Origin of the sequence: Vulcanisaeta sp. JCM 14467 (assembly GCF_001316245.1) — an archaeon.
Taxonomy (GTDB): Archaea; Thermoproteota; Thermoprotei; order Thermoproteales; family Thermocladiaceae; genus Vulcanisaeta.
This window is the reverse complement of record NZ_BBDM01000006.1, coordinates 1-56996: the sequence shown is the minus strand read 5'-3', so window position 1 is coordinate 56996 and position 56996 is coordinate 1. Positions and strand designations below refer to the sequence as shown.

The following is a 56996-nucleotide window of genomic DNA, read 5'->3' as shown; positions in this document are numbered from 1 at the left end:
TTAGCAAACCCTCTGGCAATGCTGCGCCGCCGACTATGAATTTCAGCCTGCTTAGGTCATACTTTGGCGAGTCTGGATGGTTAAGTAGGTTATAAAGTATTGTAGGCACACCTGCTGAAAATGTGATACCTTCCTCATGAATTAGCCTTAGTATGTGGCCCCAATCAAAGCGTCCGGGATACACAATCTTCCTATGGCCGTTAATCATCGTGGACCAGGGCCAGCCCCATGCATGTACATGGTACATGGGTACTAGAACCATGGCGACATCATCCTGTGAGGCATTTATTGGTGGATTCTTCACGGCGAGTGCTGTGGATAATGTATGCAGAACAAGCCCCTGTGTGTATGGTAACCACCCTTTGGCAATCCCGTTGTTCCTGATGTGAATAGCATTGTTGCCGGTGTTCTTTCGTCGATTTCTGGGAATTCCCTGAGTGGTTCGTGCTTGAGTAGGTCCTCGTAAGGAATCATTTTAACACCATAATCCTGACTTGGCGTTTTACCCCTATCACTCATGTAGATAACGGCCTTTATGCTCTTCACATTATCAAGTATTGGCTTAAGCAATGGCTCAAAATAATCAATGTTTACAATGAATACCTCAGGCTTTGCAACACCCATTGTGTATATGATCTCCTTGGGCGCAAGCATTGCATTAACCGTGAACAGCGCGGCACCAATACTTGGAACTGCATAGTAAAGATCTAAGTACCTAAGCGTGTTCCACTCAAGCACGGCAACCTTACTACCCAACTCCCAAGCTTTACCAGGCTTTAGGTCAAGGTCCATTAGTGCTGCTGCTACCCTGCGAACCCTATCTGCGAATTGGGAGAAGGTTACCGAAACCCTAGAGCCGCCAGGAGGCCAATAAACAACCTCATTATTAGGAAAGGCAGTGACTGCGTAGTCAAGTATCTTGTCTATTGTTAATGGGAAGTCATAGAAAAAGGACTTAATTTCCTCAGTTGGCATGTCAAGGGCATTAATTCATTGATTTATAAGGCTTCTGAATATAATGCATATATAGAGGTATATACCTTAAAACTTAAATTAATACAAGTGAGCTAAGGGTTGTGAAGATAACGATATTAGTCGATAATTACGCAACTCAACTCTCCTCATTAAGCAGACGGCTATTAAGTGAGTGGGGGTTTGCAGCCTATTTACATGATTATAAAATACTCTATGATACTGGGCTCACGGGAATGGCATTATTAAATAACATGAGGGCGTTCGGCATAGACCCTAACGAACCTGAATACCTAGTGATTAGTCATAGGCACATTGACCACACCGGCGGTGTTAAGGCACTCCTCAACGCGAGGTCAAGACCCATAAAAATGATTGCGCACACTAACCTATTCACAAAGGCCTACGCCACCGGCGAGGGTGGTAAGCTTGAGGACATAAGTGTAGACTTCACGAGTGATTACCTGGAGAGTAAGGGCGTTGAGTTAATACTGATTAAGGAGCCCTATAAGATAACGGATGGCGTCATAGTGTCAGGTGAAATACCGAGGAGGTGGGGTCCCTCGCACACCGGCGCCGTCACTGATGAAGTGCCTGACGACATGGCACTATACATAAAGCATCCAAACGGATTGATAGCAGTAACTGGTTGTGGGCATTCGGGTGTTGAGAATATTGTGGAGTATGGATTTCAATTAACTGGGTTGGACAGGTTATACGCAATTATTGGTGGACTTCATTTCATGGGGTTAGGTGAGGATAGGATTAGGCAGGTAACTAATTACCTGGTTGCTAAGTCGCCTAGTGTTGTCGTGGGTACGCACTGCACGGGTATTCTTGGCATTGCGGCGTTATATAACGCCATGCTAGGGCAGTTAGGCTTGGTGGTGTTGGTTCTGTAATTGAGCTTTAATAAATGTTTAAATTCCACATTGCCTAAAAATCATTGAAGGTAATGGCGATCGATTTCCTGGAGCGTGGGATAACGTATATTCGCTGGTCACTATTCATAGTATCTGCTGACGTTATTATCCTAACATTATTGTTATTCTTATCATTACTAATCACGCCACTGGCTGCGTACATATTCACAGTCGTGATGTCATACTTCCTCTTAATATCCACGGTGATACCGTACGTACTCATAGTATTGTTTTGGCTACTTGGCTTCAGAGACCTTACCCATTACAGTAAGAGGTACTTCATTGGATTTATTGGATCGATTATAATCACGGCATCATACTTCATGAATGTAGCCTACACGGGCTATCTAATGGTTAATGAACTTGCGGGTAATATCCTAATTCCCAAGCCAATAATAATGGAACCACTCATACTGACCTACAATAAGTACTTCATCGTATTCTCACTTTACCTACCACTACCGCTCTTCATATCCCTGGTCCTGGGGATCCTCGGGTCTATCCTAAGCATGGTAACCCTATATCGACTGGGTAGTGACTTTAGCGTGGTTAGGACTAAGGTAAGTGCCCTAATCACAATAATCGGCATTTTAACAATAGAGACACCATTGATTGGAGGTTTACTTATTAGTGTGGGTACTGCATTGTTGGCGTTTGACCTGGGCAGAGTACTTGATCAAAGGACAGGTTAGGGTTACTAAGAATTTTAAATTCGGAATTTGTGCGTGATTATGTGAATAAATCTGCAATTTTGGTATTAATTATTGGATTATTAATAACATGGTTATTAACATCCTCGATAGGCATGTTAATAAAGTTGAATGAATCAAGGGGACAGCAGGGAAGTACCTCATTAAATATTCACGTAAACTTACCACAACCGATAATTACATTGCCACCAATGAACATAACAATACCGCAGCACATAAATGAAACCCGTAGTGCAGAGTTGTACATCCCATTAATACCACTGCCAATAATAATGCCCAACATACCATTCAACATCACGAAACATCTAGTGATAAGTACGCCAAAGCCCCCACAAATGTTAGGTGGTGGTTCTTCAGGTACCTCGATTTCACAAGTAGGTTCGGGAAGTGGTCAGCAGTATGTGAATAATGTAATGACTTCATTGAAAATACCGCCATTATTAATAATCATTGTGATGGTGATGGCGGTCATAATCATAGGTATTAGTTCCTTAACAATAATAAGGAGAGATATTCATACGGGCAATCAATTAAATAGTACTATTACCAGTATTAATACGAGGATCGACACTAGGATCAACCCAGTATCGAGAAGTAGTAATGAAGTACTTACTAAGTTACCGAAAGACATCAAGCTACTTCCGGGAGAGACTATAAAGAGTATCAGTGGTTGGGGTGGTAATGCCGTGATTGACATGGGGATACCCAGGGATTTACCACTGATTTGGAGGTTCAACGAGCCATTACCCATCATTATTAGGGGAAATGCCGAGGTCGCCGTTACGAAGCCTGGAGTACTAAGGGGTAATTTGTTAGTAATGCCTTCGAGGGGTTGTTACGACATTAGCATTAGGCTTGGCGATAGGGAGGATCACTTATTCATTAGGGCTGGCGATTATAGGGATGATATTATTAACTTTGTTAGACTAAACATAGGAGACGCTGCGATTAAGGATTCGGCAACAATTAGGGAGGTAATGAGGCAGTTGGTTAGTGATGGTGTTGTCAATGGTGATTGGGACTCGGTAAATACGATTATTGAGTTATTTGAAAGGGTTAGGTATGGGCTTAGAGACGTTGATAGGCGTGATTATGAGGAGTTCCTTAGGGCCTTGGGTAAGGTCTTTAGGGATGCCAGGGTGATCATCTGTGAGGGTGCCTCATAATTCAGTCATTAAGTACGTAATTGCATACGTAATACTTGCATCACTTACATTATTACTACTCCTAATGAGGTCCATTGGCATTCACCTAATTGCTACGTTAATAATACCTACGACAGCCTTAATAACGACGATCTTAATCAGCGATTTCGTCAAACACCGTAGTAGTGCTGCTGCGGACATGCTTAAGAGGTTGGTGGCGCCCTCGTTATTCACATACTTATTTATTGGAGGGTTAACCTCCATATTAATTGCTAATTACAAGAGTTACGAGCTCATCATTAATTACTTAATGAACTTCCTGGCCTTAGTCATAATTGGTGCGATAATTGATAGGTATTCAGCGAGGCAGGTAATTGGAATGAGCCCTACTGAGTCATTGTTTAGGTATTTATCGTACTTCTTCATATTCCTTGGGCTTGGTTACCTATTTGGGGCCTTTTACCTACCGTTGTTTTACCCATTTGCTGCGACCTCCATTGTTTATCTAGTACTCGCTCCGGTTACGATGATTGAGGAGCGCGGCATTAATGTTAGGGGGATTATTAGGAATTCACGCCCATTGGCGCTTGCCGCTTCGGGATTGGTTTGCTGTATTCATTACTTTCAATACCAAAACCACCAACATGGAACATGTACATATTAATAGCATTCATAATAATTGCCTCAATATCCATAGTATATGCGGGGTACAGGCTATACATTGGTGGGTTAAGCGTGGTTGAGGGTATTGAGGAGGAATTGTTCGAGAGGCACAAGCGCGAGATTAAGGTCGTCCCATCACCCGAGTACTCACTATTTGAGGAGGCTGTTAGGGAGTTCGTGGTTAGTGGAAAGAAGGATAAGTTAATTGCGTACTTGGTCCATGAATTAACGAATGACGGACTGGATTATAAGGCGATTATTGATAGGCTTGATAGGTTAATAAATTACTCAGGCATATCAACATGTAGGAGGGTCAATAGGAGGGTCCTCGAAATGGAGGTTAGGGATAGGATTAACCTCGTCAATGAACTACTCAGTGAGTTATTGGGCAACAAAAATGCTTAATTTTAACTCTTAGCATTCAATATTAGGCTAGTAATGAGTAAGGTCGGTATTGATTACGTAACGGAGAGGATTAGGGCCGTGATTAACGAAATAACTAGGTACTTCGTTGGTAATGAGGATGTCCTCGCCAAAATACTGGCCTCGATAATTGCCGGCGGCCATGTCCTCATCGAGGATGTGCCAGGCATCGGCAAGACCTTCCTATCAAAAATGCTTGCTAAGGTCCTCGGGCTCAGGTTCTCAAGGATCCAATTCACCCCGGACCTACTGCCCAGTGACATTATCGGTACTAAGGTTTGGAGACCTGATAAGGGCAGCTTTGAATTAGTGCTTGGCCCAATATTTGCGAATTTTGTCCTTGCTGATGAGGTTAATAGGGCTCCTCCTAAGGTTCAGTCTGCTCTTCTTGAGGCTATGCAGGAGGGCCAGGTAACAATTGAGGGTGAGACCATAAAGCTTCCGCAACCATTCATCGTAGTCGCTACGCAGAATCCTATTGAGCTTGAAGGCACATACCCACTACCCGAAGCACAACTCGACAGATTCATGATAAGAATAAAACTAGGATACCCGAGGGATGAGGTTGAGTTACTTAAGCGTAGGATCTCATGGCGTAGTAATGACCCAACACCCCAGGTAAGGACTGTGTTGAGCGGTGAGGAGTTGCTAATGATTAGGGACTTCGTGGAGAGTAGCGTTACGGTTAGTGAGGATGTCATGAAGTACATAGCGAGCTTCAGTATCATTAGGAGGGATCCCAGGGTACTCGCCGGGCCGAGCCCCAGGGGGTTAATGGCGCTGATGAGTATTGGTAGGGCCATGGCCGTCATTGATAGTAGGGACTACGTAATACCTGACGATATAAAGAGGGTCATTGTTGAGACCCTTGGTCATAGGATTGTGCTTAAGCCTGAGGTTGCCCTGGAGGGCGTTAGTGGTGAGGATATTGTTAGGGAGTATGTTGAGAAGATACCGGTGCCCAGGTAGTGAGTGTTAATGAGGGAGTTCTCGAAAACGCTACTACTTCTAATGCTTCTTCCAATGATTATAGCCGCAATCGCAGTACTGACTACGTCTAAGCCATACATACTTTCTATCCTATTCCCCCTAATCCTACTAGTGATAGCGTTAAGCCTGGGCGATAAACCCACGATATCGATAACCCTCAATGCCGATAAGAGTGTTATGTATGTTGGTGAGGAACTGAACATAGAATTAAACGTTAAGGTTCACGGGGGCTTCGGCCTACTAATAATCAGGGCACCACCGATACCAGACACATCCATGACTGAGGGTTTTGAATTAACCAAGGGTAATAATGTCCACGTAATCTTCAAGGGATTTAGTGACGTGAATAGGAGGTTTACGTATGTATTAAGGGCAGTTAAGAGGGGTAATTATTCATTGGGCGGTATTGATTACGTGTACTATAATGCCCTGGGAATTCATGAACCAATTAGGGGCTTCATAAAGCTTGAAGGAAGTGTTCAGGTGATACCAAGGATTAAGATTATCAGGAGGGTTCTCGGAATAGTTAAGCCAAGGCAAGGATTGCCCAGGTACCCACCATCGAGACTTGGGCCATACTCCACGGAGTTTAGGTCTGTCAGGAATTACGTGCCCGGCGACCCCTATAAATTCATTAATTGGAAGGCGACTGCCAGGGACCCCAGCCATAGAGTCATGGTTAATGAGTATGAGAGGGAGGGACTTAGGACAACGATAATACTGCTGGACATTGGTTGGTGGATGAGGTATGGAACCGCCGAGGATAACCCCCTTGAGTACGGGATATCCCTCACACTATCCCTAAGCCGGGTTTTGCTTAGGTATGGCTACAACGTTGGTCTTTGGACAATACCAATGGGCCCAAGGGTTATACCAAGCTCAGGGACTACCCAATACTACAGGCTGTTGAGGGAGCTAATGTTTGTGAGGGCATTACCCATTAAGGGCTATACCATGGACCCAGCCCTGCATAGACTTATTCAGGAGACAGACCCAGCGTTAATAATTATAACAAACGTAAATAGGGAAAGCATTGAGAAAATTATTGACGTAGTTAGTCAATTGCCTACTAGGGCCTTAATAATCGATATAATGCCTGACACGGTATTAATGAGGAACTTAATAAGTGGATTACCCTGCAATCAATGGGTTATTAGGGATAGGGTGAGACTATACAGGGCATTGCCAAGGAATGCCAAGGTAATTACCTGGGACCCCGCCTGCGAGGGCGTTGGGTCGTTAATCGCCAGGGTATCAACATACCTGGGCAGGTGGTTATAGGATGAGACGGATCCTAGCGGTATTATCACTAGTACTTCCCGTGACACCCTTCGCATTATTAATACCTAACGACGCGTCAATAGCCTTAGTGCTCATTGCTGTGATCCTCTCAATAGGGGTTATTGGGCTCCTCATGAATAACCTATCTGCCGAGTCCTGGACCGCCCTGGTGGTGGCGTTGATAATATCGGTAGCCTCACAGGGCTATATACCGTACACACTACACGTGGCGCTCATCCCACCCCAGGGCCTCGTCATGTTTAATGGGTCTATAGCTCTCGTGGAGTACTCATTAATATTATCCCAATTATATGGCAATTACGTGAGGTATGCCAGGGAATTCAGTAGTAGGGGTTATGATGAGGATGAGGTTAACAAAGCATTAAATGACCTGACTAAGTGGTTGCTCGTATTCCTAACAATATCTTTGTTGGTATCACTCATTATTTACTACGTAATAACGATGATGTCAATACCCCTGGTAGACCCGTTCACAGCCCTCGTGGTCTTTGCGGTGGCCTACATAGTTATTTCCAGATACTTACTTACAAAGATGAGGGGTTCATCATAAAACATCAAAGAAGTCACTGAAGCACTCAAGAACATTACCATTAACCACTGGTCGCCAAACAACCCTATACCTACCCCTATCAACTGACTTACCTTCATTATCAAGCTGAAACCAAACAACAACGAATGAGGAGCCTGGGGCAATAATGATTTGGGGAGGCTCGATAGAATAAACAACCCTACCGCCAACGTCAATGACCTGCCAAGAACCAATACGGAGCGGCGCATTGCCTAGGTTAACTAGGGTAATGTAGATCGACTCACCCCTGGAGAAGGTGTTCCTATCCAGGTAAACCTCACAGGACACAAATGCCCAACAAACTACTGGTATAAAAATTAATCATTGGTAAGGCATACCATGAAGTCTAAAAAGGCTATGCTAGAACTACGCCAAGGATGGGAAAAGGGACTTTAAATAACCCATCACAATTCAATTAATGTGTCAATAACTCCATCACCAACAATATCCAAATTACTAAGGGAGCTTGCCGGCGATAGGGATGTTGAGATGTTCATTATCGACTTAATAGCTGGGAGGCTTGATCCTCCTTGTAAGATTGAGTTGTACTTAAGACTCCACGAGGAATACCTTAAATCGGCTGAGGAGTTATACGCCAAAGGCGATCTAGCACAGGCTGGCGAGAAGTACTGGGGCGCTGTGACTGCACTACTTAATATCATAGGCGAGAGGTTAGGGATGCCTCACTACAGCCATAGGGATCTTAGGGAGTTAGCGTCCTACCTAACGGAGACGACTCACGACCCTGAATACACCAGGTTATTCTCAAGTGCTGAGACCCTTCATGCCAATTTCTACCACGGCTTCCTGGGTAAGGAGTCCTTTAATGCCCATAGGGATGACGTGATTAAGTTAATTATGAAATTGCGGACCTACCTAAACATAAACACTTAAACCTGCACTGCATTTTCAACATAGTATGATTGAAGCCTTAAGTGAAGCTATTAAGGCGTTGGAGTCCGCTATTTCAGAATTGAATGAATACACCAATCTAGGGACCCAATGCTATTGAGGGACGCCGCCGAGAAGGGCTGGCTCGCAGTTAGTAAGGCCGTTGAGGCGTTACTGAGGGCCAGAGGTATTGACGCCAGGACGTATAGGGAGAGGAGGGATGCCCTGGCAAGGCTCGGCCTTGACTATCTTAGGGATAGGTACGCGGCTAGGGAGAAGTTCTTACACATTGACTGCTTCTACGATGGTCTATGCGATGAGGACTTCGTGAGGAGGGAGCTGGATAAGGTTAGGGAGATAATCGATGAGGTTAAAGAGCTTCTCCCTAAGTGATGTGATTAATCAACGACTTCATAACCTCCATGCCTAACAAAGTCCAGGATAGGCTTAGCGTAATTCCGCCTAATCCCTATGAATTAAGTTATTAGGTAATTAAAGGAGTTAATAATTTCGTAACAATGGTTTCATGGACATAAAAACGGTCACGGCAATAGTCATTAAGTGATTGAACGTAGAACTGGCGGCCCCGGTGGGATTTGAACCCACGACCTACGGCTTAGAAGGCCGCCGCTCTATCCATGCTGAGCTACGGGGCCCTCGATGATGCCTCTTTTACGGAAAATTTAAGTTTTTTTGATCTTTAGACTCGTTATTATTTTCCATTAGCAATGAATCCGCGCCATGGCCTTAGCGATTAAGGATGGAGTGAAGCTTGGACTCTTCTTGTTTAAAGTCTCAGGACCTCTATCGTGAATTTAAACACCCTTTCCTCACCCGGTTTCATTATGATTAATCCCATGCCATTATGATAAGCGTCTGGCGCTCCGCTCATTGGCTCTATTGCCACTGCGTTGGGCACTCCCGTGAATATTTGGACGTAGGGCATTCCACGCCTTATGATCCTTATTGTTGAGTAATTGGATTCCAGCACTATATCATCATTACTTATTAGGAAGCAGTCATCGAATTCCCTCCTCACCGTATTATTTATATCAAATGGCACCAGCCTGCCCGTCGGTATTTTATTAACGGCTTCACACATTTGTACGCTTCCCTGAGTCTTCAACCTCCAATCACCACTAATGATGAAGTATGGGTGAGCACCAACGACCAGTGGTGCGTCTTTAAGCCTGTGTTCCTGACTATTATTTCAATATCAAGTCCCTTATCAATTAGTGTGTACCTAACGATTGATGTTAACTCAGTTGGGTAGCCTGGATTGTGGAGAACATGCTTAAGTGATACGTTATTCTCGCCAATGGATACTACATCCCATTCCTCGTTTAGAACGAGCCCATGAATTGCGTGGCCCTCCTCGTTCTTAGGCAGGAGATACCTCACGCCCTCAAACTCGTACTCCCCACCCTTAACGCGGTTTGCGAATGGTATCAATATGGCCATGCCACCCCACGTGGTTTATCGAGATCGCCCGGTAATACTACGTCTTTATCCGAGATCGACCATTCTAGTAAATACGCGCCCCTGTTGCACATTACGGCGTGTGCGTCACCACTATTTAAATCAATGCATCCCACAATCGAGGTGCCACGTACTCACTAATTTGTTTTTCGTGTCCTGCCTGTGAAAAATACTTTTAAATTGATTATTTAGTCAAGCCGTAATGAGTAAGGCGAAGGTCGTTGGTAAGACTAAGGTGGAGACCACCACACAGGTAGTGCCTTCTGTACCCCTTGACGTTAAGGTTACCCAGTGGATTGCCATGTTATCTGCCGTACTCTCATTCACGTTACTCGCCTATTACCTTAGATTATACCCAGTGCTTCTCTATGGTTGGTACATAAATGAGTTCGACCCATACATAAGGCTCTTCATGACAGAGCAAATGCTTAAGTACGGAACCATTAAGGGACTCCTCTGGTGGCTTCATAAGGGCTACGGTGCATTATTCACCCACTTCTGGTACCCATGGGGTATTAATTGGACCATAATACTCTCGCCGGGCGTTTCCTGGCTTGGCGTGCTCGCGTATAAAGTATTGTCTCACTTCGGCTTCGACCTACTACAGTCAGCAGTCTTACTACCCGCAATAGCCAATGCCGCAGTCGTCCCCGCAATGTTCTACCTTGGTTATAGGCTTGGTGGTAAGTACGTGGGCTTGCTGGCGGCTTTGTGGTCTGTATTCACGACCATGTTCCTGCAGAGGGGTACGGCTGGTTGGTTCGCGGCGGAGCCCATATTCCAATTCATAGCCACCCTGGGCATCGCCTTCTACATAGAGTCCCTGGTCAGGAAGGATAATTACTGGATACTCTTCGCCGTACTCTCGGCATTGTTTAATGGCATAACGACTTGGGTGTGGGGTTCCTACGTATTCCTATGGAACTTCTACGGATTATTCACAATAGTAATGCTACTCTACCTACTCATTAGAATTGCCAGGAGACAAACCCTGCCATTCACTATCGACAGGCTCGTCATAACCTACGTACTTACTGACCTGGGCTTCTCAGCCTTCGTGGCAATAACGCTAGGTATGGATTCCACACACTAATATCTGGAATGGGTGGTGTCGCCAATGCCGCCCTGCTATTTTCAATAATTGCCTACGCCCTAATCAAGCTATATCCAAGGCATCCGAAGATTATGGTGTCCGTGGTCAGGTACTTCCTAGTGGTAATTGTAGTGTTTGTGGCTGTCATTATTGGGCTAAGCTTTACATCAATCGGTGGTAAGTTCCTTGGCGCACTAGCGCCTCTGGCTAGGAGTGCCATTGTGCAGAGCGTTGCCGAGCACTCCCCATCAACGCTACAGCAGAGTATGTATAATGTCTCAATAACGATACCATTCGTGATATACACAATACTCCTCTCAGTAATGTCGCTATCACTCCCAGCAATACTCATTAGCCTTGGGTCATTGGCAGCCACCTACTTCGCATCCTCTGAGATCTGGCTATTCATGTTGCTTGGACTATTTTGGGTTCCTGCCGCGGCATATGGCTTCGTTAAGCTCACGGAACTCGCATTAAATAGGCGAGCTCTCATTGGCATATCCATAGCGGCTTTACTTGGTGTTATACTTGCCATTTCCCTGGTAGTTAATATACAGCCAGCCCTATCTATGTCCATAGTGCCCCAGCAGATTGTTAGTACAGTGACGCCACCAATACCAACGCCTGACTGGCTCGACGCGCTTCAGTGGCTATCTTACAACACGCCACCAAATGCGACAGTACTCTCGTGGTGGGACTATGGGTATTGGATTGCGGTTATTGGGAATAGGACGAGCCTTGCCGATAACTCAACGGTGAATAGCACGCAGATAGCATTGATAGGCAACTTCTTCATGTCCAACCCATACGACTACACGGGCATCCTGGAGAAGCTGAATGAACTTCACGACCCGCAGTACATACTAGTATTCGAGCCATACTCCATACTCCCAGTGAATTTGACAAATTACGGCTTGGGATCGGTTTGCATACTCATACCTGAGTACCCGGCCGGTGGGGACTTCGCAAAGAGTTACTGGATGGCCAGGATAGCCGGGTACTCAAATAATTACATATCTAATACGTTCATATCCCTCGCCCAGGTTGGTTCATCAACGATCTACGTGCCCTTCGCCAACAATACATTCTATGCAGCCTACAACGTAACACTTTATAGCCTAATGTTTAACTTAGAGGTTGTTGACTCGTCATATGCAGTGTGGTCAACATGCACCATAAATGGCATGCCGGCCTATTGGATATTTGAGGGCGCACCAACAATAATGCCCGGCACAAATGGTACTGCGTTTAAGCTAACATACATAGGCTTTCCTGGCTATACCGGGCCTGTGACGCCTTGGTATTACCTACTACAGCCACCGCCCTGGGCTCAGTTGGTCTATGTGTCCAGGCCCTATGGTTGGGTAATAATCTATAAGATTAATTATAGTACCTTAGAGGCACTGGCGCGTAATCAAACATTAGCTCATTAATTCATTGATTGCGAGGATCCTGAAATAATGGCATTCACCACGTCTGGGTTAAGCTTAATCCTGCCACTCATTATCTTCATCATAAGCCTATACCTACCGTACTTATCATCTGGTGAGTACTTAGGCGGATGTGGAACCTCGAGCTCACCACCGCAGTATGGGCACTCATCCTTTCTCAGAGTATACCTACCACAGCTTTTGCATTTCCTAAGTATTGAGTCCATAACTACCACCTAGGTCATTCGCTTATCCTCGTAAAACTGGCCTCACCACCCCTCTTCTTAATCTCGGTAGTGACCAGGTTAACCACGTCCTTGAGTACCTGCTCGAGCTTCTTCGGATCCTTACCCGTGATGTCAATCCTATACCTGGGAGGGCCTATTGTGTATATCTTAACGCTCTCAGCACCCTCCTTCTTAGCCAACTCCATGGCCTTGAGCAGCACATCCCTGACGTGCTTCACGCCATCAGGCTTAATGCTAATCACCCTAATAATCCCGGAGATCTCCACAGGCTCCACCTCAATCCTCTCCCTGGCTATTTCAGTAATGGCGTTAATAACATCATCACTAAGACCCAGCTTTCTCAAGTCATCAGGCCCATACTTAGCCACGTTCTCGAAAATCGATAGGAAATCGCCATAGTAATCCTCGAGCTTCCAACCAAAGTCCTGTAAAGCCCTGTCGAGTGAGATATTCAATTTCTTAGCAACCAACTCGAGAAGCTTCACACCCCTTAACGTCCTCTTCCACTTCGTCAACTTCTCCCTCCTCTCCTCATCCTTAACCTTCCTAAGTGAGACGTCAACGAGCCTCCTACGTGCATCAACCCTAATAACCCTAAACACCGCCTTCTGCCCAGGCCTTAGGTAATCCTTAATGTCGTGGAACCAGGACTGAATCACCTCATTAATTGGCGCATAGGCTCAATACCCCCATACTCATCGAGCAGTACGTACGCCCCATGCTCCAATATTTTATACACAGTACCAATGACCAACTCACCAATGTCTGGTAGTTCCTTCCTGGCAATCCTCACTGATAGCACGTTCTTCTTAATCTCGTCTACCCTCTCCTCCCTCTTGCTCATTGGCTATGAGAGGATGACTTGCAATTTATATTTTTTTCATTGATTTGGTTTTACTCATAAACAGCGACTATGGTTGCACCAACAACCCTACCTTACCGCCCGTTGGCTCTATGAGCACATTACCACAGACCAAGCACCTAACAACCATGCCGGCCTGTCGAATACCACCTGTTCATTACCGCAATTATTACACCTAACCCTTAAGAACCTTGACCTTGGCCTTGGGACTAGGACTGAACGCCAATTAGTGGGCATTCATCATCACCTCGCCTCAGCTAACTCAAGCTTCTTCAGCCTACCCACAGTCCTCATTAGGACATAACCACACTGCCTACACTGGAGTTTAACGACGATCTTCTTCGTCGTCTTAGCAAACCTCTTCTGCTTCGGCTTCCTACTCGAACCATAGCCCTTAAGCTTCCTCAAGTACCTTCTCTGACCCTCGGCTAAGTTCCTCCTCTTCCCATGGCTATAAATAGTCACTGTGTGATCCGTGTACGCATTACACCTTGGGCAATAAACCCTCACAACCTTGGGAAACTTCACGAAGTATCCACAGGATAAAACCCCTTTTATACTTTTACCTCCATCAAACTCAACGAATAATGTCAATAACACCCCTACGCAGAAGCTCCTCAGCATCGCTCCTCGGCATTACGGCAATATCGAATTGGGAGAATGGCCCCATGGTTACTAGGCGGACGCTATAGAGTACTGGGAATCCCTTCTTAAAGGATACGATTGATAATCCCTGGGTCTCGCCCTTAGGTGCCTCGGTAATCCTAAGTTCCAGGAATGGCATTAGGAATCTCCTCTCCTCCGGTAGTAATGCGTCCTGCGGTATTTCCCTGCCTGTTTGGTAGTACCTCATTATCTTTTCCATCCTCTTCCTGGCGAGTATTGCTATTGTCTCCCTAACCATGCCCATTGTCGACTCGATTAATTCCTTATCAAGCACATTGCCGCTTGTCGATAGTCTCCTGTTCAATTCCTGTATTAATTGGGCATAGGACTCAAAGGGAGGCTTCTGAATCTCCTCAGTGCTCACCTCAAGCTTCGTAAAATCCATCAACCTCCTAAGCACATCACTAATCAACAGGCTCACCCCAACCACTCATTACTAGGTAAATACCGACATAGGTCGGCACCTTAATAACACTTCCCTCCTCACCAACGACATCCTCACCCAAGACCCTCCTCACCGGCAACTTCCTGGTTATCCTCAACGTTAGCGAACCCCTCCTGAACTGTACCGCCCTATCAATAATGAACTCCGCACCCCTCTCCAAATCACTTGGACTAACCCTAACGACCCTGAGGCCGGTCTTGCCATGCAATGAATTAGGCATTCTAATCAGCCTATGCACATCCATAGTGACCACCTCATCAACATGTATAGACAAGCGTTCACTAATTACAGGGTTTAATGAATTTAGTTTTCGAATTACATACTTACCTAACCTTCTTCTACCACTAAGGCTATTGAGGAGGTCAGGATCTAACTCATGAATTAATGACGCTAACCTACCACCAATACCCCTCAACCTAGCATCTATAAGGACGGCATTACCCCTAATTAGACGTTCCATGTCAAAGCCACGTAGGAGCAGGTAATCAATTATCTCTCTCCTCTCCTCATCAGTTAACCCACGCACATCAGACAACTCAATATGTACGTGGTAGCCCCTATGCCCACTGAAGAATATTTTAATTGATGAGTCGGAAAAGCCAAAATCCTCTATTAAGGAGTCAATGAGCTTATTCACCTCCTCAGTAGCGTCACTCAGGCACTCAAGAGTCATTAACTCAACACCCTGGCAATTCTGTGTTGGTAGGTGATCACCGTCAATATCGAAAATCAGGTCAGCGCCTAGCCAGCCCTTGGCATCCATGTCTGGGTTGACTGGGTCGTTATAAAGGGCTGACGAGTAGTACACGTGTGATGGGACATTACTTACAAGGTAATGTCTCAATTCATCACTATTCCTAAAGGCCATGTGCCTAATCATACCTTCCCTATCGAAGAATTGAAACCCAAACTCCCTCCTCTCCAAGTCATTGACCTCAGATAGATCGACACCTCGATAATAATTCCTGAACAATACCCTCACTAAATCAATGAAGCCCGGCATATGAAGCTCTCTCACTTATGTTATTAGTTTCCATTAAAAATCATTATTTTTATAGTGTTAAAACATATTATTTATTTATATTTTTACGGCATGGAATTACTCAATCATAGGCGCTATGTAATACGTTAGCTTACCGCCCATCGGTATCTCGAAGGTGAGCGCAATGGGCTTTTGCGTCGCAAACTCGATAGTGACTATATCACTAATTCTATAGGCCTTCGACACCGTATCGACCAGGTAATCGAGGCTGTACTTAGCCGTTGCCGGCTCCTTAAGGTCATACTCAAACATGACCTCGCCCTCCTTCTCAAACTTAACCTCAACATCACCCTTATCACTACTGGCTGACACGTAAAGGCCATCATCCTTAGCATCAAACTTAACGGCGTCGGCTATAACGTCGGCATCCTTAAGCGCCTCATTCAGTGCATCGCTTGATACCTTGGCGAGCACGGTGTACACAACCTTTGGTGTCGGTAATTCCTCGGCGCCAATGTCGATCAACGGTAGCATCATTGTCCTCGAGGCCTTACCCACAAGTTTTACCCTGAGCTTGCCCTCACTGACTTCCATGCTTATCTTATCGCCCTTCTTAATTCTCCTCAGCAATTTCTTGAAGTCATCAAAGTTGATGCCAATCCTAACCTCCTCACTTAGGCTCTCGGGAAACTCCTCAAAGGCTTCCCTAGGTATCAATAGGTCAATCATCGCAGTCCTCGATGGGTCCAGGGCCCTAAGCTTAAGTCCATCACTAGCCAAGGTGAAGCTAGTCTCCTCGATCAAGGCCGATACAGCATCGATTATCTGCGAAAACTCCTTCGCATCTGGGTATGTTATCTTCACCTCAGACATCAAATTAACAAACCGCCACTCAAATATAAACTCTACATCCTCAGCAGAGGCAGTATTACCTGAGTTATGTTTTACTCATACTCACGCCAAACGTAGCCACACCTAACACACTTGTAAAACCTAGTCGGTGGCTCATCCGCAGCCCTAGTCTGCTGAACCCAGAAGTAGGCCTCCTCATAGCCACACTTTGGACATACCTTCTTGACCTTAGGCAGCGCCTCATCGCCAGACTTAGTCAGTACTATTGGCTTATCATCCTTCTTAGCCACAGTAGTCCTCTCAATAAGCTTCGCACTACCTGCGTTAGCCTCCTCCTCATAACCACACTTCGGGCACCTCCAGACGGTCCTTCCATCCTTCTTTGTTAGAACCATTACACTCTTACACCTTGGGCAGAATCTTATGGCCATTGAAACAAACCCACAAAGCAACCTATTTATTAATCCTTCTAATCATCAGGAAGTAAACTCCTACGCTTAGCCTCATTGATTAAGTAACGATATACCGAGCCCCAGATCTTATCATCACTCCTAACCTTATTCTCAAAATTCTCATAACCAGCCCACGCCCTAAAGGCCTCCTCAGTCGCCTCATCCCAATTACCGTGTAGGTCACCTTTGTAAAAGCCAAGCCCCTTAAGTATCCTCTGAACCATTAATGCAACGTCAGCCTTTAAAACCACATCATTAGGATCTTCCCTATTCAACAACGTTAACTCCCAAATGCCAAATAACCTATGTAACTCGGCAACAGGGTCTGGGTGATCGTCAACCCTGAGATCAACGTAAGTATCGGATAAGCCGAGGTAACCACCACCTGGCCTAAGCACTATAATCGCCGCCGATTGCCTACCCCTCCTATCACCACCAGCCGCATCACCGGCGGTTAATGCCTCGAGCAATTTATCGACTAACTCACCCCGTTTCGCCTCGAAGGCCTTCGCCATTTTCTCGAGGACCTCAGGGCCAACGAGTATGTTGCCCTGAACTGCATAGTTACTGCCCACTATGTGGCCCGCATACTCGGGGCACTTTGATCCGGTATACGCAGCAGCGCCACCTCGTATGGACACGACACCAATCTGTCTCTCATCCTTGCCTGGATCCTCATTAATTGCCTTGGTTAATGCGTCGCTGGCGTTAAGGCCTGACTCAAGTAACTTAAGGATTAATTGGCCCAGCCTTGGATTTGCATAGCACTGCGTCGCTACGGCGCCTATGCCTGCTCGTGCGTGAGGTACTATGGCGCCCACGGCTATGAATTTCGATGCCACGGCAACGCCACATCAACACCGTCAGTCGCCACTATGGAGAATGTCATGACTACTATGGTAGATTTCCTTGCATATATCTTTTACCTAAACAATAGCTAGCCGCCACCGTAAATTGAGCGGCCACGCCAAGTAAATGCTTATTAACCCTAATTACCCCGCATTTTTGATCGGCTTGGTAAGCGTTAAGGACGTACCTGCGGACCTATTAATTAAGGAATTGGCTAAGTACCTGAAGGAGAACATGCCACAGGTAAAGCCGCCAGAGTGGGCATTATTCGTTAAGACAGGGCCGAATAAGGACAGGCCACCAATGCAGGATGATTGGTGGTACATAAGGGCAGCCGCAGTTTTAAGGAAGATCTACCTAAACGGCCCTGTGGGACTCGGCAGTCTCAGGATGGCGTTTAGTTATAGGGCTAAGGTAGGCTTTGCCGTTAGGAGTGAGAGGACTAGGAAGGCTGGTGGTGCAATAATTAGGAACATACTTCACCAACTCGAGGCTGCGGGTCTTGTGGCGAAGACTAAGGAGGGTAGGGTGTTAACGCCCCAGGGTAGGTCATTACTTGATAAAATTGCCCTAAACATACTAAAGGAGTTAGTCAAGCAGAGGCCCGAGTTGGCTAAGTACCTAACTCCAAAGACGACCACTGAGTAACGCCTCGTTGCGCATTCGCTAGGTTTAGGGTTGATAGATAAAGGTTAATAAGTGAGTTCACTACTCCCTGATATGTCATGTCTATTGATGAGAATTACGATGAGGAAACAGGGGGTGAGCAGGAAATGAGTGAGGACGAGCTTGAGGCCATTAGGCAGAGGAAGCTTCAGGAGCTTCAGAAGCAGATTGAGGAAGAGAGGAAGAGACAGGAATTGGCTGCCCAGAGGAGGGCTGTGCTCAGGGTGATACTTACGCCTGAGGCTAGGGAGAGACTTGATAATCTTAGGGTCGTTAAGCCAGAGCTTGTTGAGGCCCTTGAGCAGCAGTTAATCACATTAGCCCAGTCGGGCAGGATTAGGGTTCCAATCACGGATGAGGACTTGAAGAAGATACTGGAAACAATTTATAAACAGACCCATAGGGAGTTCAGGATAAGGTATAGGTGAGGGGTATGGCCAGGAATAAACCATTGGGTAAGAAGTTAAGGCTTGCGGCAGCGAATAAGTCAAATAGGGCACCGCCGATTTGGGTTACGGCAAGGACCGATAGGAGGGTCTTAACGAATCCAGCGAGAAGGCTTTGGCGAAGAACTAAGCTGAAGGTGTAATATTAAAAATCCCATAAGTGCTCCTCATGCTTCGCGAAGTCCTTAGAAATAGGTTTGTGATTGTCGCCTACATAATTGGTGTAATTACCGTTGTTCTTGCCACGTACATAATATTAAATCCCTTTAGTGTTAAGTATTACTATAAAGGATTGCCGATTAATGGTTCATTTACCGTAAATCCCTCAGAAATTATATTTCTTATTTTAGAGACGAACGATAGCAACCTGGGCGTTAATGTAACGGTGATTAAGTGGATACCCGAGACAAACATAACATTAACGCTTTATTACACGGCCAGTTTAGGTCCTTATCAATTAAAGGAGTTGAACTTCACAACAATAACTAGGCTTAACCTAACATCAATCGGTAATGGGGAGATCACAATAATTGGTATTTATAGACCTGAGGTGATTAATGTATTAGCAATTGTACTCACAATATTATTTATAATGGTAATTGCATTATTAATAATTGGATTTATAGAATCAATAATTAATATACATGGAAAAGCTTAAAAGCTTAGTTCAGGGCATTTTGCTATGCCTCAACAGGGAAGAATAAGTAGTAATAAGGTGCTGGCACTGGCAATAACCGCACTGGCAATAGTACTAGTAATGGCTGGTCTTGCCATCAATGCCCAACAGACAATGCCATCAACGGTAAACCTATATGAGGTAACGCCCACAGAGGCCGTTCAATACTTCACATCCAGCAGAATCGACATTTACCTAAATCCATTCGCCTTACCACCTAATGTTTTATCCCAGTTAAGCACCACGCCAGGCATACAGATGGTTAGCCCAGCAATAACGTCGGCCTACGACCTACTCTTCAACCCATACCCAAGCAACACAACATTCAACCCATTCGCCTACTGGCAGTTCAGGTTCCTAATGAATTACCTAGTTGATAGGCATGCAATAATTACGCAGGTATTCTCCGGCTACGCAACGCCCATGTATGACTGGCCGGGACCATTCGCAATAGATAGCCAACTCCTCATTCAGCCAGAGATTGTTCAAGCCAATATACACTATGACCCAACATACGTTAACCAATCAATCTTCGCCCTATTCCAGGCAATAAACACAACGCCGAACTTCGACGGCATGTATAACCCATGGGTCGGCAGAATACTATACATTAACCACCAGTGGTACTACATACCACCCAATAGTACAGCTCCAAAGCCCGTCACAATAATATTCTTCATCAGGAAGGACGACCCATTCAGAAACAACATTGGCCAGATGTTTGCATCAGAGCTCGAGAGTCTAGGCTTCACGGTTAGTCCAATATATGGCGACTTATCAGAGGCATTAACAATTATCTATGGCTCGAACCCAGCACAGATGGAGTGGCAGATATACACCGAGGCCTGGACCATATATCCAGAGCCTTGGGACACTTACGCAGGTGCATCCTTCTGTGCATCATGGTATGGCAACATGCCTGGCTGGGGCGTCACTGGCTACTGGCAGTACACTAACTCAACAATTGATACAATAACCAACTGGGCCGCTGAAGGCAACTTCACATCACTGCAGCAGTTCGAGAGCTACTCAAAGACTGCACTCTATGACTGCTTCCAGCAGGCGGTTAGGGTATGGCTAGTGGCGGCCACATTCCCATACCCGGTACAGAACCTCACTAACTGGATGCCCAGCATATTCGGCCTAGAGTGGCCACTCGGTATTAAGTTCGCATACTCAACGACTCACCCCAACACGCTTAATGTTGGTATGTTCCACGTGAGTGAGTTCCCATGGAATAACTTCCAATGGTTTATTGAAATAGATACTTATTCAGATGATGTCATTCAGGAGTTCACCAGCGATCCATTCGCATTCTACAACCCATTCACTGGCGAACCAATGCCGATTAGGGGCGCTTGGAACGCAATAATCAGTCCAAACGGCTCAGCAATATTCCCAGTACCATCTGATGCCGTTATTTGGAATGCAACAACTGAGAAGTGGCAGGACATCGGACCCGGACATTACGCTAAGTCAATCGTTTACCTATACTTCAACGGCACGTGGCTCGGCCAGTACTGGCAGGATGGACAGCCAATAAGCATGGCAGACGTAATCTTCTTCTACTACACGTGGTTCGATCTAGCCGCAACAACCACGACCGGCGCGCCAGACCTAGGTCCTAATGAAGCAACTGCAAGCGATATTGGTGGTGCAATAGTTCCAACTGTGCAGACGATTGTTGGTATGCAGTTCTTCCCGAATGGTACGGTAGTCATTTACGGCAACTACTGGTTCCCAGACCCTAACTTCGTGGCTGCCTACTACGCCCCAGGCTTCCCAACGTTTGCTAATCCATGGGTTGATTACGCTTTAGAGTTCTATGCGTATCAGCAGGGTAAGTACGCATTCACGAGTGGCGAACACCAGTCATTAAGTATACCGCAAGCCGACTTTAGGTCATCGCAGTTCAACCAGTACCTGGCGAGCGTGTTGCAGAATTGGATTAAGACTGGGTACATATGGGATAATGGATCCTGGGCCATTGTCGATGATTACAACTTCCTAGGGACTAATGCCACGGCTACTGCGATACAGGACTATGAGGATGCCCTGAACTTCTATAACACGTACGGTAACTTCTGGATTAGTAATGGACCATACATACTGAAGAGCATAACGACGGTAACGCCGCAGTCCGCAATCCTCGTTAGGTGGAATGGTTATCCATATAACTACACGTACTGGTTCAACCAGGTCTTCGTAAAGCTTGGCGTCACTTCAGTACCGACAAACTTAATACCGAGCATAACCTCGATATCGCCAGCTACGATAACGGCAAACGCAACTGCAACGCTCACCGTTAGTATAAGCGCTGTTGGTAACCCAGAGGCATATGTGTACCTGATAAACCCAGCCACTGCAGATAATCTATGAGACCTTTGCCTCATCAACAACGCCTGGTGTGCTTACGGTGGCAATACCGCGTAACGTAACCGCGACACTAACGCCAGGCACCTATGAGTTATTGCTATATGCGTTTACGAATATTGTTAAGATACCCGTACAGTACGTAACATCACTAACGGTATCACCACCGCCTCCACCAACTAACGTAACATCTATAACGTCTAAGGTGACGAAGGCGCCGGCCGTAAGCATAACACTATTGATAGCAATAATAGTGATTATAGTTGTTATAATAATTGCAATTGGTGTATGGCTAGCTATTAGAAGAAGGAAATAATTAATTACGTAAAATAATTTTCCTCAAAATCAATTTTCTTATATTTATTCTAGATTGACCTACATAACGTTAGTAAGGCTTAAATAATGCGAGGATTTTCTTCAAGTTCGATGGGTCTTGCAAGGACACTTGCTGTTAGGGCTGCCACATTAGTCGTTTTACTATTCATAGTGCTCTTTGTAATATCCTTCGCATTGGCGGGCCCTGCCTCGAAGATACTTAAGGATGAGATAATGATGGAGACTAAGTCAATAATAAGGCAGTTAATGCTTCACGGGCACTATAACTCCACACAAATACAGCAGCTGCAGACGCAAATAGTGACGGAGTTGGAGAACGCCTATGGGCTTAATAAACCACCCGCCATTAGGACGCTTTACATAATGTATAACATGATCGTCTTTAACTGGGGCTACGCATACTTCCCAAGTGAGTATGGTAATGTCGGTGGTGGTAAGGTCGTTGACATAATATTATCGGCATTACCAGGCACGATACTACTCGACACCTTCGGAATACTACTGAGCGCCTTCATCGGCATAGAGATTGGGCTTAGGTCAGCCCTTAAGTATGGCTCTAAGTCGGATAGGGCAGTCATGTATTATGCAGCACTATCCAACGGCATACCACAGTGGTGGTTGGGCATAGTAATGCTACTGGTGTTCTCATTTTACCTAGCCCAAATCCACTCACCAATCTACTTCCCAACAGGTGGTATAATAAGCCCAAGGTACTATGAATTATGGTTAACAGACCCGATCAAGGTATTCGCAATACCGCAGGCAGCCCTTGACTTATTATGGCACCTCATACTGCCTTTGGTGACTGTGCTCATAATCAATATTGGGGGTTGGGCCTATTTCGCGAGGACGGTGGTGCTTAATATCTCCCAGGAGGATTTCGTGACCTTTGCAAAGATTAAGGGATTGCCCGAGGGTCACGTGGTGAATAGATACATATTAAGGCCTGCTGCTCCATCAATATTAACGAGTGTTTTCATAACAATACCCTTCATAATATTTGGAGGCTTCTTAGTTACTGAAATGGTGTTCCACTGGTGGGGGTTGGGCTATGTATATAATATAGCCATTGTTCAATCCCCAACGCCTGACCTACCTGTTGTGGTTGCTTTGACGTACGCATCGACACTGCTTTATATTGTGATTATATTTATAATGGAGATCGTGTACATAATGCTCGATCCAAGACTAAGGGAGTGAGGTGGTGGGCATGGCTAGGAAACAGCGTGAGTTCAGAATACTTGGAATGACCCCAAGTGAAATAGTTAGGGAATTCTTCTCGTCAGGTACTGGTAAGGTCGCGGCTGCATTATTCATAGTTTTAATAGTGGTGTCGGTGTACGCGCTCGTCACCTTACCACCCAATTTTGCGAGGGTATGGAATAACCCCAAGTACTGGCAGTTGAACCCGCAATATGCACCGCCTGCCTGGATTGACTCAATAATGGGCCCTGTCTATTCGCCGCAGATTTACGTGAATGACTACACATTTACTGTCCAGCATCAGGACGGTGTTACCTACATTACGGTGACGTTTAACGTTAATTATGAGTATGATAAGCCATGGAATGAAATATTCATAGTAATTAATAATCCAGCCATCTACAGCATGTCCCAACCCCCAGTAGTTTCAATAACCATATACAGGCCCGATGGGAGTAAAATAACGCTGGGTCCATTACCCATAAACACCAGGGTAACAACACTGGGCGTAAGTCCTGAGGTCGTGAGCCAAGTCAACCTATTCTATAGTGAGGAGTACCACATTAGTGATGTCGTGCCCACCGGGTCTTCAGCAACACCATACCTATTCTACACGGTTGATGATGGTAAGTTAGTGCCATTAAAGGGACCGTATAGGTTCACCATGGTATTTTACGTATTTTCACAAAACTCATCAGTAATTAATAGGAAGGACCTAGAGATAGTACTTCAGGGACAGATATATGGTTTGATGGGTACTGATAATGAGGGGCATGACCTATGGCTTGGCTTGTTAGCCGGATTCCCGATAGACCTCGCCGTTGGTCTCCTCTCCGCATTGATAATCGTGGTTATAGCCGTAATAATAGGCATTGTTGCTGGGTTCTATAGTGGGTTAATTGATGAAGCCTTAATGAGGCTTACGGACTTCGTAATATTACTACCCGCCTTCCCACTACTGATAGTGTTCTCAGTCCTATTTGGATGGAGTATTTGGGATGCGGTTATATTCCTGGCAATCGTATCCTGGGGCGCCTCGGCTAGGATTATTAGGGCTATGATAATGCAGATAAGGAATGCCCAATACATAGAGTCCGCAGTAATAGCGGGCGCCAGTAGGATGTGGATCCTGAGGAACCACATACTGCCCCAGATAATCCCATTCATCCTATATTTACTCGTCACTAACGTACCCGGCGCAATATTGACCCTATCATCTATCAACTTCCTCGGCCTAGCAGGCTCTGATACCCAACATGGGGTACACTACTCTACTACGCCGATGAGTTTGGCGCATTAACGTCAGGCTACTGGTGGTGGGTCATACCGCCAGGGCTCCTCATAGCCTTTGTGGCGGTAGTATTTATATTAACGGCAATGGCTTCGGAACCCGTGGTCAACCCAAGGCTTAGGTATGGGTGATGGGCATGGCGCTGCTTGAGGTTAGAAATGCGAGACTTTACTACGCGACGACGAAGGGCATTGTTAAGGCCGTTGATAATGTGTCCTTTGAGCTAAATGAGGGAGAGACACTAGCAGTTGTTGGTGAGTCAGGCAGTGGTAAGTCAACATTGGCTAAATTGCTCGTTAGGGTTTGGGAGAGGAATGTAACGCTTGTTGATGGTGAAGTTTACCTAGATGGTAAGGAGATTCTCCATATACCTGAGGAAGAGTTTAGGAAGGAGATAAGGTGGAAAAAGATTGCCATGGTGCCTCAAGCATCTATGAATGCCTTAAACCCAGTAATAAAAATTGGCGACCAAATGATTGAACCGCTACTCCTGCAGGGGACTAATAAGGATGAGGCTTTGAAGATGGCAATGGATGCCTTGGAATCCGTCGGATTGCCCAGGGATCTAGTGAATAGGTATCCTCACCAACTAAGCGGCGGTATGAAGCAGAGGGTCATAATAGCCATGTCCATAATGGCCCATCCTAAAGTCGTCATACTCGACGAACCAACCTCGGCCCTTGACGTAATAACACAAGCGAACATAATGAACCTACTCAAGAAGCTTAAGTGGGAGTATAAGCTATCGTACATATTCGTAACCCATGACTTGGCATTGGCAAGCGAGCTAGCTGATTCTATCGCAATAATGTATGCTGGGAAGATGGTGGAGATAGGCGGTGCTGAGGATATTTATGGAAATCCAAGTCACCCATACACTCAGGCTTAATATCTAGCGTGCCAACACTAAGGACCGATAAGACCCTATCGTTCATACCCGGTGAGGTACCAAGCCTGATAAACCCACCGCCGGGTTGTAGGTTCCACCCAAGATGCCCATTCTACAGAGATAGGGATTACCTAAGGGGTCTCTGCGATGCTAAGGAGCCACCAATGGTGGAGCTCGAGGGTAAGTCTAGCAAGAAGCACCTGGTGGCTTGTTGGCTATATAAGTAATTTATGAACAAATAAATTATAAACTCAAATATAGGTTAGGCTTTTAAATAATTCCTGAAAGGCATAATGCTATATGCCTGAGGTCTTCGAGGATGCACCATGGGTTAGAAAGGATAGTTTAGTCGTTGCCCATAGATTAAGGACTTACTACACGATAAAGCCTGGTCTATTTGCAAAGCCTAGGTATGTTAAGGCCGTTGATGATATTAGCCTAAGCATTGATAGAGGGATCACATTAGCCGTAGTTGGTGAGTCGGGTAGTGGCAAGACCACGCTGGGTAGAACGCTAATTAGGCTTCTTGAACCCATATCTGGCGAGATTTACTTTGATGGTAATGAAATAACGCATATGAAGGAGGATGATTTAAAGAGGATTGGGTTCAGGAGGAGGGTTAGCATGGTGTTCCAAGACCCATACTCAAGCCTTAATCCATTCCACAGCATACACTTCATACTTGAGGAGCCATTAATGGTTCAGGGAGTACCTCATGAGGAGAGGGAGGAGAGGATATACAGGCCCTTGAGGAGGTTAAGTTAACGCCACCTGAGGACTTCATTAATAAGTACCCACACATGCTCAGTGGCGGGCAGAGGCAGAGGGTTGCCATTGCGAGGGCCATAATAACGAACCCAGACTTTATAGTCGCTGATGAGCCTGTTTCAATGCTCGACGCTTCAATAAGGGTTGAGATATTGACAATACTCAAGGAAATCCAGCAGAGACATAAGATGGCGTTTATGTACATAACCCACGACATATCTACGGCGAAGTACTTCAGTGATTACATACTGATAATGTATGCCGGTCAATTTGCAGAGTATGGGCCATTTAGGGATGTGGTTAAGAACCCACTCCACCCATATGCCCAATCACTCATTGAGGCAATACCAGACCCAGACCCAAGTAATAGGTTGAGGGAGAGGAAAGTAGCCCCTGGTGAACCGCCAAACCTTGCCAACCCACCGCCGGGTTGTAGGTTCCACCCAAGATGCCCGTTCGCAATGGATATTTGTAAGAAGCAGGAGCCACCCGTGGTCGAGGCAAGACCTGGTGTATTTGTAAAATGCTGGTTATATGTTAAAAAAATGATTAATTTGAAAGAGATACAGACGCAAAGTATTTTAACACTAACGTAAATAATGCCGTAATGTCCATATCGAGTGAACTGCTAAAGGCAATAATGAGAAATTACCCAACGGGTGTTACGATTGTCACCACGGTCTATAATAATGAGTATTATGGGCTCACGGTTAATTCATTCACATCCCTGTCCCTTGATCCACCATTAGTACTTATAGCGATTGATAAGAGGTTGGCTAGTCATGAGGCGATTGATAAGTCGAAAGTTTATGCGGTTAACATACTACCTGATGATATGAAGGACCTTGCCATTAAATTCGCGACAGCACCCAGGAAGGAGAGGTTTAAGGGACTGAAAATTAGGATCGCGAAGACAGGCTCGCCAATAATCGAGGGCGCAATAGCATACCTTGACTGTAGAGTCACGGCTAAGTACCCAGGTGGTGATCACACGATATTCATTGGAGAGATTGTTGATGCACAGATAATGAATAATAAATTACCATTAATATACTACAACAGAAATTACTACAGCATTAGGCAGGCAACACCGCTATAGTGGCGGTGATAAAATAATTTAAGTGCGCTGTTCTCTAGTCATTGTGTGATGACGGGTATCAAAACTGAGCCGTGAGGAACTCACGACGAGCTGATCAGGCCTGTTCATAAAACTCATTGAATAGGTAGGGCACCGAGGACGCTATTGCCAAGGCTTTCCTCATGGTCCCAGTCACCTTAACTGTGATTACCGCCACCCCCTATCCCTACCTACCATCACGACCGAAGACCTCAAGTACTTAAGTAGGTTATTGGTACCTGAATAATCAACCTACCCTTACTCTCATGCTTCGTAATCACCTTCAGTTCTGTATTAATTGCATCCTTACCAGCAAATAGCCTAAACCAAGCATTCAGCTCAGGAATTACATCGTCAAGGAATTCTCTTGGGTAAACATCAATTACTACGTACCTCATATGCAGACACCCCTCCTATATAATGCGTCGACAACTACCTCATACGGATTATCACTAATCATTGGCTTAGCATTGACACCCGTTAATACCCTAATTAATTCCACGACATCCCTGGGATTCTTAACATCAGACACCTTACCAATACCCTGCGACAATACGATCTTAAAGCCATCGATTGTGGAATACTCATTAATAATATCCCTCAAAAACGCAAGCCCCGACTCGCCATTACCCACGATAGGATTAACAACGATTTCCAAAGCCTTACCCTCCCTAGCCATAACCCTGGCCTGGTCCTTTGACGGTAGGATATTCCTATTGACCTCGTTAATCGTTATTACATCAACCCTATCATCACTTATAAGCTTATTAAGTACGAACCTACTCCACGGAACCACAGACACAAGGTCAAAATGCCTATACATCCTTAACTTCCAGGCGCTCCTCTGTGTAACTACGAGCTTCCTAAAAATAGGCATCTCCTCAATATCATTATTACCACCCACCACCAGCGCCGCTAAGCCATAACCAAGCACCCTGAGCAATTGAACCACCCTCCTATCCACGGAACCAAGGTGCAACTCAACAAACATTATAGGTGCTCACTTACAAATCTCATTAATAAACCGCATTGCATCAACGCCCGCGACCTTAATTCTAACCCTAATCACGTCATCACCATCACTAAGCACAATACGGCCCCTAACAAACTCCTGCTTATCAAGCCTAAGAAACACGTTACCGGAATTATCCACCCTATTCCCAATGGTCTTCATCAGGTAATCCCTATTCACCATTGATGAACATATGGACTTAACAATACTCATGGCTAGATCCCTATCCCTAATGGATGACTCAACTCTGTATATTGGGTTGCCGTAATGGCCATAAAGTACCTCAATAACTATTGGCGCCTTATCCGTTAATAGCTTAACCAGGTAATTAATTATCTTCTCTAAATCCTCAGTCGCATGCAGGTTAACCTCAAGGTCTAACTGTGTAATTGACATAAGGAGGGGATTTTTATGAAGATTGAGACTGCGCCTGCTGAGACTGCTCAGCCTCTTCCTCAACCTCTCAATCAATTTCCTCTGTCTCTCCCTCAACCTTCTCCTCCTGCGTCCCTCCCTATCCTCCTTACCAACAAGCCACGAGAAGTCTGGGTCACTCCTTATGGCTGGGTGGCTTGGGTCGACTAATATGACCTCATACCACACGTACGTCCCATCCTCACCAACCCAGTACGAGCCTAGGACCTCCATGTTCGGGTACTTCCTGGCAGCCCTCTCCTCAGCAATCAGCTGCAGGCTCTTACTGGTGGTTATCCCATAAACACCCATCCTCTTCGGTCTCCTGCCACTGTTCGGTCTCCTCCTATTAAATGGACCTCTCCTGAGCCTAACCCTGACGACTATTATACCCTGCTTAGCCTTATAACCATACTGCCTAGCCTTATTAATCCTCGTGGGCTTCTCAACCCTAACAATTGAAGGTTCCCTACGCCACTCTATTAACCTCTGCTTCATAACCACGTCCCAAATCCAACTACCCCTAGCCCCAGCCCACGCCTCAGCTAAATAGTGGTAAAGCCCCTTCGCCATCAAGACCAGGTTGTGTGTGGGTATTAAAAACATTATGCTAACCAAGCACGTTCTCACACGGCCTCCTTAAGTCAAAAGCTAAATCCCTCAATACATTACTCTCCATCCCACTCTTCCTAAGAGATGCCTCCCTCAACGCTATTGAGAGTAATACGGCAGCGTCCATGTCCTGATAAGCATTAACGACCCTAGACAACTCGTTAAGTAGATCTCTCAACTTAACTATTAGGTAATCACCAAAAAGCACGTACTCATTACCCATGCCGTAAAACTCACCGATCAACCGCCTACCCCTATCCGTAACCGCGACAACCGACTTTCCGCCCACGGTCCTCAGCTCAATCAACCCCTCATTGATCAGCTCATTTAAGTCCCTGAGGACTGATTTACTAATTATTGGTGGGTCCTCAAACACGTACCTAACAATGTGTGAGGCCAGGTAGGTTATGAGGAGTAGCCTGTATAGGCTCATTGAGGAACCCCTTGAGTACCAAACCATGAACAACAGTGCGTACTTACTGGGCAGCGCCCTAAACCTGCCGCGCCCAATGGTAACCTCAGGCAGCATTGGTGCCCATTAACCAGGTTGTGTATATAACGCTTATACCGTAGGCCAGCGCGATCGTCGTCCTCATTGGGTGGCCCGTCAATGGGCCAAGCCTGCCCGGGTCTATGAAGTCGTAACTCCTAAGCACGTAGTCAAGACCTCCATCAAATCCTCATAATCCCTCTCACCATAATGCCCACGTATATCCGCAAACTCCTCATCATACCCATCACTACCTCGCGGATTCATGAACATGACCACGAAACCCTCACTAACCCTGAGTTTCATTATCTACATATATTACTGAGCTCATCGGCTTTCTTACAAGCTCTTCACCACTGATGTTAAGCCATAATCCTTCCTCGTGAAGCATGATACGCCATACTTATTGTCGAAATTCCAGGGTACATTATTCGTGTGCTAAGTTTAAACTACTTAGTCATCAATTGTTTTCAATTAATAACAAAGGCTTGTTATATTCAATGCACCACCATCGGATGCGTTTACGTAAGGCACCCTAAATTTGGCATTGCCATCATCTCCGTGGACCCTAGGTTGAGGAGGGTTTATTCGAGGTGTGTCTTTGAGGTTGCTAGGGGTTTACTGCCCGACCTGGTTAACGGCGTTTATGATTACCTCATGGTTGACTTGGCAAGCATCGCCTACGGCTTCAAGGACCCTAGGGCTTTCCTCGTGAATGTCAGGCTCGCCATCGACTACGGCTACCTAAAGCCAAATGTAATCTTCGTCATTGATTACTCAAGGCCTAAGCACAGGGCGGTTGTGTGGGTTGTGCGTTGCCTAAGCACGTCACTACCTAACTGCAGTGCCTTATTAATCCAGTTGAGAATTCCATAATAGCATGTCCAGTGCTCTGGACGGGCTTGGTGGGTTTGATATGGGGCTTTTGTGGAGGAATAGGTTCTGCATTGGCGTTAAGCGTGATAATGAGTATCGATGCGGTGGTGATGCCGGTGAGGATGCGAAGAGCAAAGCCGTCGAATTGCTTGTTGAAGCCGTTGAGCGAATGCGGCGTTGGAGAGTTTGGGAAACATGGTGGGTTGATGAGGTAATGGATGAGTGGTTAATTGCCAGGGATAGGCTGGAAACGCAATTAAGGGGTAAGTACAGTGATGATGTCGTCAACGCAATCACAGGGCTAGTCGACAAATTCATAAACTACAACGAGCGATTCCTAAACTACTGGCGTGAAGTCAGCAACGAGGTCAGGAAGTTAATCGAGGACTTAACGAACGGCAGGGCTGAGGTAGTCATTAGGGGTGAAAACGCAACAGGAGTAAGCGTGCATTACGAACACGTGACATTAGAGACGGATAGTACGAACATTGGTGGTGTAACGGTTAAGTTGGTGCTTAATGGACTTAAGGGCATGACCATCAAAGTCTCCGACGTATTTAGGAAGGCAATGAGTAGGAGGGAGTACAGGAGGTTCATTAGGAAGGTGCTCAGGGCGTTGAAAGGCGGTTTCGAGGAGACGGACGGACGTATTGAAGAGGGTAAGGCCACCATGGGAACGACGCAGACTTGGCAGGTCATCGTTTGGTCGCTACTTTACCCGGGTGATAATTACGTGCACGTAGACGCAGTTAATATTAATGAGGGTGGTGTGACGATTACGTGGCATTTGAGGACTGGCCACAGGCCGCTTAAGGGCAAGATCCTCGGCAATGTCGACAAGCTCGGTGAGGAGGAGCTATTGGCGTTCACGTTAACCGCAGTGCTTGGTGATGGATGGGCGGATGTTGTGAAAACCATAAAGAATGGTCGTGTTTATGATGAGGCCGTGATTACAATCACGATGTCAAGTGAGAAGTTTAAAGCGTGGGAGCCGTTGTTTGAGAGATTGAAAAGTATGGGCTTTAGAAGTAGCGAACCCTACTCGGAGGGTAATGCGGTTAAGATACCATTCTACGGCAGTAATGCCATTGACCTGGCGAAGGCGATGATCAATATCTTGCCGCCCATCCTACGTGACGTACTTGATGCCTTAGCCTTCGAGAAGTGGGAGAGGATTAAGCGAATAGCCGAGATGGAGGTTAAGTTCAGGATAGGCGAGTCCCAAATCAATGTGACTGGTTACAAGTTCACGGTGGAAGTTCATGAAGGCACTGTTGCGTTGGTGCATAGGGCTAGGGATGGTGTTGAGGCTGATGAAGTTATTAATGCGCTGAAAGTCAATTACGGCGATGAATTTCACGCCCACGTTAATAGGAGCGGTAAGTATTTGGTTGTCAGGATACCAATGTATGAGTTCGAAAAACATGACGATATCAAGGCACAGGTCATTGAGGTGTTACGCAGAAAACTCGAGAAAACAAAAGACGAGAAAAAGAAACAAATAATCACCAAACACCTAACGAGACTAACAACACCCACAAAGGGGGCGGCCGCGGCGAATCACCTTGAGGATCCGTTGGCTTTGACCCAGCTGCAGGGAAAATACGGGACTGAAGAAATGGTGTAAGGAGGTAAGACTTACAACGACGCATGCACGATATCATCACCGCCAGCCACATTCACCTTATCATCACTCCTAAGCAGCACCTCACCGTCACTGGCACGATACCGAAGCTCACTAAACACGACATCCTTGCTGTCCAGGAAGTTCTCTATCCTTTCCATGTAGTTGTCCAGCTCAAACTCGAAGGCACGCCTATCCAGGTCACTAACCTGTGATTTTACCCAAACACATACAAGGCAATAATCAGGACTAAGGGGTTAAAACCCAGCAACTAGTGCCCGTCAATTTACTGGGATATCAACCCAATCCCTGGGTATTGCCTCCCTCCTCTTGCGGAATAAATCCCTCGTTGAGTGGGCAACTATGAATGAGCCCTCCCGAACCTCAACATATATTATATAGTCAGGGTCCTCAAGGTCAGCCCTGGCGAACTGGGCCAGGTACTCGCCAAGCTTCTTGGCAAGCTCAACACTGGTCATTGGGTACTTCTTGTCCATTCTCTTAACAATGACCTTAAACGTACCATCCCACCACCCACAAGGCTCATAAGCACCTCCTTAGTCGTTGCGAATAGCGAGTCCAGGTCTCTGTTGATTACCCTGTCTATTATTGATACGTGAGCTACGTAATTAACATCCCTAATAAGTGCTAGGGCGTTAGAATCACAATTGCTAAGGTCGACTATGCACTTATTACGGCCCCACTCAACAACCTGCCCACAGTTAATCCTAGACAGCAGGTCATATGGACTAATACTCCTTGCATATGGCTCAAACGTTATTAAAACCCTCATCTTCTTTAATATGGTAAGAACCCATGGATTTAAAAGGGTATGGGTCACTACGGCTCCGCAAGCAACGACGCTATTAAGGTCTTTACATCACTGATAACGTCACCTATTAAAACGTGCTCATCAGGTGCGTGGGCGGTTTCCTTAGACGTCATCCAAACGGCCACGGGAATGCCGCGCGCCCTCAAGTAACGCGCATACGTACCACCACCAATACCAAGTAATTTCGGCTCCAGGCCCTTAACAATCCTTATAGCCTTAGATAATCTCCTAACGATCTCACTATCCGCGCTCGTTGGTTGTACAGGGTCCTCCCTACTAACGACATCAACATCGACCTTACAACCATGGGTACTGCAGTAATTATTCGCCGTATCCCTAATGACCTTAAGAACCTCATCAATGCCGTACTTAGGCAGTATTCTACAGTCTATGTAGAACACGTGCTTACCAGGTATTGTGTTTACATTACCAACGTTAGGCTCCACCTTAGTTGGCTCGAAGGTTGATCTAGGCGGTATGAACAGCGGGTCCTCATAATTAAATGTCTCGTGCAATTTCCTGTCTATTTCAAGGGTCAATTCACTACCAAGCCTATAGGCATTGAGGCCCAACTCGGGAAGCGATGCATGCGCCTGCTTTCCATATACCGTCACTTTAACCCAGAGTATTCCCTTCTCGCAATCTCAATCATTGTACCGTCAGCATTACCCGCATCTGGGACCAGGACTAGATCCTTACCACTTATTAGGTTTGGTTCCTTATTAATTACGTATTGAATACCATACTTGCTACCGACCTCCTCATCACTCGCCAGTATTACTCCGTAATTAATCGGCGGCCTTATGCCAAGTTCCCTCAGTACCTTGGCGGCTGTGATTCCCATGACTATTCCCTGCCCATTATCCTCAACACCCCTACCATATATCGTGTCACCAACCACCGTGGCGTTAAATGGCTCATACGTCCACAGCGACCTATCGCCCTCAGGAACCGTGTCCATGTGAGCAATGACCCAATAGGTCCTTGAGGTATCGACACCCCTCATCACGGCGATTATGTTCGGTCTCGAACCTCTACTAACCCTGCGGTCAGGCGCCTCGATAATCCTAACCTCATCGAAGTAATTCCTAATCACGCCAAGTAGGTAATTAGCCCTATCCCACTCACCATCACCGCCATTCTCAGGCGCCAGGGCCTTTATTGGTATGAAGCCCCTATACAAATCGATTATGAACTCCCTCTGCCCATCAACATATTTAAGTACACCGTCCAAGTCGATACCTGAACTCACAATTAAATGCGCATGGGCAATGATTATTTAACTTTATGCTGGCCCACAGCATAGTTATTTTACATTAGAACCTGAAACAATGCTTAAAATTATACCCGTAATCGATATCTAATGATTATTGAATGAGTAGGATTAAGTCATTGGTAATGACGTACCGGGATTACGACTTAAATACGTTGGCTAAGGCGTACTTCACGAATGATGAGTTGGCGAAGCTGTATAAATCATATAATTCACTCATTGCGTTGGAAACATGTAACAGGGTTGAGTTCTACCTGGATGGTAGTGAGGATGAGGGCGCATTAATTGAGTTGATTAATGAGAAGGCTGGTGTGAGGCCTAGGGTACTTTATGACTTGGACGCCATTAAGCACTTGTTAATGGTCGTTGCCGGGCTCGACTCAATGTTCCTGGGCGAGAGGGAGATCTTATCCCAGGTCAAGAAGGCCTATAGTGCGGGTAAGCCATCACCAAGGTTGAAAATACTGTTTGAATCGGCGATTAGGTTTGGGGAGGGTTTTAGGCGTAGGTATAGTCTTTACGATATCTCGTTCGTGAGGTTCCTGGCGGATTATATAATGAGGAATACGGGTAAGGATAGCAACATACTCGTTGTTGGTGGCGGCGAGGTTGCGAGGGGTGTGGTTAGGGAACTACTTCGGGGTGGTTATAGGAGTATAACTGTGATAAACAGGACAACGGATAAGCTTAAGTACGAGTTCGGCAACTCAATAAGGCTGTTAAGCCTTGAGTCATTAATGAGCGAGGTAATGAGTGGTAGGTATGATACGTTGGTCGTCGCTGTATCCGTGCAGTCGCCCCTGATTAGTCTCGGTGATCCTGCTAATAATTCATTACCAAGGCTTATAATCGATGTATCAACACCGAGTGCGGTTAATATCCACGGTAATGGGCATATTAAGGTCATTAGGCTTGAGGATTTAAGGGAGCCCTACCTGAACTACGTTAATGGCAGGAGTAAGATAATGAGCGAGTTGTCGGAGATTGATAATGAGGCTGAGAGGATTATGAGACTCATCATGCGTAGTGATGCTAATGAAGCTGTTAAGGATGTGATGAGGTTTATTGAGGAGATTAGGGAGGAGGAGGTTAGGGAGGCGTTGAATGCCCTGAGGAGTGGTGAGGATGTTGAGACCGTGATTAATGCCATGAGTAGGTCATTGATTAAGAAGATCATGCACAATTACCTAGAGAATATGAGGAGGTTTGCCGAGGCAGGTAATGAGGATGCCGTAATGAGGATGAAGACCTATTTAATGGAGGTCTTGAGGAACAACGAGAATTAAACCTGCCTAAGAGCCTTGGCTGAGTCCTCTACCTGCCTGAGCGTTTCCTCAACAACATCATTAGTATGGCTTGAACTCGTGAACATCGCCTCAAATTGACTAGGAGCTATGAAGACGCCACGTCTCAACAACTCCTCATGGAGCCTAAGGTATAGCCTAGTATCTGACTTACTGGCCGTTTCATGATCAACAATCTCACCCCTTGTGAAGAATACCTGGAGCATCGTTGGGACCCAATTGACGACGTGATCAATGCCCAACCTACCAAGTATGTCGCTGAGTCCCTCCGCCAACTTACGGGATGCGCTTATGGCAATGTCGTAGGCGTTGGTGGTCTCGAGAACCTCTATCGTCGCCAACCCAGCAACCATGCTTATTGGGTGGCCGTTGAATGTTCCTGCATTGAATACGGGGCCTCGGTGATAGTAAGTCCATAATCTCATCACGAGCACCAACAGCGCCAATCGGGAACCCACCACCTATTATCTTACCCAGCGTGGTTATGTCAGCGCTAACGCCATAGTACCTCTGGGCGCCACCGAGACCAAGCCTATAGCCCGTGACGACCTCGTCAAGCATGAGTAAGGCCCCGTACCTATCGGCAATTTCCCTGAGACCCTTGAGGAAGCCCTCCCTGGGTGGTATCACGCCGTAATTGGCCATGACGGGTTCGACTATTATTGCGGCCACGTCATTACCCTCACTCCTCATAATCCTCTCCACACTGTCCAGGTCATTGTACTTAGCCACAATTGTTAATTTAGCCACGTCATCAGGAACACCGGCTGATGATGCGCACCAAAATGCGCCGCTGCACTACCAGCCTTGACCAATACGTAATCAACGGCGCCGTGGTAATTACCCTCAAACTTCAGTATCTTCCTACGCCTTGTATACCCACGGGCTAACCTAATGGCTGTTGCCACGGCCTCACCACCGCTATTCACGAACCTAACCTTCCTAATGCTTGGGAAGTGACTCACTATCTTCTTAGCCAGTAGGACCTCAACCTCCGTCGGCGCGCCATAAAGCCAACCCCTACTTAGGTAGTCCATGATGCGCTTAACGACAGGTTCAGGTGCATGGCCTAGGATTAACGGTCCATAACCAAGCACGTAATCTATCAATCGCTGGCCATCAACCGTGAATATGTATGGTCCTCTACCCTCTCTTACGAAGAATGGGTACGGCCTAATCGCAGCTCTGACGGGACTACTAACACCACCAACGAGAACCTTCCGCGCCTCCTCATACAACCTACTGGACTCACTCATTACTACCCTAGAGCAACTGCATCATTAAACTTTTATCTCCTAACCTCTATAATCATAAAATTTTAAAGGGCGTTGCACCAATCGATTCATAACATGATTGAGAGGACCCTAGTGATAATCAAGCCCGACGCCGTCAAAAGGGGATTGATTGGGGAAATCATCAGCAGGTTCGAGAGGGCTGGTCTCAGGATAGTGGCCATGAAGATGATCAGACTAAGTAAGGAGGAGGCCGCCAAGTTCTACCCAAGCGATGAGAATTGGCTACGCTCAGTGGGTAGTAAGTCCCTGAAGTCCTACGCCGAAATTGGGAAGGACCCGAAGACTGACTTGGGCACCGACGACCCTGTGGAGATTGGTAAAATAATCAGGGGCTGGCTAGCCGATTACCTCTCGATGGGTCCAATTGTGGTTATGGTTCTCGAGGGTAACAGGGCCGTTGAAGTTGTTAGGAAGATCGTGGGCTCAACAACACCATACTCATCACCGCCAGGCACCATCAGGGTGATTACTCCGTTGACAGCCCAGACCTGGCGAACCTGGAGAAGAGGGCGTTGTTTAACCTCGTCCACGCCAGCGATAGTCCCAAGGAGGCTGAGCGTGAGATTAAGTTCTTCTTCCGTGAGAATGAGTTCGTGGATTACTCATAAACTCCTTATTTGAATCACGGACTTTATATCCTCGTGGCCCCAGTTATAGGCGTACTCATACTCATCGAGCGTTACCTCCTTCGTTATCAACTTCCTAACCCAACCGCCGAATTCGAACTTAGCCTTAACCAGGTCTGAAACACCCATTTCGAAAGCCCTTATGCTAGCGTTGGTTGCGCCGATTATGAGCTTGTTCCTCCTCCAATCATCTAGTAACGGCCCAATGTTAACGTTCTTACTGTCAAGGTAAATGCCCAGTAGTACGGCAACACCGTCATTTCCAAGGTGTTTCAGTGCTTCATAAGCAGCGCTTGTGGAGCCCGTGGCCTCGATCACTATGTCGAAATCTCCACTTATTTGGTCGACGTTCGTGTTCACGTATGTGGCACCTATTTCCTTAACGAGTTTAGCCTTGAGACTGTCGTAGGGTCTCGTTGCCGTGACTGTCACGTCAGTGAAGCCCCTGAGTTTCATGACCATGAGCGCCAACATGCCGATTGGTCCAGCACCCATTATTAAAACCCTCCTCGGCTCCAGGACTCAAACCTAGCCCTCCCGAGCCTAAGCGCCAGGTCAATACCCTTCTCAACAATGCTTAGTGGCTCCGTGAGTACGGCAACATCGACGGCTCCTTAGGGACCTTAACCAAGTATTGGGAATCCGTTACCGCGAACTCCGCGGCGAACCCATGTAGGTACCATATGCCGTGCTCCGCGTATGTACCCCTTGGGCAGTAGTCCAGTTCTGTTATTGGTAGGGTGCACGTTGTGGGTCTCCTTACTGTTGGTACGACTATGTCGCCCACGCCTACATTATCAACACCATCACCAAGCTCTATAACCTCAGCTACAGCCTCATGACCAAGGATTAGGTACTCCTCACCTGGTGGCGGTGCACCATACCTACCCTCAATGATATCCTTATCAGTACCGCAAACACCAACCTCAATTGGTCCCAGCAGGACTTGGCCACGCTTTGGTGATGGCTTTGGCATATCCCTCAGTGCCAATGAGTCCTTAACCAATGGAATTACAGTAACTGCCTTCATCAATGACCATGGAGTTGACCCCCTTAATAAACCAGATATGTGTAGTGTTTTCAATTCATTAATACTCATTAGATTGCATTTAAATGTTCTAAGGGGTTTAACCACTATATAGGTTATATAATCATTAAGGAAATGCGTATTAATCCACAAAGTACAATGAGTGTGGTATGTCCCAGACCCTGAAGGAGTTGGCTAATCAATTAATGAGCAGGAGGCTCGTGATTATAGACCTAACACACGAATTATACAACGGAATGCCCACCTACCCAGGCGACCCACCCTTTAACCATGAGTATGTCAAGGTTGGGAAGAGTTATGGTGAATCCACGTTATCTAAAATATCTGCTGGGCTACATAGTGCACGCACATAGACCTGCCACGCCACTTCGTACCGGGTGGCTCAACTGCAGAGTTAATACAACCAACTGACTTCATAGCCTATGGCGTAGTACTCGACCTTAGTTACAAGAAGCATGGCGAAGCAATCACGGGGGATGACCTGAGGAGGTTCGATAACAAGATACAGCGTAATTACGTGGTAATGCTCTACACAGGCTTCTCAAGGACCTGGGGCACTGAGGAATTCCTCTACAACTGGCCGTACCTAGACAGGTCAGGCGCCGATTACCTAGTGAGCAAGGGCGTTAGGGCTGTGGGTATCGAGGCCCTGAGCATAGCTGGCTGGCCCGGCAAGGAGGGCTACCCATACCCACCCAGGGTTCCTAGGGATGACGTAGCCTACGTTCACTATAAACTATTATCAAATGGTATCTACATAATTGAGGGAGTCACGAACCTAGACCTTGCATTAAATACCTGCAGGGATGGTGAGGGACTATTCATATTCATGCCACTTAAGATTAAAGGGGCTGAGGGTTCACCATTACGATTAATAATGCTTTGTGAGCCTAAATAATCCGTTTTGTAGTATTTCCCTCGTATTTGACCTATCGTTTAGTGAAGGTAAGATATTCAGGTATATGCTATAATATGTAAAATTATAAAATTAAGTATAGAAACATTGAATAATTTATTATAGATATAAATGCAAAAAAATGCACTTAACAAACCTCTTTAATAAATTGGTAGATTTGCCTACAAATGTATGGCAGGCATACCCCTGTTTCAGGCGTCTCCATGGGTGACGGGAGTATTCTATGCAGTGTTGGGCTTTCTATTTGGAGTACTGGCAGAGAGAACTACCTACTGTATTGTCATAGCTACCCACCAGGTTATGGGTGTTCGTTATAGTAGGATCTATGAAATGATCCTAATGGGTATAGCCGTCTCAGCGCTACTCACTGGAGTGCTCGTGGCGGTGAATGCAGTACCTTATGTAGATGCGTATGTGCATATGCCAGGGGCTGGTTGGTTCACTGTTCTTGGGAGTTTCATATTTGGTTTTGGGATAATGCTTGGGCAGGGATGCATGGTTGGTATGTTGTGGAAGAGTGGGCAGGGTTATGTGGCGAATTGGCTTGAGATAATTGGTATGATGGTCGGAACCATGATATTCGCATTCCCAATATATAATGGGTTAAGCTTGGAATGGTGGTGGCACCACAACACGGTGTTAAGTATAGCAAATGGCTCTCCGTATAACTACGTACCACTCTTACTCACAAAAGTAGGCGGTGATGGCTTACCCATTAACGTGACCGCGCTCATCGCCGGTATTGTATTCTTCATCGCTATAATGTTCGTTGTGTGGAGACTCCGAAGAAATCGTCTCGAGTTTGAGGGACGTGAGAATTGGAAAAACTCACCCCTATTCTATGGCGCGCTCTTTGGCTTATTCATGGTGGCATCATTCATATTCTTAGCCGGCCGTGGCTTCAACTACTTGGGCGTCACAACCCCCGTAGGTCTCCTGGCTGAGTACGTCAGCACAATCTTCGGCTTCATACCGGGCAGTAAAGTAGTTCCACCCAATTGGTTCCAAACGGTGGGTGCCCTTAATCCATACACGTTCTTCATACTAATGGTTGTCTCTGGCGCAATGCTAGCGTCCATGTATAGGGGAACCTTTGCAATAAGGTTACCACCACCCAACACTAATAGGTTTGCTGAGCTCGCGATAGCCTTCATAGGCGGGATCCTACTCGCAATAGGCGCTAGGATAGCCCAGGGTTGCAGCGTAGGTGGGTTCTGGTCGGGGCTAGCAGGGCTTTCACTCTTCGGTCTCCTCTTTACGCTAGGATTCATACCAGGCACTATGCTGGGTACTACGCATATGTTTACTTAAGCTCCCTGGCGGCTAGGAGAATTAAGATGACCAGGATTACGGTGTCCCAAGTCAAGTTTGATGACCGAATACCAGCAATCACTTTTTCAATAGTGTGGGGCCTAATTATGATAGGGGTGGGCTTTTACGTCATATACGTAGGCCCTCATTTAGCGAAGGCAATAACTGAGAGCGCCGCTGCACAGTACGGAGACGTACTTATAGGTACAGGCATCTTAGTTGCGATTTCCGGCATCCTTATAAATCTGGCAAAAATGCGACGTAAGGAAGAACTCGCCATCCAAAGATAGGTCTTGCAATACGATAATATTATAAACATCAAAATAATCTTATTCTTCGCGTGTTCCATCATCAATTCATGACTTTTGTAAAGGATTAATCAATATCCCTTGGATCCTTAGGCAAATTTATATCAAAGGCCTCCCTCAATAATCTACGTAATATCCTGTATGTCATGCCCCATATCACCACATCACCCATGATTATCGCAGGCCTTAACCTGCCCTTAATGTTAACATTCAATCTAACGTAATTCGCCGCATCATCAACATTGAGCCAAAACACCTTCGAAAGCTCAGCACTATTAATAACTAGCTGTGGGTTACAATCCCTCAATAGGAAGACCACCGGGACCACATTGATGTTTGGCGCATTACTTGGCGTGAATGGCTCTAAAACACCGAGTAATTCAGCGACTTTAGTAAGGTCAAGACCAACCTCCTCCCTGGCCTCCCTAATGGCAGTATCCACCAAGTCCCTATCCTTATTGGGCTTAAACCTACCGCCGGGAAACGCCGCATCACCACTCCAGGGGTCGTCTGGGTTCTCAGTCCTCTTACCAATTAGGAATGCCTTTAGGCAGGGATTGTAGATCACGGCGACCGCAGCCCATAGATGCACATTATCTGGTAATGGCCTATTATCCTTCACGATCTTCCTCAATTTATCTACATTATACGACTCCATAATACATTATGTCTCTAATCATTTATACCCAATTAATAAATGCTATTCACCATAGATCATATTAAGGCTTGCAATGGCCTAATCGAGAGAACCTCAGGGTTAGCTAAGTGCAGTGGTCTCTTACCCATTAATATGTTGATTAGGTTCCTAACGGCCACCTCAGCCATCCTCTCTCTCGTCTCGTAAGTCGCTGAGCCAATGTGCGGAGTTAACACGACATTATCAAACTTAGTCAATTCATGCGTGCTCGGTAGTGGCTCCTCCTCAAACACATCCAATGCAGCACCCGCTATCCAGCCCTCCCTGAGCGCCTTAACGAGGGCATTGGTATCCACTATGTCGCCCCTCGCCACGTTTATTAAGTACGCAGTCTTTTTCATCAGCCTTAACCGCTCCTCATTAATCAAGTGCCTAGTCTCTGGGGTTGCGGCCACGGTTATTACCACGAAGTCCGACTCACTGAGTACGGACTCCAGGGGCCTATACTCAATGCCGAGGGCAAACTCTATGTGCGGCTTCCTCGTCCTAGACCAATAAATCACCTTCATATCGAACGCCTTAGCCCTCCTAGCCACTGCCGTGCCAATGTTGCCAAGGCCGATAATGCCCAGGGTAGCTCCATGAACCTCAGAACCAAGGAGCCAACCCCACCTATCATATATACCGCCCGCCCTAACGAGCCTATCGCCAAGCACGATCTTACGGGCAAGGGCTATTAGCAACCCCATGGCCAGGTCAGCCACGGCCTCAACAAGAACCTCAGGTGTGTGGGTTACGTATATACCCTTCTCAGTGGCTGCCTTAACGTCGATATGGTCAACACCAACACTATACGTACTAATTATGAATAACTTATCCGCCTCATTAATCAACTGCCTATCAATGATGTCGCCCAGAGTCACTATAGCCCCAACACAATTCCTAAACACATCAACCCAAACCTCCCTAGGCGGCGCCGCCTGCCTACTCCACATGGGGCCTGTCTCTTTCCACATCCTAATTTCCACGGGTAATTTATTGAGTTCTGAGTATATTATTGAGGGTAAATTGCTTCTGCTTATGAATATGCAGGGCCCAACCATTACGGTGCAGTGCTGGAGCGGATTAATTAATATTTTTAGGTTCGTGCACCCATAGATAGTCAGCATTAAATAATTGTGCTGATACCGTAATTGGTTGATGGTAACTATCAGGGACATACTAAACAGGCTTAAGTGGACTAATCAAATTAATAATTACGTCCTAGTCTTTATATCGAGGGGTTCGCCAAATAATGAGGAGGTTGTTGACCTATCTAGGGTGGTCTCGATAAGTAGGGATGGGTTTACATACATTGGTAGTGGCGGTAGGGAGACGTACATACCGTATCATAGGGTAATCGAGATTAGGCGTAAGGATGGCACAGTTATTTTCCGAAGGAATGTGCCGCATTGAGGATTGAGATGTTAAGGGGATTTACTTATGAGCCTGTTGACAAACGTGATATGCCTATGCATAAGATTCGCATCGGCATTGAGGATATTAATTATGTAATCCTGCTCAACTGGGTTGAGTAGTCCTGGAATGACGATGGTATGTGGTGTATCGCCCACGTCAGGTACGTCATTAATTGTTGAGACCCTAATTCTTTGGTTGTTCCAACCAATCCTTGCAGTGTAAATCACCATTAGGTCGTCGTTCACAACGCCCTGTCCACCAATACTCTCCATCTTCTTGAGTAATTCCACAGCCTCGCCCGCGTTCATGAAGTCGCCATTATCCTTAATGTCAAGTAGTAGTATTGTGTGGAGTCCACGCCTGAGGTTGTCACCTAGTACTTCATAAGCCTCATGCTTAGTACGCCTATCCTTGGGTATGTTATTGTTGCCACAGGGCCAAGCTTATATGGTGACAAGCCAAGTTGGCTGAGCACGGCGCAGACGATGCTTACGGAATTAACTATCTTAACATTAAAGCCCCGTCTCCTGGCAATTACGGCTATGGCCGCGTGGGTTGTGGCTATCATTGGATCGCCAATAACGAGGAGAGCCACGTTACGACCATTCTCCAGCTTCTTCATTATGATCTCGGCATTTCTATTCTCCAAATCCTCCCTCGAGACCTGAATTAAGTCATTCCTAATCCTCTTTAAGTAGTCAATGAATTCTGTAGGTCCCTTTGAAGTATACGTTTCTAGAAATACTGCATCCACTAATCGCATTGCATCCAACGCTTCACTTGTGATATTATTGGGGCTTAAACCAAGACCGACTATGTATAGTGTTGGTTTGGTCTGACCCACGTTATTTTTCGATTGTTGAAAAAATTTAAAAGCGTAGTAATTATGTAAATGTAGATGTCTTCGAGGGTTAAGATACCGGAGGATGGAGAACCAATAGTTGTCCAGGGTGGTGTCTGGCGCGTTCCAAATAGACCAATAATACTTTATATCGAGGGCGATGGGATAGGGCCTGAGATAACGAATGTTGCCATTAAGGTGATTAATAAGGCGGTGGAAAAGGCCTATGGGAGCTCTAGGGAGATTAAGTGGGTCAAGGTCTATGCAGGTGAGGAGGCGGAGAAGGTTTATGGTAATAGGTTCCCTGAGGAGACAATAAACCTAATCACGAAGTATAGAGTTGTCCTTAAGGGGCCGCTTGAGACACCAATTGGTGGTGGTTGGAGGTCGATAAACGTGGCCATTAGGATGATCCTGGATGCCTACGCCAATGTTAGACCTGTTAAGTACATGCCTGGTCTTGAGTCACCGCTTAAGCATCCTGAGAGGGTTGATATGGTGATCATTAGGGAGAATACGGATGACCTGTACAGGGGTATTGAGTGGAGTTGGGATAGTCCTGAGGCTGCTAAGTTGAGGAAGTTCCTTAGGGAGGAGTTAAAGGTCGAGCTTGAGGATGATACTGGAATAGGCATCAAGCCGATTAGTAAATATAAGACGCAGAGGGTTGCAAGGTTCGCCTTTAAGTTCGCCATTGATAATAAGAGGAGGTCAGTAACGATAATGCACAAGGGCAACATAATGAAGTATACAGAGGGTGCCTTCAGGGAGTGGGCCTATGAGGTCGCACTTAAGGAGTTTAGGGACTACATAGTTACTGAGGAGGAGGTGAATAAGCTCTATGGAGGCAAGGTGCCGCCAGGTAAGATACTCGTTAACGATAGGATTGCCGATAACATGTTCCAGCAGATAATCACGAGACCTGAGAATTACGATGTAATACTCGCACCAAACCTAAATGGCGACTACATAAGTGACGCTGCAGGAGCCTAATTGGCGATATTGGCGTGCTTGGCGGCGCTAATGTCGGTGATACCGGCGGCATGTTCGAGGCTGTACACGGCACGGCGCCTAAGTATGCAGGTAAGAACGTGGCAAACCCAACAGGTATAATTAGGGCTGGTGAGTTAATGCTTAGGTTCATGGGTTGGAGGGAGGCTGCTGACCTGATTGATAGGCAATAATCGAGGCCATTAATCAGAAGAAGGTTACGCAGGACCTGGCCAGGTACTTGGGTGTTCAGCCGCTGGGCACTAGGGAATTTGGTGATGCATTGATAGAGATAATTGATCAATTAAAGTGAGTAGTTCAACGTATAGTTTTAAATTAAAAATCAATTTAACATGTAACATAAAGGTAATTACTTATTATTTACAGTAACTAACTGCTGCGTCTCCTTAAGCTTAATTAGCGGTGGTTTTGGATTCAGATAATCATTGAGCGCCCTCACCACGAGGTCAATATCGCTTGGATCAAGGTCCTTAAGTATTGGCCTATGGCTCCTATAATTAACAATGTCGCTTGGGTCTATTTCAATGGTCTTCACATCCTCCTCATAGTACTTAGCCTTAATGAGAACATTACCCAGTGGATTAACTACATGACTACCTCCAAAGAATCCAAGCCCGTCATATTGCCCCACGGTATTTACATAAACGGTGTATGCAACATTCTCAAGTGCCCTGGCAATCATGAACGTCTCGAAGTGCAGTCTCGACATATCAGGCGCGGCGCTTATGTATACGTGAACCTCAGCGCCCTTTAGCATCATGGTCCTTGAGACCTCTGGGTAGAAGGCATCGTAGCATATTGCAATGCCGACCTTGTGACCATTAATGTTTATTACCGGTATGTCACCCTTACCAATTCCAAAATACCTATACTCATCAAACACGCCGTAGGATGGCAAGTGCCTCTTCCTATAAACGGCTAACACACCGTCAGGTCCCACGGCAACTGCTGTGTTGTAAAGCACGTGGGTATCCTCATTCCTCTCCGCGAAACCCACAATTACGTGGCATTTCCTCCTCCTGGCCTCCATGACGAGCCTAGTAATCGTTCTGCCACTTATTGATTCGGCGATTTGAAAGAACATGTCCCTAGACATGTAGCCCGGTAGGTACAATTCAGGGGTCACCACTAGATCCGCTCCATCGCCAACGCAGAGCTTATCCATGGCTTTGACCAGCCTATCTAGGTTAAACTCCACGTCGCCCAACTTACTACTGTACTGAAGTAGGTGAATCCTGAGCATTAATTATGGGGGCGTGCTGGGAATTAAAAATACAAGCCCCGCTCTGCAAATGAGTAAGCAATAAAAGTCATTGATTATTAATCGCGTGTGCCCAGGATAACCCTTGAGAACTTAATACGCATTGATTATGACTACGCGATCCAGAGGATTGTCGATTTCATAAGGTCCTACGTCAGGGACTCAGGAGCACAGGGGCCGTTATCGGGCTTAGTGGTGGGGTTGACTCAAGCGTAACGGCATACCTACTAGTCAAGGCCCTGGGTAGGGAGAATGTCATTGGATTGATACTACCGTATAAGACCACGCCACCTGAGGACATTAGGGACGCTAAGTACGTGGCTGAGACCCTCGGGATTAAGTATTACTATATCGACATTGACAGTATAAGGAACGCCTTTGCCGAATCAATACCCGAGTTTGATGAGAGTGACAAGATAGCCGCCGGCAATCTACTCCCTAGGATTAGGATGACGCTGCTTTACTACTTCGCTAATAGGTTTAACAAGGTTGTGGCAGGTACTGGAGACAAGAGCGAGTTATTGATTGGCTACTTCACGAAGTATGGCGATGGTGGCGTAGACATACTGCCGATAGGTGATCTATACAAGACGCAGGTTAGGTACCTGGGTAAGTACCTCGGCCTGCCGGATAACATAGCCTTTAAACCCTCAAGCCCAAGGCTTTGGGAGGGGCAAACGGCCGAGGGTGAACTTGGTGTTAAGTATGAGGATGTTGATGTAATACTACATGCATTAGTTGATTATAGGATGAGCGTTGAACAAGCTGCTGAGGCCACGGGTAAGCCCATCGAGCTTGTGCAGACTGTGTGGCGTAGGGTGTTGAATACTGAGCATAAGAGAAAGCCGCCAATAGTGCCTAGGGTGTCTATGAGAACGCTGGGCCTTGACTGGAGGATGCCCGTGAATAAGACTGGCGTGAGTGAACTCATGGAATAAGCCCTTTAAAACGCCCTAGGGCTTAAACTCAAAATGAGTAGGCCTCTTTGGCACGTTATTGAGGACCCAACATACATTATCAACCTATACGTGGGCATCGTAGTAACGCTAATGCTTATAGGCGCCATAGTCATCTACGTAATAACACAGTCAATTATTGACGCCGCACTCACGTCATTACCGCCAATACTCATAGCCCTAATAATGATAGCCGCCAAAAAAAGCCATTAAGAGGAATGAGGTCATGGTGTATATTGATAAGTTTGTGGCATTGAGGGATTCTGAGAGGATTGAATTACCAATATACGAAATAACGAGGATTAGGGTAAGACCTGTAATAAACACGGTGAGGATTAGGGGAGTGAGGATGGTACCGATACCCTCAATACCTAGGTTTAATACTTGGTCCGTCACCTTCATGTCCGGCGATAGGGAGGTTATTAAGGTGTGGATTAACGAGAGCGAGCTGGATAAGCTGAGGACGGTGATTAGGAAGTTATGTAATGAGAGGTTAATATGTATAAGTATTGAAAACGTAATGCCAATCTAATGATAAGGGTAGTGAGGGCAGGGCCTGTCGACCACGTACACCTCGAGACAACACTCACGGCAATATGCCCAGTGGACCATAGCATTGACAATTACGTTCTTGAGGTTGATTATAAACCATCATGCCAAAATAACCATTGCATCTATGCGGAATTGAGCAGCCTTAGGGAATACCTGGACGGGTTTAGGAATAGGGTTATTTACCATGAGGACTTAATTAATGAATTAATGAGTGAGTTCATAAGGGCTTTAAACCCTATTGAAATAACCATAACGCTCACGAGCAACTATAGGGGTATTAAATACGTAATAAGGCGTAGCGTCAAAACGCAAGATTCCCGACACGCACCTTAATCCTTATCCTACTCAAATCACCGGATGAACCTCCACGAAGTTGGGTCTCCTTAATGAGTTGGCATATATCATTGCCTTCATCAAGCCCTCCCTATCCCTAGCCCTTATGTACGGCCACAAGTCAACCACGGGCTCCTTGTATAGGCAGGTCTTTAACCTGCCATCGCTGGTGAGTCTCATTGTCGTGCAACCTGCGCAGAAGGTTGGGTTATTATAATTCTTAACGATCTCGACCTTGACACCATCAACCTCGTAAATAGGCCTATTGTGGAGGTCCTTCCTAGTCCCTAGTAACTTACCGTGTTTATTCAACCAATTAATTACGTCGTTCAGGTCATCATAGTACCTGGCGAATACAGGGAAGCCGTCACCCATAGGCATTAATTCTATTAGTTGTAGTACGAAGCCGTACTTAGCCGCAAACCTAATCATCATTGGTATCTCGTCGGTGTTCAACCCCCTTAGTACAACCATGTTCAATTTTATCTGCTTAAAGCCCAGGCCACTAACATAGTCTATGTTCTCGAGGACCTTATCCAGGGCGTCGACACCTGTTATGAACTTGTACTTCCTGCGATCCAGGGAGTGGAGTGAAATGTTTAATCTACGTAGTCCATGGGAGAGTAAGTCCTCGGCGTATAAGTCGAGTAGATAACCATTGGTCGTTAATGAGAGGTCCCGAGGACCAACCTTATTAACCTCGTCAACGACCTCAACAATGTCCTTACGAAGCAGTGGTTCACCGCCCGTTATCTTGAAATCATCTACGCCAAGCTCCTTAGCTACGGAGACTACGAAACCAATATCCTCCGCACTCAACTCCCTGCTTAAGAACCTTCCCTGACCCTCAAAGTGACAGAAGATGCATCTGTAATTACATACGCTGTTGACAGCGATCCTAAGCTTAAGCCAGGGCCTTCCGTAATTGTCAATTAGCATTATATGGCGTTATTTAATTGCGCTTTTAAAATCATTATTCCTGAAGTAATCATTTCTAATCAATGAACTTATTACCATGGATTTTATCAAGTAGGTAGTCATGGAGGAACCTGAGACCGTGTGTCGAAAGGGCCTCAATCTCCACCTTCTTCTTCGTCCTTAGGAACAGCTCAATCTCCTTCTTCCAGTGATCGCTCTGAAACCAGGGATACCTAAGTAGTTCCTGAGCCCTCTTTAGGTCCCTATCCGTGGCCTTTATAACATACTCATCACTAATCTTGTAAGTCCTTATGTCCGTCGCCGTGACACCGACGAACTTAGCCTCGGGGGTCGCTAGCCTATCACTCTCGTAGCTAAGCTTTATTGAGCCGCTCTTATAGACGCTGTATATGTACCAGCCGTATGGGTCACCATCAGTTAGTACATAGACTGGCAATCCATACTCCTCATTAAGTCTCCTTATGAACCTCCTCGTCGCCCTATCAGGCATACCCTTCGCAGTGACCAACAAGCAACTCTCCCTCTTCCAGAAACCCTCCCTGTTAAGTCTCTGGAATATTGCGTCCTTCTCAATAACGAGTACGTAATTTGCCTCAACCTTAACAATTTCGAGATCATCAGGATTTGGCGGAAGGCTTAATGCGGTATCGCCAAGCTTCGTGGCATCTATCTCGAAGCCCTTGGACCTAACAATTATTGGTCCCACGACTTTACCCTTAACATCTGCCGAAAGCCCCATCTCCTCCCTGAGTATTCCTGTGGCAACCTCAATATCCTCAATGACCGCGTTGGACTCCGACTGCTCATCCCACGTATTCTCCCTAATAACCTTATTAATTATGTCCGCCTTAAACTCCATGGTATGCTTACCATTGTAGTACAAGTCCCTTATTGTTGGGTAAACACCCTCTCTAATGGCCTGGACTATTAGCCTAAGCATTAGTATTGTCTGCATGAACCTCTTGGATTCCTTAAGGTCCAGGAACCTCCTCCTCAACTTCTCCGGGCCCAACACGAGCATCTTCCTCTTCGAGTCCCAAATGGTGTTGCTCAAGGTTCTCGATGGTATCTCGAGTATTGGTTCCTCATTATTAAGTATGGTGTTTGTCACGGAATTGCCCCAATCCTCAAGGGCCTTAAGTACCTCATCCCTGCTCTTAGCCACGCTCATGACAGAGCGCTCGCTATAAAAACTTAGCGCCATGAGGTCATGCTTTAATACTCTAATCCTGTTTTTAATTACCGTGACTAACGTAAAGTCACTTAGGGGTAGGGACTTCATAACACTCATGGACTACACAACAGATGAGATAAAGTACCTACTGGGGCTATCCAGGGATCTTAAGTCACGGTATTACCAGGGTGAGCGGCATAGCGATGTATTGAGGGGTAGGACCCTACTCATGATATTTGAGAAGCCGAGTACAAGGACCAGGGTAAGCCTTGATGTTGCAGCAACGCAGTTGGGAATGCACGTGATTTACTCAAACCCACAGGAGCTTCAGCTTGGTCGTGGTGAGACCATAGCTGATACAGCGAGGGTTGTGGATAGGTTCGTTGACGCAATTGCGGCTAGGGTGTATAAGCACGAGTCATTAATCGAGATGGCGAAATACGCCGTGGTCCCTGTAATAAATGCCCTCAGCGATCAGGAACATCCACTGCAGGTTTTGGCTGATGCCCTGACACTATGGGAGGTTAAGGGTAGGCTTGAGGGTTTGAAACTAGCCTTCATCGGCGATGGCGACAACAACATGGCACACTCCCTAATGATAATAGGCGCCAAACTTGGTTGGGAGGTTAGGATAATAGCGCCGAAGAAGTACTGGCCCACTAAGTTTGCGGAGCAACTGACTGAGGATGTTAGGAGGACTGGGGCTAACATAGTGATTAGTGATAATATTGAGGATGTCAGGGGCGTGGACGCGGTGTACACAGACGTGTGGGTTAGCATGGGTATGGAGGCTGAGGCTGAGGAGAGGAGGAAGGTCTTTAGGCCGTATCAAGTCAATGCGGAGGTTATGAGGAGGGCAAGCCCTCAGGCGGTGTTTATGCATTGTTTACCTGCCCATAGGGGTGAGGAGGTGACTGATGATGTCATTGACGGGCCGCAAAGCGTTGTTTGGGACCAGGCAGAGAATAGGTTGCATACGGCTAAGGCCGTGTTAATGTCATTACTGGCATAAGGAGGTTTTCCCATGAAAATTATTTCTGATCAAACAACGACTTAACCTGACAGAGTGTGTAAGCTTTATTAATTAAGTCATCGCCACCACCTTGTATGGTGAGTCGTAATAAATTACTAAGTGCCATAGTACTATTGGCCCTAGCCCTAGCATTAAGCACATTCGTACTTGCATTAGCAGAGGAGTGGCAGCAATTAGTCGTATACACTAGGTCAATAACTATACATGCACTAGCTGTGTCATCAAATAATAGCGGTGCCGTAATAAACATTACAATAACGGCCATGAAACCAGGCACTGGCTACGTATACGTAGCATCAAGCCCACTACCAACGGCCGAGAGTGGCACATTCCTATCATCATCACAAATAGCCGCTCTAGTCGCTACCTACTTAGCCAATCAGCCATTCAATGAATATAACTTCTTAATAAATGTTGAACCAACGACGCTAGAGATCGGTGGACCATCAGCGAGTGGTTATATGACGGTCGCAATGTGGGCGTTAATAACAAACCATACCTTAAGTCCTGATGTTACGATGACGGGCATGATACTGCCTGATGGCTCGATAGGGCCTGTGGGTGGTTTACCCACTAAGATTAAGGCGGCTGCCCAGGAGGGTTATGAAGTGGTGCTAATACCGTATGGTCAGCAGATATACCAGACCAGTAGTGGTCAGGTGATTGACTTAATAAGTTATGGTAAGAGCCTCGGTGTTGACGTTATACCTGTAATGGACGTTAGACAAGCCATCTACTACTTCACTGGCGTTAACATGTCAATACCTTCAATACCTGCCAAAGCACTTAAGACGCAGGTCTACGTTAATGTGACGAAATTCCTATGGATGAGGATATATGATAGGATTGTGAGCACAGGCGCTATAAACTCCACGGATCCCAACGTTTCAAGATACGTTAATGAAGCCATTAATTACGCAAACCAGGGCATGTACTACACAGCCGCCAGCCTAGGATTCCAGGCACTGATTAATTATTACCAGGACGAACTTCAGAACTACACAACGCCACAGTTAGAGAACCTGCTAAACCAATTAAACAATGAGCTGCAGTACTATGAGGATGTGCTTCAGCGCTATAACGTGACGACTGCGAACATAGACATAGTAATTGGGATTTACGATAGGATCTTTGACGCTAAGCAGTCATTAAGTGCTGTATCACAGGACCTGGCAAGCAATGACATAAGTGATGCGATAAGTAATCTAGCCTACGCTAAGGCTAGGATTGAAACCCTGGGTGATTGGTTGGCGGTATTAAATGCCATAAAGGGTGGGGCGCCAATTTCGGAAAGCTACTTAGAGGAATTGACTAGCATGTACCTGGTATATGCCCAATCAATAACCGAATACACACTTTCACTATCAAGTGCTGTGGGGGCATCAAGTCTCCTCCAGAATATGAACTCAATAACGCAGGAGGTTCAGGAGGCCCAAAACAACTACCAAAGGGGGCTTTACTCATTAGCACTTGCGCAAAGCCTTGATGTCATATCAAGCAATGATGCAATGCTACACATATTATTCACACCCGTGATAAATGGGCAGGTAAGCACTCAGTACTTAGTCAATATTACGGATTATGTGGAGAAGTTAGCGGTATTTAACACATACGAAGCAGAGAACGGTTGTAACCTATTCCCAATGCTCGCCATATCGTACATAGACTTCGGAAATTACTACCTAGCCAGGTATAACTCAACCGGCAACATAAATGACCTGGCAGCCGCACTACAACTCTATGAATTAGCAGCCTCATACTCGCAAGCCCTTTATGAACTAGCCTCATCAACCAATTCATGCGGCACAACATTCACAGTATCAAGTATAGTACCAATAAGCATTAATAGCACTGCTAACGCCACGTTGAACATAGCATCCAACCAACCAATTAATTACAACGCAGTACCCCTGGCAGTGGGTATTGCATTAATAGCGCTTGCCGCGGGCATCGCCGTATTCTCAATAAAAAGCCTAAAAACAACCACGCTTAAGCCCTGAATTAAAATGAATATTACAGCAATATTGATAATGGACTTCCTCATAAGCTCCGTAGGAAACGCACTACCATTTTTCGGCGAGGCATACACAGTATACGCCTCACTAACCTTGCTGGATGTTAAATCATCAATACAGTACGTAATCCTAGTAATAATTGTGACTGCGGTTGGTGCCTCAATTTCTAAAAACGCATCCTACGCCCTAGGTTATGCACTAAGGAGGCCTCTCGGCAAAACCAGTGCCGTGAAGCTGATAATGCTCCTATCCAATAAAGCACCGCTCTGGGTATTGGTAATAATATTAGCCGCATTGCCTGGGCTACCTCTTGATGATTACCTATACATAGGTGCTGGGGCTGCCTTGATAAACCCACTGAGGTTAAATGCCTACATACTCATTGGTAAGTTAATAAAGAGCTCCGTGGAAATACCAATAGAGCTACTCCTCTTCTCATCACTATACGGCGTATTAAGGCCAAGCATGGGTCTCTCAACATTTCAAGTGATTATGGCAGTCATATTCACCGCGCTGGCCTTCGTGGTGTTTAAAATTAATTGGATCAGGATTTACGTAAAACTCCAGGAGAGGATTCATTTACTCCCAAGGATAGAAGATAATATCGGTAATTTTGACCAAGGAAATACTTAGGAACGTTTTTAAGCCTGCACAATTCTCTTGGCTGGTGCGTAGATGAGTGGTATCACTATTATGCCGAAGAGTTCAGATCCGAGTGATGCTTTTAATCGCTTTTGAACACTTCTGATTACTTTCCTTCATCCCCTCATTCCCCATTCCCCTGCTCTGTCGGTCCTGGCTTCTCCGCATACGCCTGTACTGTCCTTAACCAGATTTAAGGTTCCAATAGAATTTCTGTCCCTTACGAAGCCACAGTTTTCATAAATTGCTAGCCTATGAACGTAGGCTAGCTTGGAGCTGTATCTTGGGCATTTGTTGATGTATTCTTAGGATTCACAAATATTACTGATACTCCATACTTAATTGGCTTGGCAATGATTGCGTGTTGCAACCTCCTGTATGTGAACAACGCCAACCTCCACTTGATGACATTGTCTCATTATTAATTGTCTCCCTAAGGCGCCTAAGGTCCTCAAGATAACATTCTTTGAGAACTTTTAAATATTATATGCATAAATTAAAGTTAAAATATTATTAAATCACGATACTCCTTAGATAATAAATAAAAGTACTGTAACAATAAATAATGCATTAAATTAACTTTATAAAGTATATAGCATTAGAATAATAATGATGGCTATAAGTTTTGGTGCGGGGGTGGGATTTGAACCCACGCAGCCTTCGCCAACGGGACCTCAACCCGTCCCCTTTGACCTGGCTCGGGCACCCCCGCCAGCTCAACAGTTCATTAACAGCGATTTAAAACTTTTCCACTATCATCATGTTCGCAATTATTTGTTTAAATCGGTCGTAGTCTTGTAATGGTTTGATCAATTCCTTTTATTCCTAGGCTTCTCTCCACATTCTTTATGAGGCGTGTTTAATATTTCTATGGATTAATTTTAGAGTGCGTTATTGGTCATTTAGTGGCGAGGTGTTTTGTGTTGTTGCTTGTTCCTGGGTGTATGGGGAGAAAGTGTTATTAATGTTGTTTTCGATAACGGCTTTGTGTCTGCGGTTGTTTATGATCATGTTACTAAGGTGTTTGGGCGTGTTGTGGCTGTGGAGGATGTTTGTCTCGAGGTTCCTGAGGGTAGGATTGTGGTGCTTGTTGGTCCTAATGGTGCTGGTAAGACGACTATGCTTAGGCTTGCGGCTGGCATACTTGTTCCTGATGGGGGTAGGGTTCTAGTGCATGGTTTTGATGCGTTGGATGTTAAGGCTAAGAGGAGGGTTGGCTTCATGACGCCCATGGATAGGGGCGTTTACTGGAGGTTGACGGCCATGGATAACCTGGTCTTCTTCGGCACGTTGTATGGCTTGTCGCTTAGGGAGGCTAGGGCGAGGGCTAGGGAGTTACTCGATGAGTTGGGGCTTAGCAATAGGGCGAGTGATTGGGTTGCCACGTATAGTACGGGCATGATGAGGAGGTTGGAGATTGCTAGGGCGTTGATGCATGACCCGGACGTGTTATTGCTTGATGAGCCGACGAGTGGTATAGATGTTGATGCTAAGCATAACATACTCAGTTTCATTAGGAGCCTTAGGGGTAGGAAGACGGTGATCCTCGCCTCCCACGATCCTCAGGAGATTGAGTTGGCCGACATGGTGGTGTACATAAATAGGCGTATCCTGAATGAGGCGCCTGCCCTTAAGGTGGTTAAGGTGCTCGTTAAGGGCTCGGTGGATGGGTTAGGCGGCTTTAATGTGGAGCGTGTTGGTGGTGATGAGTATGTCGTTGTGACGACTATGGATAGGTTTAATGAGTTGATGAGTAGGTTGGCTATGTATGATGGTAGGGTTAGGGTTTTGGACATTGATGTTGAGGTTGCGGTTGCCGAGGGTAATGCCAGGAGGATGGAGAGGATAATGAGGAGGAGGAGGGAGGGGTGGTTGTGATGGGCATCATTGATAGGCTTTACAGCTTCGTCGTGATTAGGGGTTGGAAGATGTGGGTTTCGTACAGGACGCAGGTTGTGCTTACAATGATTAACTGGGTCATCCCCGTATTCATATACTTCTTCATTGGTGTTACCCTCGGTTTTGGGAGGTTAGGCATGATTAGGGACTACACGGCATTCATGGTAATCGGCACGGCATTCCAGGGCTACTTCTCCGCATCAGTAACGACACTGGCGGGCCGTATTAGGAATGAGGAGCTCATTGGAACCCTGGAGTACCTAATAGCGGCACCCCTGAGGCCCATGACTCTTATGATGTATAGTACCGTGTGGGGCCTGGTGATTAACTCAATAAGTGCGGTCACGGTCCTATTGATAGGGCTTGGGCTCGGCATATCGTATAGGGTAAATATGCTCACCACGGCCGTATTCCTAATACTTTATCTGGCGTCAATAATTGGGTTAAACCTGATCGCGGGTGCCGTCGTGCTGATTGTTAAGCAGGGAAACCCCGTAGCCCTATTCACCTCGGTGGCCTCGAACCTACTGGGTGGGGTTGTGTTCCCAATTTCCGTACTACCAACGTGGCTTAGGTACATAAGCTACTCACTAT

General features: G+C 46.0%; 61 protein-coding genes, 2 tRNA genes and 14 pseudogenes (1 of these 77 running past the window's edge). 41 read left to right on the top strand and 36 right to left on the bottom strand.

Features of this window, described 5'->3' with window-relative positions; all coding sequences use genetic code 11:
• A pseudogene (locus JCM14467_RS07010) lies at positions 1-975 on the bottom strand (long-chain-fatty-acid--CoA ligase) (it extends 710 nt beyond the left edge of the window).
• Positions 976-1076: 101 nt separating this feature from the next.
• Between JCM14467_RS07010 and JCM14467_RS07005 the strand changes: the two are divergent.
• Genes JCM14467_RS07005 through JCM14467_RS06975 form a run of 8 tightly spaced genes read left to right on the top strand, consistent with a single transcriptional unit; the run spans position 1077 to position 7678 of the window.
• Positions 1077-1874, top strand: a complete 798-nt coding sequence (locus JCM14467_RS07005) for an MBL fold metallo-hydrolase (protein ID WP_054849608.1) — start codon at positions 1077-1079, stop codon at positions 1872-1874.
• A gap of 53 nt (positions 1875-1927) precedes the next feature.
• Positions 1928-2587, top strand: a complete 660-nt coding sequence (locus JCM14467_RS07000) for a hypothetical protein (protein WP_054849656.1) — start codon at positions 1928-1930, stop codon at positions 2585-2587.
• Between the two features lie 41 nt (positions 2588-2628).
• Entirely contained in the window at positions 2629-3771 is a 1143-nt protein-coding gene (locus JCM14467_RS06995) for a DUF4129 domain-containing protein (protein WP_054849607.1), read from the top strand.
• Positions 3761-4414, top strand: a complete 654-nt coding sequence (locus JCM14467_RS16820; RefSeq protein ID WP_252901005.1) for a hypothetical protein — start codon at positions 3761-3763, stop codon at positions 4412-4414. The genes JCM14467_RS06995 and JCM14467_RS16820 overlap by 11 nt, the downstream gene beginning before the upstream one ends.
• On the top strand, positions 4402-4818 hold the full coding sequence (locus JCM14467_RS16815; protein ID WP_252901004.1) for a hypothetical protein: 417 nt from the start codon (positions 4402-4404) through the stop codon (positions 4816-4818). The genes JCM14467_RS16820 and JCM14467_RS16815 overlap by 13 nt, the downstream gene beginning before the upstream one ends.
• Positions 4819-4851: 33 nt before the next feature.
• On the top strand, positions 4852-5805 hold the full coding sequence (locus JCM14467_RS06985) for an AAA family ATPase (RefSeq protein ID WP_054849606.1): 954 nt from the start codon (positions 4852-4854) through the stop codon (positions 5803-5805).
• Between the two features lie 9 nt (positions 5806-5814).
• On the top strand, positions 5815-7107 hold the full coding sequence (locus JCM14467_RS06980; RefSeq protein WP_054849655.1) for a DUF58 domain-containing protein: 1293 nt from the start codon (positions 5815-5817) through the stop codon (positions 7105-7107).
• A gap of 1 nt (position 7108) precedes the next feature.
• Entirely contained in the window at positions 7109-7678 is a 570-nt protein-coding gene (locus tag JCM14467_RS06975; protein ID WP_054849605.1) for a hypothetical protein, read from the top strand.
• On the opposite strand, the gene JCM14467_RS06970 is transcribed toward JCM14467_RS06975, so the two are convergent.
• On the bottom strand, positions 7673-7984 hold the full coding sequence (locus tag JCM14467_RS06970) for a hypothetical protein (protein ID WP_054849604.1): 312 nt from the start codon (positions 7982-7984) through the stop codon (positions 7673-7675). The genes JCM14467_RS06975 and JCM14467_RS06970 overlap by 6 nt on opposite strands.
• A gap of 132 nt (positions 7985-8116) precedes the next feature.
• Between JCM14467_RS06970 and JCM14467_RS06965 the strand changes: the two genes are divergently transcribed.
• Together JCM14467_RS06965 and JCM14467_RS06960 are read left to right on the top strand one after the other, a co-directional pair.
• Entirely contained in the window at positions 8117-8590 is a 474-nt protein-coding gene (locus JCM14467_RS06965; protein WP_054849603.1) for a PaREP1 family protein, read from the top strand.
• A 108-nt stretch (positions 8591-8698) separates the two neighbouring features.
• Positions 8699-8980 (top strand): hypothetical protein, encoded by a 282-nt coding sequence (locus JCM14467_RS06960; RefSeq protein WP_252901003.1) that lies wholly within the window; start codon positions 8699-8701, stop codon positions 8978-8980.
• Between the two features lie 185 nt (positions 8981-9165).
• Here the strand turns inward: JCM14467_RS06960 and JCM14467_RS06955 are convergent.
• Positions 9166-9243: transfer RNA gene (locus tag JCM14467_RS06955), tRNA-Arg, on the bottom strand.
• Between the two features lie 131 nt (positions 9244-9374).
• Positions 9375-10140: pseudogene (locus JCM14467_RS06950) on the bottom strand (aldose 1-epimerase).
• Positions 10141-10268: 128 nt separating this feature from the next.
• Here JCM14467_RS06950 and JCM14467_RS16810 point away from each other — a divergent pair.
• Entirely contained in the window at positions 10269-11159 is an 891-nt protein-coding gene (locus tag JCM14467_RS16810) for an STT3 domain-containing protein (protein WP_252901002.1), read from the top strand.
• An 8-nt stretch (positions 11160-11167) separates the two neighbouring features.
• The gene (locus JCM14467_RS16805) at positions 11168-12592 is read left to right on the top strand and encodes a hypothetical protein (RefSeq protein ID WP_252901001.1); all 1425 of its coding nucleotides are present in this window, start codon (positions 11168-11170) and stop codon (positions 12590-12592) included.
• Here JCM14467_RS16805 and JCM14467_RS06940 read toward each other — a convergent pair.
• From JCM14467_RS06940 to JCM14467_RS06900, 10 genes and pseudogenes are all read right to left on the bottom strand, one after another.
• On the bottom strand, positions 12589-12816 hold the full coding sequence (locus JCM14467_RS06940) for an RNA-protein complex protein Nop10 (protein ID WP_054849602.1): 228 nt from the start codon (positions 12814-12816) through the stop codon (positions 12589-12591). The two genes, JCM14467_RS16805 and JCM14467_RS06940, sit on opposite strands and share 4 nt — an antisense overlap.
• Positions 12817-12830: 14 nt before the next feature.
• Positions 12831-13496: a translation initiation factor IF-2 subunit alpha gene (locus tag JCM14467_RS06935; protein ID WP_252901000.1), complete on the bottom strand. Its 666-nt coding sequence runs from the start codon at positions 13494-13496 to the stop codon at positions 12831-12833.
• Positions 13493-13681, bottom strand: coding sequence for a hypothetical protein (locus JCM14467_RS16800; RefSeq protein WP_252900999.1), 189 nt, complete (start codon positions 13679-13681; stop codon positions 13493-13495). Before JCM14467_RS16800 ends, JCM14467_RS06935 begins: the two co-directional genes overlap by 4 nt.
• 67 nt (positions 13682-13748) lie before the next feature.
• Positions 13749-13936, bottom strand: a pseudogene (locus tag JCM14467_RS06930) (30S ribosomal protein S27e).
• Between the two features lie 6 nt (positions 13937-13942).
• Positions 13943-14227, bottom strand: coding sequence for a 50S ribosomal protein L44e (locus JCM14467_RS06925; protein WP_054849601.1), 285 nt, complete (start codon positions 14225-14227; stop codon positions 13943-13945).
• Positions 14228-14276: 49 nt separating this feature from the next.
• Positions 14277-14786, bottom strand: coding sequence for a hypothetical protein (locus JCM14467_RS06920; protein ID WP_054849654.1), 510 nt, complete (start codon positions 14784-14786; stop codon positions 14277-14279).
• The gene (priS, locus tag JCM14467_RS06915; RefSeq protein WP_252900998.1) at positions 14770-15828 is read right to left on the bottom strand and encodes a DNA primase catalytic subunit PriS; all 1059 of its coding nucleotides are present in this window, start codon (positions 15826-15828) and stop codon (positions 14770-14772) included. Before priS ends, JCM14467_RS06920 begins: the two co-directional genes overlap by 17 nt.
• A gap of 81 nt (positions 15829-15909) precedes the next feature.
• On the bottom strand, positions 15910-16665 hold the full coding sequence (gene pcn / locus JCM14467_RS06910; protein ID WP_054849599.1) for a proliferating cell nuclear antigen (pcna): 756 nt from the start codon (positions 16663-16665) through the stop codon (positions 15910-15912).
• Positions 16666-16736: 71 nt separating this feature from the next.
• Positions 16737-17075: a transcription factor S gene (locus JCM14467_RS06905; protein ID WP_252900997.1), complete on the bottom strand. Its 339-nt coding sequence runs from the start codon at positions 17073-17075 to the stop codon at positions 16737-16739.
• Positions 17076-17113: 38 nt separating this feature from the next.
• Positions 17114-17985, bottom strand: a pseudogene (locus tag JCM14467_RS06900) (DUF1028 domain-containing protein).
• 125 nt (positions 17986-18110) lie between these two features.
• Here JCM14467_RS06900 and JCM14467_RS06895 point away from each other — a divergent pair.
• The 11 genes and pseudogenes from JCM14467_RS06895 to JCM14467_RS06850 all read left to right on the top strand — a co-directional run bounded on the left by JCM14467_RS06895 (position 18111) and on the right by JCM14467_RS06850 (position 27692).
• The gene (locus JCM14467_RS06895; protein ID WP_054849652.1) at positions 18111-18593 is read left to right on the top strand and encodes a 30S ribosomal protein S19e; all 483 of its coding nucleotides are present in this window, start codon (positions 18111-18113) and stop codon (positions 18591-18593) included.
• 77 nt (positions 18594-18670) lie between these two features.
• Positions 18671-19039: a DNA-binding protein gene (locus tag JCM14467_RS06890; protein ID WP_054849598.1), complete on the top strand. Its 369-nt coding sequence runs from the start codon at positions 18671-18673 to the stop codon at positions 19037-19039.
• Between the two features lie 5 nt (positions 19040-19044).
• A complete protein-coding gene (locus JCM14467_RS06885) occupies positions 19045-19200 on the top strand; it encodes a 50S ribosomal protein L39e (RefSeq protein WP_054849651.1) in 156 nt (51 codons plus the stop codon).
• A gap of 26 nt (positions 19201-19226) precedes the next feature.
• Positions 19227-19715: a hypothetical protein gene (locus JCM14467_RS06880; protein ID WP_054849650.1), complete on the top strand. Its 489-nt coding sequence runs from the start codon at positions 19227-19229 to the stop codon at positions 19713-19715.
• Between the two features lie 24 nt (positions 19716-19739).
• A complete protein-coding gene (locus tag JCM14467_RS06875) occupies positions 19740-22112 on the top strand; it encodes an ABC transporter substrate-binding protein (protein WP_252900995.1) in 2373 nt (790 codons plus the stop codon).
• Positions 22113-22149: 37 nt separating this feature from the next.
• Positions 22150-22422, top strand: a complete 273-nt coding sequence (locus JCM14467_RS16795; RefSeq protein WP_252900994.1) for a hypothetical protein — start codon at positions 22150-22152, stop codon at positions 22420-22422.
• A gap of 110 nt (positions 22423-22532) precedes the next feature.
• Positions 22533-23642 (top strand): ABC transporter permease, encoded by a 1110-nt coding sequence (locus JCM14467_RS06870; protein ID WP_054849597.1) that lies wholly within the window; start codon positions 22533-22535, stop codon positions 23640-23642.
• A gap of 10 nt (positions 23643-23652) precedes the next feature.
• Positions 23653-24945, top strand: a complete 1293-nt coding sequence (locus JCM14467_RS06865; RefSeq protein ID WP_252901045.1) for an ABC transporter permease — start codon at positions 23653-23655, stop codon at positions 24943-24945.
• Between the two features lie 127 nt (positions 24946-25072).
• Positions 25073-26052, top strand: a pseudogene (locus JCM14467_RS06860) (ABC transporter ATP-binding protein).
• 73 nt (positions 26053-26125) lie between these two features.
• Positions 26126-27189, top strand: a pseudogene (locus tag JCM14467_RS06855) (ABC transporter ATP-binding protein).
• Positions 27190-27200: 11 nt separating this feature from the next.
• Positions 27201-27692: a flavin reductase family protein gene (locus tag JCM14467_RS06850; RefSeq protein WP_054849596.1), complete on the top strand. Its 492-nt coding sequence runs from the start codon at positions 27201-27203 to the stop codon at positions 27690-27692.
• Between the two features lie 230 nt (positions 27693-27922).
• Here the strand turns inward: JCM14467_RS06850 and JCM14467_RS06845 are convergent, their stop codons facing one another.
• From JCM14467_RS06845 to JCM14467_RS16785, 6 genes and pseudogenes are all read right to left on the bottom strand, one after another.
• Entirely contained in the window at positions 27923-28108 is a 186-nt protein-coding gene (locus tag JCM14467_RS06845) for a hypothetical protein (RefSeq protein WP_054849595.1), read from the bottom strand.
• A complete protein-coding gene (locus tag JCM14467_RS06840; protein WP_054849594.1) occupies positions 28105-28701 on the bottom strand; it encodes an RNase P subunit p30 family protein in 597 nt (198 codons plus the stop codon). Before JCM14467_RS06840 ends, JCM14467_RS06845 begins: the two co-directional genes overlap by 4 nt.
• A gap of 9 nt (positions 28702-28710) precedes the next feature.
• Positions 28711-29118, bottom strand: coding sequence for an RNA-binding domain-containing protein (locus JCM14467_RS06835; protein ID WP_054849649.1), 408 nt, complete (start codon positions 29116-29118; stop codon positions 28711-28713).
• A gap of 33 nt (positions 29119-29151) precedes the next feature.
• Positions 29152-29709 (bottom strand): annotated as a pseudogene (locus JCM14467_RS06830) (50S ribosomal protein L15e); the annotation flags it as partial.
• Positions 29710-29746: 37 nt separating this feature from the next.
• On the bottom strand, positions 29747-30277 hold the full coding sequence (locus JCM14467_RS06825) for a hypothetical protein (protein ID WP_054849593.1): 531 nt from the start codon (positions 30275-30277) through the stop codon (positions 29747-29749).
• 4 nt (positions 30278-30281) lie between these two features.
• Positions 30282-30529: pseudogene (locus tag JCM14467_RS16785) on the bottom strand (prolyl oligopeptidase family serine peptidase); the annotation flags it as partial.
• A gap of 270 nt (positions 30530-30799) precedes the next feature.
• On the opposite strand from JCM14467_RS16785, the gene JCM14467_RS06820 reads away from it, so the two are divergent.
• Together JCM14467_RS06820 and JCM14467_RS06815 are read left to right on the top strand one after the other, a co-directional pair.
• Positions 30800-31114 carry a hypothetical protein gene (locus JCM14467_RS06820; protein WP_252900991.1) on the top strand — a complete coding sequence of 105 codons (315 nt, stop codon included), beginning with the start codon at positions 30800-30802 and terminating at the stop codon, positions 31112-31114.
• A gap of 4 nt (positions 31115-31118) precedes the next feature.
• Positions 31119-32741, top strand: coding sequence for a hypothetical protein (locus tag JCM14467_RS06815; RefSeq protein WP_054849592.1), 1623 nt, complete (start codon positions 31119-31121; stop codon positions 32739-32741).
• Between the two features lie 11 nt (positions 32742-32752).
• Here the strand turns inward: JCM14467_RS06815 and JCM14467_RS16780 are convergent, their stop codons facing one another.
• The 5 genes from JCM14467_RS16780 to JCM14467_RS16770 all read right to left on the bottom strand — a co-directional run bounded on the left by JCM14467_RS16780 (position 32753) and on the right by JCM14467_RS16770 (position 34822).
• Positions 32753-32899, bottom strand: a complete 147-nt coding sequence (locus JCM14467_RS16780; RefSeq protein ID WP_252900990.1) for a hypothetical protein — start codon at positions 32897-32899, stop codon at positions 32753-32755.
• 120 nt (positions 32900-33019) lie between these two features.
• A complete protein-coding gene (locus JCM14467_RS06810) occupies positions 33020-33235 on the bottom strand; it encodes a THUMP domain-containing protein (protein WP_054849591.1) in 216 nt (71 codons plus the stop codon).
• Entirely contained in the window at positions 33214-33531 is a 318-nt protein-coding gene (locus JCM14467_RS06805; RefSeq protein WP_252900989.1) for a hypothetical protein, read from the bottom strand. Before JCM14467_RS06805 ends, JCM14467_RS06810 begins: the two co-directional genes overlap by 22 nt.
• Positions 33532-33578: 47 nt before the next feature.
• Complete coding sequence (locus JCM14467_RS16775) at positions 33579-34184, bottom strand: M20/M25/M40 family metallo-hydrolase (protein ID WP_252900988.1); 606 nt, start codon at positions 34182-34184, stop codon at positions 33579-33581.
• On the bottom strand, positions 34181-34822 hold the full coding sequence (locus tag JCM14467_RS16770) for a M20/M25/M40 family metallo-hydrolase (RefSeq protein ID WP_252900987.1): 642 nt from the start codon (positions 34820-34822) through the stop codon (positions 34181-34183). The genes JCM14467_RS16775 and JCM14467_RS16770 overlap by 4 nt, the downstream gene beginning before the upstream one ends.
• Before the next feature lie 122 nt (positions 34823-34944).
• Between JCM14467_RS16770 and JCM14467_RS06795 the strand changes: the two genes are divergently transcribed.
• On the top strand, positions 34945-36129 hold the full coding sequence (locus tag JCM14467_RS06795) for a glutamyl-tRNA reductase (protein WP_054849589.1): 1185 nt from the start codon (positions 34945-34947) through the stop codon (positions 36127-36129).
• Here the strand turns inward: JCM14467_RS06795 and hemL are convergent.
• Positions 36126-37403: pseudogene (gene hemL / locus JCM14467_RS06790) on the bottom strand (glutamate-1-semialdehyde 2,1-aminomutase). The gene JCM14467_RS06795 and the pseudogene hemL sit on opposite strands and share 4 nt — an antisense overlap.
• Before the next feature lie 93 nt (positions 37404-37496).
• On the opposite strand from hemL, the pseudogene JCM14467_RS06785 reads away from it, so the two are divergent.
• Positions 37497-38050 (top strand): annotated as a pseudogene (locus JCM14467_RS06785) (nucleoside-diphosphate kinase).
• Here the strand turns inward: JCM14467_RS06785 and JCM14467_RS06780 are convergent.
• Positions 38045-39098: pseudogene (locus JCM14467_RS06780) on the bottom strand (glucose 1-dehydrogenase). The pseudogenes JCM14467_RS06785 and JCM14467_RS06780 overlap by 6 nt on opposite strands.
• Before the next feature lie 167 nt (positions 39099-39265).
• On the opposite strand from JCM14467_RS06780, the pseudogene JCM14467_RS06775 reads away from it, so the two are divergent.
• The 3 genes and pseudogenes from JCM14467_RS06775 to JCM14467_RS16760 all read left to right on the top strand — a co-directional run bounded on the left by JCM14467_RS06775 (position 39266) and on the right by JCM14467_RS16760 (position 41633).
• Positions 39266-40014, top strand: a pseudogene (locus tag JCM14467_RS06775) (cyclase family protein).
• Between the two features lie 189 nt (positions 40015-40203).
• Positions 40204-41343 (top strand): YeeE/YedE thiosulfate transporter family protein, encoded by a 1140-nt coding sequence (locus JCM14467_RS06770; RefSeq protein WP_252900985.1) that lies wholly within the window; start codon positions 40204-40206, stop codon positions 41341-41343.
• A 26-nt stretch (positions 41344-41369) separates the two neighbouring features.
• Positions 41370-41633 (top strand): hypothetical protein, encoded by a 264-nt coding sequence (locus JCM14467_RS16760; protein ID WP_252900984.1) that lies wholly within the window; start codon positions 41370-41372, stop codon positions 41631-41633.
• Between the two features lie 85 nt (positions 41634-41718).
• Here the strand turns inward: JCM14467_RS16760 and JCM14467_RS06765 are convergent, their stop codons facing one another.
• Both JCM14467_RS06765 and JCM14467_RS06760 read right to left on the bottom strand, forming a co-directional pair.
• Entirely contained in the window at positions 41719-42309 is a 591-nt protein-coding gene (locus JCM14467_RS06765) for an NUDIX hydrolase (RefSeq protein ID WP_054849588.1), read from the bottom strand.
• Between the two features lie 56 nt (positions 42310-42365).
• Positions 42366-43391 carry a 2-hydroxyacid dehydrogenase gene (locus JCM14467_RS06760; RefSeq protein ID WP_054849587.1) on the bottom strand — a complete coding sequence of 342 codons (1026 nt, stop codon included), beginning with the start codon at positions 43389-43391 and terminating at the stop codon, positions 42366-42368.
• 97 nt (positions 43392-43488) lie between these two features.
• On the opposite strand from JCM14467_RS06760, the gene JCM14467_RS06755 reads away from it, so the two are divergent.
• Positions 43489-43743 (top strand): DUF504 domain-containing protein, encoded by a 255-nt coding sequence (locus JCM14467_RS06755; protein WP_054849586.1) that lies wholly within the window; start codon positions 43489-43491, stop codon positions 43741-43743.
• 11 nt (positions 43744-43754) lie between these two features.
• Here the strand turns inward: JCM14467_RS06755 and JCM14467_RS16755 are convergent, their stop codons facing one another.
• Both JCM14467_RS16755 and JCM14467_RS16750 read right to left on the bottom strand, forming a co-directional pair.
• Entirely contained in the window at positions 43755-44054 is a 300-nt protein-coding gene (locus JCM14467_RS16755; RefSeq protein ID WP_252900983.1) for a hypothetical protein, read from the bottom strand.
• Positions 44055-44119: 65 nt separating this feature from the next.
• A complete protein-coding gene (locus JCM14467_RS16750; protein WP_252900982.1) occupies positions 44120-44590 on the bottom strand; it encodes an SAM-dependent methyltransferase in 471 nt (156 codons plus the stop codon).
• A 54-nt stretch (positions 44591-44644) separates the two neighbouring features.
• Here JCM14467_RS16750 and JCM14467_RS06745 point away from each other — a divergent pair.
• Positions 44645-45890: pseudogene (locus JCM14467_RS06745) on the top strand (NADP-dependent isocitrate dehydrogenase).
• A gap of 57 nt (positions 45891-45947) precedes the next feature.
• On the opposite strand, the gene JCM14467_RS06740 reads toward JCM14467_RS06745, so the two are convergent.
• Entirely contained in the window at positions 45948-46841 is an 894-nt protein-coding gene (locus JCM14467_RS06740) for a carbon-nitrogen hydrolase family protein (protein ID WP_054849585.1), read from the bottom strand.
• Positions 46842-46928: 87 nt separating this feature from the next.
• Between JCM14467_RS06740 and JCM14467_RS06735 the strand changes: the two are divergent.
• From JCM14467_RS06735 to JCM14467_RS06725, 4 genes and pseudogenes are all read left to right on the top strand, one after another.
• Positions 46929-47797: pseudogene (locus tag JCM14467_RS06735) on the top strand (NAD+ synthase).
• A gap of 33 nt (positions 47798-47830) precedes the next feature.
• A complete protein-coding gene (locus JCM14467_RS16740; protein ID WP_252900980.1) occupies positions 47831-48028 on the top strand; it encodes a hypothetical protein in 198 nt (65 codons plus the stop codon).
• 13 nt (positions 48029-48041) lie between these two features.
• The gene (locus tag JCM14467_RS16735) at positions 48042-48347 is read left to right on the top strand and encodes a hypothetical protein (protein WP_252900979.1); all 306 of its coding nucleotides are present in this window, start codon (positions 48042-48044) and stop codon (positions 48345-48347) included.
• A complete protein-coding gene (locus JCM14467_RS06725) occupies positions 48347-48700 on the top strand; it encodes a hypothetical protein (RefSeq protein ID WP_054849584.1) in 354 nt (117 codons plus the stop codon). Before JCM14467_RS16735 ends, JCM14467_RS06725 begins: the two co-directional genes overlap by 1 nt.
• A gap of 12 nt (positions 48701-48712) precedes the next feature.
• Here JCM14467_RS06725 and moaA read toward each other — a convergent pair whose 3' ends face one another.
• Together moaA and JCM14467_RS06715 are read right to left on the bottom strand one after the other, a co-directional pair.
• Positions 48713-49639 (bottom strand): GTP 3',8-cyclase MoaA, encoded by a 927-nt coding sequence (gene moaA, locus JCM14467_RS06720; RefSeq protein WP_054849583.1) that lies wholly within the window; start codon positions 49637-49639, stop codon positions 48713-48715.
• Between the two features lie 55 nt (positions 49640-49694).
• A complete protein-coding gene (locus JCM14467_RS06715; RefSeq protein ID WP_054849648.1) occupies positions 49695-50810 on the bottom strand; it encodes a DNA topoisomerase IV subunit A in 1116 nt (371 codons plus the stop codon).
• A 73-nt stretch (positions 50811-50883) separates the two neighbouring features.
• Here JCM14467_RS06715 and argF point away from each other — a divergent pair, with 73 nt between their 5' ends.
• From argF to JCM14467_RS06700, 3 genes are all read left to right on the top strand, one after another.
• Positions 50884-51825, top strand: a complete 942-nt coding sequence (argF, locus tag JCM14467_RS06710; protein ID WP_054849582.1) for an ornithine carbamoyltransferase — start codon at positions 50884-50886, stop codon at positions 51823-51825.
• Between the two features lie 95 nt (positions 51826-51920).
• Entirely contained in the window at positions 51921-53846 is a 1926-nt protein-coding gene (locus tag JCM14467_RS06705) for a S16 family serine protease (protein ID WP_054849581.1), read from the top strand.
• A gap of 6 nt (positions 53847-53852) precedes the next feature.
• On the top strand, positions 53853-54494 hold the full coding sequence (locus JCM14467_RS06700; protein WP_054849580.1) for a hypothetical protein: 642 nt from the start codon (positions 53853-53855) through the stop codon (positions 54492-54494).
• Positions 54495-54768: 274 nt separating this feature from the next.
• Here the strand turns inward: JCM14467_RS06700 and JCM14467_RS19430 are convergent, their stop codons facing one another.
• Both JCM14467_RS19430 and JCM14467_RS06695 read right to left on the bottom strand, forming a co-directional pair.
• Positions 54769-54897: a hypothetical protein gene (locus JCM14467_RS19430; protein WP_256359225.1), complete on the bottom strand. Its 129-nt coding sequence runs from the start codon at positions 54895-54897 to the stop codon at positions 54769-54771.
• Positions 54898-55129: 232 nt separating this feature from the next.
• A tRNA-Leu gene (locus JCM14467_RS06695) sits at positions 55130-55215 on the bottom strand.
• 218 nt (positions 55216-55433) lie between these two features.
• On the opposite strand from JCM14467_RS06695, the gene JCM14467_RS06690 reads away from it, so the two are divergent.
• Both JCM14467_RS06690 and JCM14467_RS06685 read left to right on the top strand, forming a co-directional pair.
• Positions 55434-56381, top strand: a complete 948-nt coding sequence (locus tag JCM14467_RS06690) for an ABC transporter ATP-binding protein (protein ID WP_252900978.1) — start codon at positions 55434-55436, stop codon at positions 56379-56381.
• Positions 56381-56996 (top strand): ABC transporter permease (locus JCM14467_RS06685; protein WP_054849578.1); only part of this gene is annotated, 616 nt, incomplete at its 3' end. The genes JCM14467_RS06690 and JCM14467_RS06685, both read left to right, overlap by 1 nt.

Bases quoted from the DNA above. Each gene is read 5' to 3' on its own strand.
- JCM14467_RS07000 (WP_054849656.1), top strand. From the start codon at position 1,928: ATGGCGATCGATTTCCTGGAGCGTGGGATAACGTATATTCGCTGGTCA.
- JCM14467_RS16815 (WP_252901004.1), top strand. From the start codon at position 4,402: ATGTACATATTAATAGCATTCATAATAATTGCCTCAATATCCATAGTA.
- JCM14467_RS06985 (WP_054849606.1), top strand. From the start codon at position 4,852: ATGAGTAAGGTCGGTATTGATTACGTAACGGAGAGGATTAGGGCCGTG.
- JCM14467_RS06980 (WP_054849655.1), top strand. From the start codon at position 5,815: ATGAGGGAGTTCTCGAAAACGCTACTACTTCTAATGCTTCTTCCAATG.
- JCM14467_RS06975 (WP_054849605.1), top strand. From the start codon at position 7,109: ATGAGACGGATCCTAGCGGTATTATCACTAGTACTTCCCGTGACACCC.
- JCM14467_RS06960 (WP_252901003.1), top strand. From the start codon at position 8,699: ATGCTATTGAGGGACGCCGCCGAGAAGGGCTGGCTCGCAGTTAGTAAG.
- JCM14467_RS16810 (WP_252901002.1), top strand. From the start codon at position 10,269: ATGAGTAAGGCGAAGGTCGTTGGTAAGACTAAGGTGGAGACCACCACA.
- JCM14467_RS16805 (WP_252901001.1), top strand. From the start codon at position 11,168: ATGGGTGGTGTCGCCAATGCCGCCCTGCTATTTTCAATAATTGCCTAC.
- JCM14467_RS06940 (WP_054849602.1), bottom strand. From the start codon at position 12,816: ATGGACTCAATACTTAGGAAATGCAAAAGCTGTGGTAGGTATACTCTG.
- JCM14467_RS16800 (WP_252900999.1), bottom strand. From the start codon at position 13,681: ATGAGCAAGAGGGAGGAGAGGGTAGACGAGATTAAGAAGAACGTGCTA.
- pcn (WP_054849599.1), bottom strand. From the start codon at position 16,665: ATGTCTGAGGTGAAGATAACATACCCAGATGCGAAGGAGTTTTCGCAG.
- JCM14467_RS06905 (WP_252900997.1), bottom strand. From the start codon at position 17,075: ATGGCCATAAGATTCTGCCCAAGGTGTAAGAGTGTAATGGTTCTAACA.
- JCM14467_RS06890 (WP_054849598.1), top strand. From the start codon at position 18,671: ATGTCTATTGATGAGAATTACGATGAGGAAACAGGGGGTGAGCAGGAA.
- JCM14467_RS06885 (WP_054849651.1), top strand. From the start codon at position 19,045: ATGGCCAGGAATAAACCATTGGGTAAGAAGTTAAGGCTTGCGGCAGCG.
- JCM14467_RS06880 (WP_054849650.1), top strand. From the start codon at position 19,227: ATGCTTCGCGAAGTCCTTAGAAATAGGTTTGTGATTGTCGCCTACATA.
- JCM14467_RS06875 (WP_252900995.1), top strand. From the start codon at position 19,740: ATGCCTCAACAGGGAAGAATAAGTAGTAATAAGGTGCTGGCACTGGCA.
- JCM14467_RS06870 (WP_054849597.1), top strand. From the start codon at position 22,533: ATGGGTCTTGCAAGGACACTTGCTGTTAGGGCTGCCACATTAGTCGTT.
- JCM14467_RS06865 (WP_252901045.1), top strand. From the start codon at position 23,653: ATGGCTAGGAAACAGCGTGAGTTCAGAATACTTGGAATGACCCCAAGT.
- JCM14467_RS06850 (WP_054849596.1), top strand. From the start codon at position 27,201: ATGTCCATATCGAGTGAACTGCTAAAGGCAATAATGAGAAATTACCCA.
- JCM14467_RS06845 (WP_054849595.1), bottom strand. From the start codon at position 28,108: ATGAGGTACGTAGTAATTGATGTTTACCCAAGAGAATTCCTTGACGAT.
- JCM14467_RS06840 (WP_054849594.1), bottom strand. From the start codon at position 28,701: ATGTTTGTTGAGTTGCACCTTGGTTCCGTGGATAGGAGGGTGGTTCAA.
- JCM14467_RS06835 (WP_054849649.1), bottom strand. From the start codon at position 29,118: ATGTCAATTACACAGTTAGACCTTGAGGTTAACCTGCATGCGACTGAG.
- JCM14467_RS06825 (WP_054849593.1), bottom strand. From the start codon at position 30,277: ATGCTGCCTGAGGTTACCATTGGGCGCGGCAGGTTTAGGGCGCTGCCC.
- JCM14467_RS06815 (WP_054849592.1), top strand. From the start codon at position 31,119: ATGTCCAGTGCTCTGGACGGGCTTGGTGGGTTTGATATGGGGCTTTTG.
- JCM14467_RS16780 (WP_252900990.1), bottom strand. From the start codon at position 32,899: ATGGAAAGGATAGAGAACTTCCTGGACAGCAAGGATGTCGTGTTTAGT.
- JCM14467_RS06810 (WP_054849591.1), bottom strand. From the start codon at position 33,235: ATGGACAAGAAGTACCCAATGACCAGTGTTGAGCTTGCCAAGAAGCTT.
- JCM14467_RS06805 (WP_252900989.1), bottom strand. From the start codon at position 33,531: ATGAGGGTTTTAATAACGTTTGAGCCATATGCAAGGAGTATTAGTCCA.
- JCM14467_RS06795 (WP_054849589.1), top strand. From the start codon at position 34,945: ATGAGTAGGATTAAGTCATTGGTAATGACGTACCGGGATTACGACTTA.
- JCM14467_RS06770 (WP_252900985.1), top strand. From the start codon at position 40,204: ATGGCAGGCATACCCCTGTTTCAGGCGTCTCCATGGGTGACGGGAGTA.
- JCM14467_RS16760 (WP_252900984.1), top strand. From the start codon at position 41,370: ATGACCAGGATTACGGTGTCCCAAGTCAAGTTTGATGACCGAATACCA.
- JCM14467_RS06765 (WP_054849588.1), bottom strand. From the start codon at position 42,309: ATGGAGTCGTATAATGTAGATAAATTGAGGAAGATCGTGAAGGATAAT.
- JCM14467_RS06760 (WP_054849587.1), bottom strand. From the start codon at position 43,391: ATGGTTGGGCCCTGCATATTCATAAGCAGAAGCAATTTACCCTCAATA.
- JCM14467_RS06755 (WP_054849586.1), top strand. From the start codon at position 43,489: ATGGTAACTATCAGGGACATACTAAACAGGCTTAAGTGGACTAATCAA.
- JCM14467_RS16755 (WP_252900983.1), bottom strand. From the start codon at position 44,054: ATGAACGCGGGCGAGGCTGTGGAATTACTCAAGAAGATGGAGAGTATT.
- JCM14467_RS06740 (WP_054849585.1), bottom strand. From the start codon at position 46,841: ATGCTCAGGATTCACCTACTTCAGTACAGTAGTAAGTTGGGCGACGTG.
- JCM14467_RS16740 (WP_252900980.1), top strand. From the start codon at position 47,831: ATGAGTAGGCCTCTTTGGCACGTTATTGAGGACCCAACATACATTATC.
- JCM14467_RS16735 (WP_252900979.1), top strand. From the start codon at position 48,042: ATGGTGTATATTGATAAGTTTGTGGCATTGAGGGATTCTGAGAGGATT.
- JCM14467_RS06725 (WP_054849584.1), top strand. From the start codon at position 48,347: ATGATAAGGGTAGTGAGGGCAGGGCCTGTCGACCACGTACACCTCGAG.
- moaA (WP_054849583.1), bottom strand. From the start codon at position 49,639: ATGCTAATTGACAATTACGGAAGGCCCTGGCTTAAGCTTAGGATCGCT.
- JCM14467_RS06715 (WP_054849648.1), bottom strand. From the start codon at position 50,810: ATGAGCGTGGCTAAGAGCAGGGATGAGGTACTTAAGGCCCTTGAGGAT.
- JCM14467_RS06705 (WP_054849581.1), top strand. From the start codon at position 51,921: ATGGTGAGTCGTAATAAATTACTAAGTGCCATAGTACTATTGGCCCTA.
- JCM14467_RS06700 (WP_054849580.1), top strand. From the start codon at position 53,853: ATGAATATTACAGCAATATTGATAATGGACTTCCTCATAAGCTCCGTA.